Genomic DNA, 57,671 nt, shown 5'->3' on the forward strand with positions numbered 1-57,671 from the left:
AAGGCAATGATATGGGTGTGCTAATGGGACGTGAAAATATGATGTTCGGTGGCGAAGGCAATGATACAGCCGTCGTTGCTGGACGAATCAATCACGTGTTCTTGGGCGCGGGTGATGATGAGTCGTTTGTCTTTGGCGAAGGTGGCGAAATTGACACTGGAACTGGCCGTGATTATGTCGTCACATCTGGTAACTATAACCGTGTTGATACAGGCGGCGACCAAGACTACTCAGTTACGATTGGTAATAATAACCAAGTTGAGTTAGGGGCTGGTAATGACTTCGCCAATGTCTTTGGCAATTACAACCGTATCAATGCTAGTGGCGGCAATGATGTTGTTAAATTAATGGGTTATAACGCGGTGCTCAACGGTGGCGAAGGTGATGATCACCTAATTGCTGCTGCGCTTTCTAAGTTCAGCCAGTTCAATGGTGGCGAAGGAAGTGACGTGATGGTACTTGGTGGATTCCAAAATACCTTCAAGGGCGGCACTGGCGTAGATAGCTTTGTTGTAAGTGGTGACGTAATTGACAACCTCGTTGAAGACATTCGCAGCGAAGACAACATTGTTTTCAATGGGATTGACTGGCAGAAATTGTGGTTAGAACGCAGTGGCTATGATCTTAAATTGTCGATACTGCGCGATCCTGAAAGTGATACTGATCAAGCCAAGTTTGAACACATTGGTTCTGTCACTTTCAATGATTACTTCAATGGTAACCGTGCGCAAGTTGTTGTGGCGATGGGAGATCAAGGCACATCCCAAGATCATACTGTGTTGTCCAATAATGCGGTTGATGCATTGGTTCAAGCTATGAGCGCTTTTGAGCCTCAGGCTGGTGATAATGGCTTTATCGATAACCTTGATAGTAAATCTCGCGTTGCGATTACAACAGCATGGTCCGATGTATCTAAAGGGAACAGTGCTATCTCGTAGCAAATAATCTCTACTTTAGGTAAATAATATGAGCCGTCTTCTTTTGAAGACGGCTTTATTAATTCAGCACACTTACTTTTCCTTTCGCTACCAATTGATCTCGAACCGAGTCGTATGCCCAGTTGAACGCAATCGCGTAAAGTACGAAGAAAATAACTAGGCCGATGTCCATGATCAGTACGGTTAGGAAATCGAGTTGTAGAACCCACATCAAGACAGGTAGAGTCACTGTCATCAAGCCAAGCTCAAAACCTAATCCGTGCAGAACACGTGTTTTCTTGGTTCTTTTGCTTCGGTCAGCTCCGTAAATTTTGTCGTAGCCATAGTTGTAAGCGTAGTTCCAAGCCATTGCAATCAATGATATTACGAGCGCTAAGCCTGCCATTTCACCTGCGCCGTTTCCTGTAATATAGGTTGCAAGCCCTGCCATCAAAACCAAAGCAACCAATTCAAATAGCACCATGTGCAACATGCGTTCTTTATGTGACATTTTTCTAACTCTCTTTACGATTAAATAGCCGCCGATGGGCTAATGACTTGGCTAGATAATATCTACTTAAGTGATAATATAAAGATAGTTAGTATCACATATTATGATAGTAAGTTTTGGGAGAAACCGAATGTACAACGTTGAACAACTGAAAATGTTTGTGTATGCCGTTGAATTAGGGTCATTTTCTGCCAGTGCTCGTCATTTGGGTAAGGTGCAGTCAGCGGTAAGCCAAGGCATCAGTAATCTTGAAATAGATTTTAATGTTGAGCTTTTTGATCGTTCGACTCGAAAGCCTTCACTAACCAAAGCGGGCGAGCAGTTATTTAAACAGGTGAAAGCGATCGTACTTCAGGTTGAAGATCTGAATGTGACGGTTAACGCGATGGGTAGCGGCGAAGAGGGGCTCATCAAAATTGCATTAGATGATTCACTATTGGTCCCGAATCTATCTAAGATCCTTAGTCAGTTCAGTAAACAATTCCCAGCGACGGAAGTTGAATTGGTTGCGTGTACCACGACAGAGGTCAATCCGTTGATTATCGAAGAGAGAGCCGACATTGGATTAATGTTTACCAATTTGGCTTTTGATGTCGGTTCTGAGCCATGTTTTATCGGCCACCTACCGTTTATTGCTGTGTGTCATCCAAGTCATTCACTCGCAAAAACAGGTGTGGCGAAACTCACTGACTTACTCCCGCATCGTCAGTTAATGTTGAGGGGAGACAAAGGCAAGGTGATGGACCAGTTTCCACTGATTGCCGGTAAGGTATGGTGGTCAAACAGCTTTATTGTGATCAAAGAGATGGTACTCGGCAGCGATATTGGCTGGGCATACTTACCCAAGCACCTTGTCGAAGAGGAGCTGAATAAGCAGCGTTTAGTGGAGATTAATGTCTCATTCGATCACAAAACATGGTCGCCGCCCGTTGATCTTGTTCTGTCTAAAACACGCTCTAAAGGCCCTGCGTTACTTTGGCTTGAACAAGCTTTGAAAGGCTTATTAGACGAAACGTAAACTGGACGAGACTTAAATTGGATCAAACTGAATAAAGAAAAGGCTCACCGTTTAACGTGTGAGCCTTTCTGTTTGACGTGATGCTGCTTTTTATCAGCTCTAGATGTAGACGCTAGACGCTAGGTTTAACCGTCTGACCGTTGTAGTACTTGTCTTTCATCTTAAGCGCCACGTTCACTAGGTAAATCAGCACGGGTACTTCAATCAATGGGCCGATAACGCCTGCAAACGCTTGGTCTGAGTTGATACCGAATACTGAGATAGCAACGGCAATCGCTAGTTCGAAGTTGTTACCTGTCGCAGTGAAGGCAATAGATGCGTTTTTGTCGTACTCAATGCCCATCTTCTTACCAATGAAGAAGCTGATGAAGAACATCGCTGTGAAGTAGATAGTCAGTGGAACCGCAATCAACAATACGTCCATTGGCAGTTCAACAATCATCTCGCCTTTTAGGCTGAACATCAGAACGATAGTGGCCAGTAGTGCAATCAGTGTGATTGGAGAGATGCGAGGAATAAACACATCGTTGTACCACTGCTCACCCTTCATCGACACTAGGATCTTACGGCTTAGGAAGCCTGCTAGGAATGGGATACCTAGGTAGATAAGTACACTGTGTGCAATATCGATCATCGAGATATCAACCATCATGCCTTCGTAACCAAATACTGGTGGAAGAACGCTGATGAATAGCCACGCCATAAAGCTGTAGCTCACCACTTGGAATGCACTGTTTAGAGCAACTAATGCCGCACCGTATTCTTTGTTACCGCCGCCGATGTCGTTCCAAACCAGAACCATTGCCACACAACGAGCAAGACCAATCAGAATCACGCCGACCATGTAACCTGGGTGGTCACCTAAGAATGTTAGCGCCAACACAAACATCAGAATTGGGCCGACAAGCCAGTTCATGATCAAAGATAGTTTGATCGCTTTCTTATCTTTTACCACGGTGCCTAACAGGTTGTAGTTAACCTTAGCCAGAGGTGGGTACATCATTAAGATAAGGCCAATTGCCAGTGGAATGTTGGTTGTGCCAACAGACATTGATTCGTTCCACTGTTCGATTTGTGGGAACAAGGTGCCAAGCAGTACACCAATGCCCATAGCGATGAAGATCCACAGCGTTAAGTAGCGATCGAGAAAACCTAATTTTGGTTTCATTATATTATCTCTTTGGTTGTTATCGTTAATCGTCGAAAAACGATATTTAAAGGCAAAAAATACGCTTAGTTTATTGTGTTCGACAAACTAAGCGTGGTTAATCTATTTTAAAATGGTTTCGATAAGCGATTCAAATTGCTGAATATTATCTCGGTTAATGCGATAGCACATCTTCGGTGGTATCGATTCAGCAGTGATGAAGCCTGAGGTTTTCAAGATTCTTAGGTGCTCTGATACTGTTGATTGAGCCAAACCTAATTCACTCACCAAGTCACTGTTCAAACAGCCGCCCGATTTTTCTAACGTTGAAAGGATACTCAATATACGAACTCTTGCCGGGTGAGCGAGCGCTTTCGCTAGAGTTGCCATTTGCTTTTCAGCTTCGGCATCACCATGTCCGATTGGCAGAGCACAGCCACCAGTTGTAGAGCAAGTTTCGTTCATATTGATGTTTCGCTTTCCATAATCGTTAAAAGACGATTAATAGTAAGCCCATTTTATATAAGGGTCAATGTGATCTTTCAATTTGCTTTTAAATTGGATGTCAGAATCCATATTTATCATTGAAATTCAATGGACTAAGACTTGGATGAACCAAACCAGTATAACGGCCACTTTTGTTGTGAATCGCTGTTATTCAATAGCGCACCAATACCAACCAAAGCGATGCTGCCTACTAATACGGGAGTGAATAAGAACATCCAATCCACATGTGCGGTACCTGCCAAAGCTATCACAATCGGATTGGCGCCAGCGGGTGGGTGAACCGCTCGACAGTATTGCATTAGCATGATGGATGAGCCGACAGCGATTGCCATGGTCAAATAAGAATCCCCAAAGCCATATAACGCGATTAAGCCCACAGCAGCTGAAATAAAGTGTCCCGCAATGACGTTTCTAGGTTGAGCTAACGGCGATGTAGGCACCGCAAACAGTAGTACGCACGTCGCACCAAATGGCGCCATTAACCACGGGAAGCCAGAGCTTTCTGCTAATAAGCACAAGATTAAGATACCGAGCGTACCGCCAATAAAACCTTTAACAAGCTGGCTTATGCTTGCTTTCGGAGGAAGGGCTCCACCACCAGATAGTTTGCTGATCATAATCGTTTCCTCTTCGTTTTCTGTTTTTTTATTGAAAGTGTGCAGATCTGTACTGTTTGATTTGGATGATACAGATCTGTACACTTCTTGCAACGAGAAATTGAGCTCTACGATTTCAGAGCGAGTCGAGGTTGATGAACGATGAGTAAAAAAGATCTGATTCTGGATGTAGCAGAATCGTTGTTTAATCAGTTTGGTTATACCGCTGTTGGGGTGGATATGATCCGAGACGAAGCGGCGGTTTCTAAGACATCCATGTATCGTCACTTTGGATCGAAAACCAAGCTGATTGAAGCCGTGCTAGAAAGGCGTCATCAGCGTTTCGAGTCGAGTTTAGAAGCGGCGCTATCATCAACGTCTGGATTACAAAACCAACTGGATGCGCTGTTAGATTGGCACCTTGCATGGTTTGAACAACCTGACTTTAAAGGCTGTATGTTTATGCACGCGCTAGCCGAATTTAAAGAGTCGGAAGATGACATTGCGATGCTCTCGCGACAGCACAAGGTTTGGCTCAAAAACAGCATTCGTGATGTGGTAAGAGGTAATGAAGAAGTAGACACTGCAATACTCGAATTACGCAGTGAATCGGTTATGACTTTTATCGAAGGACTTATTGTAAGAGGTGAATTTGGTCAGCTTGATTCAAAGTCAGACTCAAACAGACAAGCCTACCGAAAAGCATTGCATTCACTGGCTATTCTAGCGATATAATCGAACGCAGAACCGTTACACAAGATAACGAAAAATCATAATTTACACTTTAATCTTTACTTATAGGTAAGCCCTGAAATGCCACAACAGAACATCAAATTTATCGCTGCTGATATGGACGGCACTCTGCTTAATGAACACGGAAAGTTAGACCCAGAATTCTTCAATCTTTATGAGCGACTAGAAGCTCAAGACATCATTTTTGCTGCGGCATCGGGCCGCCAGTACTACAGCTTGATGGAAACCTTTTCCCCGCTAAAAGATCGCATGGTGTTCGTTGCTGAAAACGGCACATTAGTGATGCACAAAGGCCAAGAGCTCTACAGCTGCTTACTTGATACTGATGCCATCAAAGACATCATCAAAGAAGCGCGTGCCATTGAAGGTGCACATGTGGTGCTTTGTGGTAAGAAATCAGCGTACATCGAAACCAAAGATGAGCGTGCTCTAGCGGAGATCTCTAAGTACTACCATCGTCGTGAGCAAGTAGAAGATTTACTGGCGGTAGAAGACGATTTCATCAAGGTGGCTATCTGTCACTTCGACGGTTCACAAGAGAAAGTGAACCCAACTATTGATGCCAAGTTTGGTGAGAACTACCAAGTGGTTGTGAGTGCGAAAATTTGGTTGGATGTGATGAATGCTGAAGCGTCAAAAGGTGCGGCGATTAAGCACCTACAAAACACATTAGGCTTCACTTACGAGCAGACCATGAGCTTTGGTGATTACCTAAATGATTTGGAAATGCTTAAAGAGAGCTACCACTCTTACGCGATGGAAAACGCCCATCCTAAGCTGAAAGAGATTGCGCGTTTTGGCGCGCCAAGTAACGTTGATGCGGGTGTGTTCCAAGTGCTTGAGAAGTTGCTAGCGTAACGCTCTTAAGCTCGATTCGATTTTTATCAAAGCCAACTCGTGAAAATGAGTTGGCTTTTTTTTGTCCGGTAATGGCGCATCGAGTTAAATTTGAACGAGTGTTCAGTTTGTTGTAGTCTGATCAGAAAGATGGGTATCCACTTCGAATTGGATACGCCTTAGCAACGATATTTGGAAAGATTATGAGCAAGAAACTTCAACTCGATATTATTTCTGACGTAATGTGCCCTTGGTGCGTAGTCGGCTACAAAAACCTAGAGCAAGCCGTTTCTGAACTTGGCTTAGAACAGCAGATTGAACTTGAATGGCAGCCGTTTGAGCTTAACCCTGATATGCCGCAAGAGGGTGAAAACCTGCGTGAGCATATCATGAGAAAATACGGCTCTAGCGCAGAAGAGAGTCAAAGTTCACGTGAACAGCTTGCGGCGCGTGGCCAAGCGGTAGGGTTCGATTTCAATTTCTACGACAGCATGAGAATGGTTAATTCCCGTCATCTGCATGTGCTGCTCGATTTTGCTCTAGCGCATGGCAAACAGACTGAGTTAAAGCTACGCTTCTTTACTGCTCATTTTTCAGAGCAGAAAGATCTGTCCGATCTTGAGGTTATCGCACAAGAGCTTGAAGCCGTTGGGCTAGATTCGACGAAGGCATTGAAACGCCTAAAGAACATCGATAACTTGAAGCAAATTGAAGCGCAAGAGTTTGAATGGCAACGCATGGGGATCTCTGCGGTTCCTACTGTGGTATTCAACCGTAAGAGTGCAGTCACAGGCGCGCAGACGGTCGAAACGTACAAGCAAATTCTTCAAGAACTTATTGCTGAATCATAAGCCGATTATTGGTATCAATTAGAGTCTGAATTACATGGAATCATTGTCACTCGCGCAAGCGCAAAAAATGGTACTGCTTTCGCAAAAGCTGCCGCCCAAAAAGCAACGCAATGGAGGCACTTTGGCGAACACGCTGTCTGCGATTGAAAACCTTGGGTATGTGCAAATTGATACCATTTCGGTGATTCAGCGAGCCCACCATCATACGTTGTGGAATCGCAATCAAGACTACCAACTGAATCATCTTGATAAGTTGTTAGATCGTCGAGAAGTGTTTGAGTATTGGTCGCACGCTGCTGCTTATCTACCTATGCGTGATTACCGCTTCAGCCTGCATCGAAAGAACGGGTTTGCGAGCGGTAAGCTTAAGCATTGGTATAAAAAGGATGATGCATTGATGGCGCATGTTCTCAAACGCATTGAGAGCGAAGGGCCATTAATGGCGAAAGACTTTGAAGGGGATAGACCAAACCCCGGCGGGTGGGGTGGCAAACCTGCTAAACAGGCACTAGAAACCTTGTTCATGCAAGGTGACTTAATGGTGCCAAGGCGAGTGAACTTTCATAAGGTCTATGACCTAACCGAACGAGTTTTGCCGAGTGGCATTGATACCTCAGAACCAACGGAACAAGAGTACATTGAGCATCTAATCACGCGTTATTTAGAAGCTAATGGTATGGGAATAGCGTCGGAGATGAGTTATCTACTCAAGAACACTAAGCCATTGATAAAGAAGACACTCCAGCAGATGCTTGAAGATAAACGAGTGATGAAAGTGAGTGTTCAAGGATCTGATTATTATGTGCTGCCGGATGCTTTTGAACTGTTGAATCAGCCTCTTTCTAGAACCAAGCTTAAGATACTCTCGCCATTTGATAACTTGCTGATTCAACGTAAGCGAATGCAATCATTGTTCAACTTTGATTACCTTCTTGAGTGTTATGTACCTGAAGCTAAGCGCCAGTTTGGTTATTTCAGTTTGCCGATTCTGTGGCAAGGTGAGCTGGTGGCACGAATGGATTGTAAGGTTGATAGGAAGAGTCGCTTACTCACTATTCGTAACTTGGTTGTGGAAGAGCGAATTAAAAACCACGAGTCGTTGGTTCATGCTTTATGCGATGAGCTAAAACACTTCATGGTGTTCAACCAATGTGATGAGATGATCGTCCACAACACCACACCTTCTGATCTTGGCAAGCGTTTGATGAGTCATTGACAAACAGTCTAGCGGTTTTGTTGTTTAAAAAACTCTTCGTTACTTAGAAGCCTCTTTGCTAATTCGTCAGCGCTTAGTTACTCAGAAAGAGTAGCTAACAAGAATTCGACAAAGGTTCGGTTCTTCAATGACAGTTGCTTAGTTTTGTACAACAAGTGGATCGGTTTAGGTAACGGCGCCATGCCGGGCAAGATCTCCAATAGCATTCCACGTTCAATTTCTTCTGCAACTAAGATAGTCGGCTGTAACAACACGCCTACGCCTTGAAGGGCTGCATATCGCAACACATCCCCATTGTTCGACATCAAACGTACTTGCCCTTTGTTCCCCGCAGTGTGAGTTGCTTGGTGACTCTGAAGATCTCGGGACTGAGGTTCACTGTTTTGTGTATTACGTATTTGCGAATCACGGCCATTCACATCACGACGGCTGCTATAGCTGAATCCAAGCGATGGGTGTTGTGCAAGGTCTTCCAACACACGAATCTCAGCATGTTGATTAAGGTACTCAGGAGCCGCGCAGTAACACATCTTATAATCGCCTAAGTATCTGGCGACTAAACTGGAATCAGACAGGTCACCGATGCGCACAATCAAATCAATATCGGATGAATAAGGATCGACAAGGTCGTTGTTCAGCACGAGTTCGACATTAATCGTTGGGTGATGCGCGAGGAACTTAGCCACAATCGGGGCAAGCACCTTGTTCCCGTAGGTGACCGGGCAGTTTATCTTTACCGTCCCTTTTGGCTGGTTCTCCAAGGTTTGAATCAGGTTTTCAGCGTTGCTGATGTCTTCGAGAATTCGCTTACATTCTCGATAATAAAGTTGACCGGAATCGGTTAAAGACTGCTTACGCGTGGTGCGATGAATCAGTTGAGAGTTGAGGCTCGATTCAAGATGATGGACATGTTTACTGATCATGGTCGCCGACAAGTTGAAGTGGTTTGCGGCGCTGCGAAAGCTGCCTTGCTCGACCACGTAAATGAAGACTTTCATGCTGGTTAACTTATCCATTAAACACTCTTGGTTGATAAATAATAAACAAAAGGTGAGTTTATCAATTATTAGGGGTTAATTATATTAATGGCAAACCGATAATTAACTAAAATAAGAGCGTGAAATGCCTCAAACAAACGAAACCATCTTTGTTACTGCTGAACTTAAGATTAAAACCAACATTGATCGTGAGGCTGCGATTGAAGCCACCGAACAGTTTTGCCTAGATATGCAGAGTGAGCCGGGCTGCTTACAAGCGATTGCAACCTATGATCAAAACCAAAGCGATCGTGTGATTTTGCTAGAGCAATACGTTAACCGTGAAGCGATCAATCAGCACTTTGGAATGCCTCATACTCAAGCGTTTATTGAGCGTGATATAACGGAATTAGTACAAGCATTTGAAACTCATAAGAAGGAGATCTAAGCCATGAAATGGGGAATCCTAGGAACCAGCTTTATCTCAGGCGTAGTGGCGGATGCGATTAAAGGCGATGCTCAAAGCGAGCTATATGCTGTCGCTGGTCGTACTGAAAAAACACTCAATGAGTTTGCAGCCCAATACCAACCAACACGAACCTTCAACAGCTATGAAGCCCTGATTGAAGATGAGTCAGTCGACATTATCTACATCGCGCTACCTAATCACGTCCACCACGAATACGTGATTAAAGCCGCTCAAAAAGGCAAAGCGATTCTGTGTGAAAAATCGTTATCGGTTGATATGGAAAAAACCGAACAAGCTCTGCAAGCGGTAAAAGAAGCGGGCGTATTTTTCGCAGAAGGTTTGATGTACTTGAATCATCCATTGATCGCCAAGCTTCATCAAGAATTAGCGACAGGTGAGATTGGCGAAGTGCGCTCAATCCAAGGTTCCTACGTTGCGGCGATTGATCAGTTCGTTAACCCTGCGAGCAAAGGCGCGTTGTACAATTTGGGTTGTTATCCAATGTCGCTGATTCATTCTGTTGCGCAGCTGCAATCTGGCAAGAGCGTGTTCGATGATGTACAGATCTCAGCAATTGGTCGACGAGGCGAAGATGGCAATATCTGTGAGTCGTCGGCGATGATGCGTTTCAACGACCGTTTTACCGCGCAAATTCACACCGCTGAAGACTACGGTTTAAAGCATGGCTTCACGATTCTAGGCAGCAAAGGCTGTATCACACTCGACACCAACCCATGGCTACCGACCGAAGAAAACACATTCACGGTTGAGATCTACGAAACATCGACACGTGAAGTGAAAGTTGAAGCGCAAGGCGACGGTTTCCATTATCAAGTTCGCAATATTCGCCGAGCGGTTGAGCAAGGTGACACACAACTTGCTGCGCCAATGGCGACTCATCAAGACTCTCGCGTAATCATGAAGTTACTGACGGATTGGGAACAAGCGGCAAGCTAAGATCTTCGTAAATTCTATATTCGTCTCATGTTTGATTGCCTCGTCAGTGATCAAGCATGAGACGTTTCCTCTAAATTTCTCGCCAATTCTCTCCCACAAATACTTTGCATTTGAAACAGCCACAGTGTCCAATGTCGGTTAAGACAATATTGACCGAAAAACCTTATTTTTTAAGGTGTTAAATAGGAACTTTGCCGCATGCGTAAATCAGATAAGAAGATCGAAAATCAAATCAGAGACGTGTTAACGGACGTGTGTGAAGATACGTTGAAAAGCTACGATGGTTTTCTTTGGGTGACTCATACGGTCAATTTCTCTTCATTCCCGCAAAGTTTGAAAATCATCTGCGTATTCGATACCAATCAGGATAGAACGAACTTCTTAGAGGGTGGAGGTCAGCTGGAGGTCTCTGTTGCTATCCAAAAGGCGTTCAGTCAGGTTGGGATTACATTGAAGAATATCGATAAGCACGTCAGTTACGATACACAAGAGAATTGCGACCGTGACCATCAAGGGAAGTGGAACCATAGACTTTAAGAAGCTTTCGTAAGAGTCCTTATTGGTTCGTTAACTAAAGAACGAAAGCCTACGCGAGGTAGGCTTTGTTACTGAATTTTGTTTTGTTATTTAATTGCGGTGCAGAAGCTAACGTCTGAATGCTGAGTTTGTGGATCGTAGCTGTGGTAAAGCTCAAAGCAAGGACGGTCTTCGGTTTCTATGCCGGACTCTATGACCTTACTCATCAGGTCGTCCCAAGCTTTAGCGTATTGGCTTGGCTCGGTGATTGTTTGGCGCATCACTGCATATTGTCCGCCGGGAAAATCTTTCAATTCGATTCCATTTGGTACTTCAGTATCGCCTGAAACCATCAAGCAGATGTCGGTACGGCATTTATCGTTCGGCGTGATTTCTGGATTGTCATGATAGATAAAGATGCAGCTGTTACCTGCTAATCCTTTCATTTCGGCCCATTGATAAAGACGACCGCTTGGTTCTTCATAACCCTGTCCATAGGGGCCGGTCACTCGTACATACGCTAGTTTTGACGGTTCGAATTGTTGTGTTTTCATTGTCCTACTCCATGTTGTTGGTTCGGAGTCAGTATATGAATTGCTTGGGGTTGCTGCGTTTCCATTCTTGCGCAACGTGTGTCCAATCTTGCTATTTCGAGTTAGCTCGCTGAACGCTTGGTAATCTTCGCAATCGCGAAATGCACTCGGTGTGACACCGAAATGTTGTTTGAATGCCTTGGCAAAGCTCTGAGACGATGAAAAGCCATAATCCAATGCGACGTTAATAATAGGTTGTTTGGATTTGAAGAGATCATTGGCTGCCGCTTCGAGTCTCAATCGTCTGATGAAATCAGCAAGCGTCTCGCCTTGAACGGCCTTAAAAGTACGATGAAAATGGTAGGGTGAAAAGTTGGCTAACGCCGCGACTTCTGGCAGGTTTAATGGCTCATTAAAGCGTTTTTCTAGATAACGGATAACGGGAATCAGCCGTTTGTGATAGTCAACTTTCATTGCTTTGCTCGCCTGTCTGGCCTTGTTTTGGTATTAGACAGAGAGCCTAACCTATTCAAACAGAGTTTCAATATTCACAGTGTAAAGGTGAGATGGACAAAGGGGATCATGTGATGAACTGGGGGAGTCAGAAGGCTCTAGAAATTTTGCATATCGACTGATTGATGACTGAAGCCAATTGATTTTGCCGCATTTAGTAGAGCTTGTTGGGTCTTGAATACCCTTGGTTTCAGCTTTCGGTCGGACTCTAAGAAACTATTTATTCCCCACTTGCTGCTTAGAACCATCAAGTAATAGCCATCATTGTTTGGAGAGTTTACGGCAATTGCTGATTCTAAATCGCCACGTTTGAAATGCTCCTTAAATTCGCGTAATACCATATCAATATCCTTATTCGATGATTAAAAAAGGGAGCGAATCGCTCCCTAGTTAATGTTGGTACTAATGATTACAAGAATGCGCGGTATGGCAGTTCTGGGTCATTTTTAAAGATATCTGCAAAACCACGGAAGTGTTGGTAGTGCATGCGACCTTTATCTGTAGGGTAAGTGTATCGGCCACCGACTTGCCAGAAGAAAGGTGCGAAGCCGTATTGCAGACGTTCTTTCTTCATGTTCCACAGCATTTCAATTTCACGTGGGTCATTTTGGAAGTTAGCCCAGATATCGTGGTGGAAAGGAACCACGACTTCACAATCCAAAGATTCAGCGGCACGTAAAATGTCTGAAGACGTCATTTTGTCAGTTACGCCACGTGGGTTTTCACCGTAAGAAAGCAGTGCAACGTCGATCTTGTGGTCATTACCGTGCTTAGCGTAGTAGTTTGAGTAGTGAGAATCACCAGAGTGGTAAACTGAACCGCCTGTCGTTTCTACTAGGTAGTTCACTGCACGATCGTCCATGCCACCTAAGATATCAGTGTCTAAAGAAGAAGTGCCTTCAGGAAGTGTCACTAGAGCAGTACGGTCGAATGCATCAAGAACCTTAATATTGACGTCTTTGATCTTAACCTCGTCGCCAACTTTCGCGATAACACAACGATCTTCTGGCACACCCCATTTCATCCATAAATCAACACACGCTTTAGGACCAATGAATTTAACGTGCTCGCCACAGTTTTGTAGAACGGCTGCAGCAACGTTGATGTCAATGTGGTCGCCGTGATCATGAGATGCCATAACCGCATCGATCTCTTTAATAGCGAAAGGGTCCAATGGGAAGATTGCAGTACGTAGGTTTGGCTGAAGTGCTTCAACACCGCCCATACGCATCATTTGGTGCTGGTTTTTCATTTTTTGAACAGCTTGTGTTTTTTTACCAGTACCACACCAGAAGTCCATTGATAGGTTTGCACCACCTTCTGATTTTAGCCAAATACCTGTACAGCCAAGCCACCACATAGAAAATGTATTTGGTTGCACGACGGTTTGCTCGATCTCTTCATTTAACCATGTGCCCCACTCAGGGAATGTATTTAGGATCCAAGACTCGCGAGTGATTTCGTTTACGTTGCTCATGATAATACCTTTTATTTCAATAATTTGATTAATTTTGGATGTAGGGAGCCGAGCGCCTTAATTTTGATTAAGGCACTGAGCTAAATTTATTATTATTGGTGGGCTAGTTAGCCTTCGATTTAAACTAGGATGACTTGCGTCCCTTGAGCTTCAATCCGCTTAACGACGTCTGGGTTAGCTTCTTTACCGGTGATGACTATGTCAATTTGCTTAGCGCTGCAAAATAGCATTCCAGTACGTTGCCCAACTTTTGAGCTGTCGACTACGACGACAAGCTTGTCTACTTGTTCAAGCATTTGCTGTTCTGCGACAGCGGTCAACATGTCTGCTTTATAGAGGCCAGCATCGGTTAAGCCTTTACCTGAGGTAAACATCCAGTTTCCGGCATAGCCTCCCAGTGAATTGGGCGCGGGATTTAAAAAGATGTTCTGTGCTTTGTTGTATTGACCACCAATGATGATGACATCGTCATGATCTTCGTTGATCAAGTAGCTTGCGAGTGGGAAGTAGTTCGTTACGATCTGAACATCTTCTCCACATAACTGTTGCCCGAGTAGGAACGCAGTAGAACCACAGTTGATCACGACTGTATCGCCAGCCTCGCAAAGTCCAGCTGCTGCTTGTGCAATCTCAGCTTTCTCTTCATAGAAATCAGTGCTGTTTATATTGAGTGGTGACCACTTTCTCTTCTGAGTCTCTACTCGTTCTGCACCGTTTCGAATTTTTCTAAGCCTACCAACTTCATCCAGTTTAGCGATGTCGCGTCTTGCTGTAGCTGGTGAAACGCTAAATTTATCAATGATATGTGAGACGTTTATTGTCTGCATATCTTCTAACAGCGACACAATGCCGTTATGTCTTTGTACTTCATTCATATTTATCACTCTTTATGTCGTTGTGACAATTTGATGATTACTTTTGATTTGTTTTGATTCTAATAATCACCGTCATGATTGTCAAACTACATCGCTATAAAAACCAGATCTTAATCACAATCATTTTTAAGTTGTTGATTTTATTCATTTAGTTGTTTTTCGGTGTGATCCGAAGCTCAATTAGGCACATTCTGGGTGTGGTTAATTGATATAAATCAAAGTAATCACAAGTGAGCATTGAATGATTACTTTTGATTGGTAAAGTTTAGTTCGTGAGCAAAACTAGACATCATCACATCCTACAAACCATTAAAATTAAAAATTAATCAGGGGTAAAGATATGGAATTCTTATACGATATTTTCTATATTTTTTACAGTCAGGTAATGACCAAAGCACCATTGCTACTCGGTCTTGTTACTTGTCTGGGTTACATTCTACTCAAGCGTGACGCAACAACTATTATCTCCGGCTCTATTAAAACCATCGTTGGTTTCATGATAGTTCAGGTAGGTGCAGGAACATTGGTAGCGGGTTTCAAACCGGTGATTTTGAAAATGAGTGAGATTCATGGATTGACGGGGTCAGTGATAGACCCTTACACAACCATGATGTCTACCATGGAAACCATGGGCGACAATTACTCTTGGGTCGGGTATGCAGTACTGTTGGCACTGGGACTGAACATTCTTCTTGTTGCCTTCCGCCGCATTACTGGTATCAGAACCATCATGCTGACGGGACATATTATGTTCCAACAAGCTGGTCTCATTGCTGTTTTCTACTTCGTGCTTGGCGCAGGTATGTGGGAAACCATCATCTATTCAGCAATATTGATGGCGTTGTACTGGGGTATCTCGTCAAATATCATGTTCAAGCCGACTCAAGAAGTGACTGGCGGGGCGGGTTTCTCTATTGGTCACCAACAACAGTTTGCGTCATGGGTAGCGACAAAAGTTGCTCCTAAGCTTGGCGACAAAAATGACAGCGTTGACCACATCAAACTGCCTAAATGGTTACACATTTTCCACGATAGCATCGCAGCGACAACGTTAGTCATGACTGCTTTCTTCGGCATTATTCTCCTTTCATTTGGTCTTGATAATCTTCAAGACATGGCAGGGAAAACACACTGGTTTATCTATATTTTCGAAACTGGTCTGAAATTCGCAGTCGCTATTCAAGTTATTGTAACGGGCGTCCGTATGTTCGTAGCGGAGTTATCAGAAGCCTTTAACGGTATTTCTCAACGTCTTATTCCTAATGCTGTTTTAGCAATCGATTGTGCAGCTATCTACGCATATTCTCCAAATGCAATGGTATTCGGTTTCATGTGGGGCGCTGTTGGCCAATTCACAGCCGTTCTTGCAATGTTAGCCTTTGATTCTCCTATCATGATTATTCCTGGCTTTATCCCTATGTTCTTCTCGAACGCAACTATTGGTGTGTTTGCTAACCACTTTGGTGGTTGGAAAGCGGTAATGAAGATCTGTTTCGTGATGGGCATCATCGAAGTGGTTGGTTCTGCTTGGGCAATTCATATCTTTGCTCAATCGGGTGCAGAGTTTAATGGCTGGATGGGTATGGCTGACTGGGCGCTTGTCTTCCCACCTATCATGCAAGGTCTCTCGAGCTCTAATATGTTCTTCTTCGGGATTCTGGCTTTAGCTGGTGTCTACATGTACTTCGCTTCTAAGCAACTACGAGCTGAAGAAGACGCAGAAGCTGCTGCTGAAACAATGACCGCAGTAACGCCTGAAGGCATCGAGGTTGAAATCGCAGTACCACAACAATCGACAGCAACCGCTGAAGCGCCATCTGTTTCAACAACGGCAGCTTCTACGACGTCAGCTTCTGCAACGTCAGAAATTCGCGTCTCACCAGCAGCTGACCAGAAACCGGTTCGTGTCTTAGTGTGCTGTGGTTCAGGTCAAGGTTCTTCAATGATGTGTTCTAAGAAAATCAAAGAGTACTTGGACAAGAAAGGCATCCCAAGCTCGACCTTTAACAGCGCCATTACTGATTACAAATCGCACCTTGGTTCATTCGACATCATCGTTACGTCGGTTGCGCTTGCTGCGAAGATCACTGGCCTGCCGGAAGGTAAGCAACAATTAGCGGTTAAGAACATGATTATGGTGAAAACTTTCGGCGACGAACTGGTTTCCATCATCGAGAACAACTTCCACAAATAATTAAAAACGGCTCAGTGGTCTCGCACTGCTGAGCCAATAAAAACAATTATATAAGTGAGCAATAACATGAACTTAAAAGAATCTCTTATCAGGAATAACTCTATCCTACTGAACGCAAAAGCATCTGACTGGAAAGCCGCAATTAAGCTTGGTACTGATGCATTGGTTAAAGCTGGCATTACTGAAGAGCGTTACTACGATGCGATTACTAAAGCGATTGGTGAAGAGGGCCCTTACATCTGCATTCATGATGCGTTCGCACTGCCTCATTGCCGCCCTGAAGATGGTGTTATTCGCACTGGATTTGCGTTAACCGTCCTTGAAACGCCTATTACGTTTGAAGGTGTTGATGAGCCTGTTGATGTACTGATCACGCTAGCGGGCAAAGATTCAGAAGAGCACATCGAAGGCACCATGCAAGTAGCGAACTTGATTGAATTTGATGAAGACTTCTCAAAACTTCGCGCATGCAAAAGCCCAGAAGAAGTGGCGCGTTTAATCGATGCTGCATTACTGCAAGCGGAAGCAGCGTAAGGAGACAACTATGTCTAAATATAGCCAACTGAAACAACGCGTCTTGGAAGCCAATTTGCAGCTTCCGAAGTACGGTTTGGTGACATTCACTTGGGGAAACGTCTCTGAGTTTGATCGTGATAACGGTGTGATAGCTATAAAACCATCCGGTGTCGAGTACTGCGACATGACAGCGGAAGACATGGTGGTCGTCGACCTAGAAGGCAACATTGTTGAAGGGAAACTTAATCCTTCAAGTGATACCGCAACTCACTTAGAGCTTTACAAAGCTTTCCCTGAGGTCAGTGGCATTGTTCACACACATTCACGCAGTGCCACAATTTGGGCGCAAGCGGGTATCGATATTCCAGCATTGGGCACTACTCATGCGGACTATTTCTACGGTGACATCCCATGTACACGTCGATTGTCTCACTCTGAAATTGCTGAAGAGTACGAGAAAAATACTGGCTTGGTGATCATTGAAGAGTTCAAGCAACGCCGAATTGATCCAATGGCCGTTCCCAGCGTGATTGTTGCAGGACATGCGCCTTTCTCTTGGGGCAAAGACGCCAACGATGCGGTTCACAACGCGGTGGTATTAGAAGAAGTTTCTGCAATGGCGTTGGCAACGCGCACCTTGAACAGCGGCATCAAAATTCAGCCAGAACTATCCGACAAACACTACTTACGTAAGCACGGTGAAAATGCTTATTACGGCCAACAGTAAATCGACTGTTCGTTTAAGTAGGCTGTTTAAGTAAGCCGTTTAACGAGCTTCGACTCTAAGTAGTTTCAATATTGACTAGGCCCGACTTCAGGGAATAAGTGAGAGGACTCTATGTATAAAGTGCTGGCGTTAGATCTCGATGGAACCGTGTTAAAGGATGATCACACGATTCATCCAGAAGTGAAAAAGGCGATCCAAGAAGCCAAACAAAGTTGTCATGTCGTGATTGTGACTGGTCGACACCACACAGCAGCACGACCTTATTACTACGAATTGGGGTTAGATACGCCAATCATTTGCTGTAACGGCACTTATGTTTATGACTATCAAACTGAAACGGTACTGACTCAAAATTCCATAGGTAAAGACAAAGCGCTGACCTTCATCGATATGGCAGACGAGTTTCAGCTCAAAATGGTCATGTACATCACGCATGCCATGACGTACTCACACTACAACCCATTTGCCTACATGTTGGCATTGGAAAGTTGGGCAGAAACGGCACCAGAGCAGCATCGCCCTCAAATTTACCAAGTGGAATCATTCATTGAAACGGCTCAGCAAGCCGAACACGTTTGGAAGTTTGTGGTGGAAGGTAGTCAAGATTCAGTCGACCGTTTAATGCAACACCCATGGATAGAAGAGAACTTCAACGGTGAGCGTTCTTGGTCAAACCGAATCGATTTTGCAGCGAAAGGTAACAGTAAGGGCCTACGCCTTGCTGAATACATTGCAGAGCTCGGTTATCACGCCGATGACGTTATTGCCGTCGGTGATAACCATAACGATATATCCATGCTCAAGTACGCCGGATTAGGTGTAGCGATGCTCAATGCTGATGACATCGTCAAGTCACACGTTCAACGCGTGTGCTCAACAGATAACAACCATGATGGCTTAGCCCGTCTAATACGTGAACAAATTAAAGGATAACAACATGACTAAACCAATGATTCAGATCGCCCTAGATCAAACAAACCTTCCTGCAGCAATTGAAGTGGCAAATAACGTTGAAAGCTTTGTTGATGTGATTGAGGTGGGTACTATTTTGGCGTTTGCAGAGGGAATGACGGCGGTTTCTACGCTTCGTAAAAATCACCCAGACCATATCCTAGTGTGCGACATGAAAACCACAGATGGCGGCGCAATTCTAGCGCGTATGGCATTTGAAGCAGGCTCCGACTGGATTACCGTTTCTGCAGCCGCACACATTGCGACTATTGGTGCATGTAAGAAAGTCGCAGATGAATTTAACGGTGAAATCCAAATCGAAATTTATGGTAACTGGACAATGGACGATGCTCAATCTTGGGTCGACTTAGGTATTTCACAAGCGATTTACCACCGTTCTCGTGACGCTGAATTAGCCGGTGTGGGTTGGACAGAAGAAGATCTCGTGAAGATGCGTGCCTTGTCTGAAATGGGCATCGAGCTTTCTATCACGGGCGGTATCGTGCCTGAAGACCTTTACCTATTTGAAGGCATTAAAGCGAAAACCTTTATCGCAGGTCGAGCACTTGCGGGTGACAAAGGTAAAGAGACAGCAGAAGCGCTAAAAGCTCAGATCGATCGCTACTGGAACTAGGAGGCGTTATGTATCAAAACCTGTTACGCCACCGTGTAGGGCTTTATGAGAAGGCTCTACCTAACGAACTCAGCTGGGAAGATAAACTTAAGCAAACCAAAGAGCTCGGCTTTGATTTTCTTGAGATATCGGTAGACGAATCAGACGAGCGTCGCAGCCGACTAGATTGGAATGACGAAGAAGTGTATGCCTTGCGTCGTCTTTGTGAAAAGCACGGCGTACCGCTGCAATCCATGTGTTTAAGCGCGCATCGTAAGTTCCCATTTGGATCTGCTGACCCTGCGATTCGAGAACAAGCGGTTATCCATATGGAGAAAGCGATCTCGTTGGCTTATAAGTTGGGTATTCGTACCATCCAACTGGCTGGGTATGACGTTTACTACGAGCCTGCGGATAAGGTGACCCATCAGAGGTTCATTGAAGGCATGAAGCTTTCAGCACGGTTGGCGGAAAGATCGGGCGTAATGCTCGCTGTGGAAATCATGGATACAGATTACTTGAACTCTTTGAGTAAGTTCGAAGTGCTGAGTCGCGAAGTCAATTCACCGTATTTCACGGCGTATCCGGATGTGGGTAATATTTCTGGTTGGAATTACGACATAGTGACTGAGCTAAAACTGAGTAAGCCTCATATCACTCAGATCCACCTCAAAGACACTTATAAAGTGACTGACGAGTACAAAGGGCAGTTTCGAGACTTAGTGATTGGTGATGGTGAAGTTGACTTCAATGCCATTTTTGAAACGTTGAAAGAGACTGAGTGCGTTGTACCACTCGTGATCGAGATGTGGGCTCAAGATGAACGTTGGAAAGAGAACATTCTCACGGCACAAAAACGACTGAATGATGTTTGTGTGCAAACGGGTGTTCCGAGATTGTTTGACCACTAACTCTACCTAGAATTATTAACCAGTTTCTCTTTGCGTTCTTCATGCTCCTAACGAAAAGAGAAAATGCAGCATATTACCCCCAATATGCTGCATTTTTTATAGCTATGTGGTGCTTTGTTTTTTCTTCTAAATAGTTTGTTACTTCCCAACAAATCGTGTTTAGAAAAAGCGATGTTTAAACAGCAATCGTCACATGGTCACGGCCTACTTCAGCCATCTGAACTAGGTAGTCTGTGTGGTACTTTTTCTTGATGGTGATTTGGCTACCGATTTCAGCAACAATCTTTACTACTTCCAACGCATCAGAAGGATGCAATGAAGAGTCTTTTGAAATTTCGATATTAACGCCTAAATTTGCCAATTTGATGATGTCGCTAGAATGCATGGTCGTGTCCAAGGTATTTGATTTTCGTGGACTATATCATCTTCAATTTATGCAACTCTACTTGGTTTAAGTAAAAATGGGTGAGATGTGCTCAAAATATGATTTCAATAGTAAAACAACGGCTTTTATTACGTCAATTCGTTTAATTGTCGGATTGTTGAATAAGATCATATTAAGGCGATCATGAATAGGTTTTATGTATGGTGATTAGTAGTATGAGTCTCAAAACAATATGAGAGATTGACGATGCCAAAGTTAGATAAATATAAAGGAATTATTTTTGATCTCGATGGGACTCTGGTCAATTCTATGGTGGCACACGCTCATGCATGGGAACAAACTTGTCAGAAGTTTGGTATTCCCTATGACAAAGAATGGCTCGATCAACTTGGTGGGATGCCATCGCGAAAAGTGACTCAAGAGATCCTTAAGCGTTACGATCTAACTCTTGATGCTCAACAAATTACTTCGGACAAAATCGCCAACTTTGAGGCTATTGAGCACAAAGGGGATGTTATCCCAGAGACATACGCACTTTTACAGCAACAATATCTGTTGAAAAAGATAGGCATCGGCACTGGCGCTCAGGCAAAACATGCGAGGGCGATTTTAAAGACGACCGATATCCCATCAATGATACGTACGATTGTGACTTCAGATGACGTAGAAAATCACAAACCTAACCCAGATACTTTTCTGAAAGTCGCTAGTCAGTTAGAGCTTGAACCGAGCGATTGTGTGGTGTTTGAAGATACGATTATAGGCCAGCATGCAGCGACATCGGCAGGCATGGATTGCTACATGGTTGAAAACGGGCAGATAACTAAGTTTGTTCCAGCGAATGGTTTGGAAGTGGGTAGCGGACCTGAGATCTGAAACTAAGCTGCGTTCAATCAGATCGCGCATTAATGAATCAGGTCGAAATATTCGTTTAGAAGTCGACGGTGGTGTGAAAGTTAACAACATAAAAGAGATTGCTGAAGCGGGTGCCGATATGTTCGTTGCGGGCTCTGCTATTTTTGATAGTGAAGATTATCAACAAGCTATCGATTCAATGCGAGCGGAGTTAGCTCAATTGAATTAAGTAGTGTATCTACTGCTGTATAAAGGCTCGAAGTGTTCTGTGTATCAGGCTTCGGGCTTTTTTGTATCTAATAGATGTTGATTTAATGGAAAACTACGTGGAGTCAGGGGAGGTTGCGTTGTTGGAGTTCTCTTCAGTTATATCTTTTTCATTGTGTAATAAAACTACAGTTAATATTGACTTTGGTCACATAACGGCGCAAAATTGACCTCAGATCACATAACGATGAGAACACAGTATGAACGCTACAGTAATCACGAATGAAAACAACGTATCACTAGCAAAACCTTCAGTAATGAATGAAGTTCTATTTTTTGCTAAGTCTACCGTTATCATGGGTGCAATTATCCTACTTGTTGCTTCTGCTTGGGTTTAATTTCTTAAATAACCCGCGTTAAGTGTGATCAGTGGTGGTGATTAGCCACTCACTGATTCAAACTAACGTCAGAAGCACCAAATTCATTTCCTTATCTTTCTCCAGTTCACTTTCTCTATCTTCTAGGCCAATCAGGCCGACTTTTTAGTCATCGACTTAGTGACTGAATCAAGTGATTGACTAAACCAAGTTACTTTTCTAAATCAACGGTTTAAGCACGATGCTTTAAACTAGACCAGTACAAAACTATCATTAATACATACGCTAATGCGGGCGCAATATAACTCGTACTCAGCGAAAGCTCATCAATCAAACTCGCCTGTACGAATGGTAAAACAACCCCTCCAATTGAACACATAATGAGAATTGCTGCCCCTTGTGAGTTTTGCTTACCTGATGCATGTAGCGCTTGTGCGTAAATGATGGGGTAGAGCGTAGAATTACATAGCCCTACGACAAGCATCAAATAACCGACCCAGACATGATTTTGATAGATCGCTAAGGCACTAATCAAAGCGGCAACCACGCAAGACAGTGAGAAGAGAGCATGTTTGTTAATTGTATTTCCGAATTTGGCGAACAGCAGCCTCCCCATAAACATTAATACCCAATAAAGAGCGATGATTTGTGTTGCGGATACCAATCCAAGGTCGCCATATTGCTGGTCCGCAAGGTAAGTAATAGTAAACGTGCCAAAACTGACTTCCACTCCGATATACAGCAGCAGTGCCAACGCTAACTTCATGAACTGCCGATTCTTAACAAGAAGAGTTAGTCCTCGCCAAAAGCCTGTCATTTGTTTCGGTTTAATATCTGGAAGAGATATTTTACTTAAAAATACCAACAAGCCTAAAAAGAACAGTGCAATAAATAGGAACAGAAATGAGACTTGGTGAGCTGTACTATTTACGTTAAAGGTAGCAGCCACAAGAATGACAGCGGTAAGCACTAGCGGGCCAAGCACAGTGCCAACGGAGTTAGATGCTGTTGCTACACTTTGACGTATAACACTCTTATCGGGTGTCGAGAGAAGTGATACGTAAGGTGAACTCACTACTTGAATTGCTGACACACCTGAGGCCATCAATAAGATCCCAATGAGTGTTGGAACAAGCTCTTCTCCTCGTACTAAATATGCCATGGCTAGACAGCCCAGAAGGCACCAGATCAAGCAGAACTTCAGCGTAGTTCTATAGCCAATTTTTGCCATGACAAATGACGTTGGAAGCGACACCGTAATTCGGGTGATAAAAAAGGCCATGGGAAATAGCATCGCCATTTTATAATCGAGAGAGAAAGCTTCTTTGTAATGTGGAATTAGCGAGTTACTTGAAACGGTAATTAAACCCCAGATAAAAAATATCAGAGACAGTAAGACCAGTGGGGCATCTTTTAACGGGAATACTCTCATAGTGATTCCTTATCGATAGCGATAAAAAAAGCAGAAGATGATCTTCTGCTTTTCGATTGAGACTTTACGGTGTATTACCTTTTAAACCGTTAATCACGCACAAAATTGATGTGATGAACATGAATGTTGTATTTCTCAATAATCACCTTCGTCGCATGCATGCTTTTGATTCGTTGTTCAGAATCTAAAGCGGCTGCCATTACTGATTCGTTCTCGTAACTGTGCTGCATCATCAGCAGTAGGTTTTTATGGCTCTCAGCTTCAATCGCTTCAGGTTTGTTCAGCGTTAGCCCTTGGTTATTCGGAAATGTGCGAATAATAGGCGCGACTTCGTTTTCCATGTATTGGTAGAAGTCTTGCTTCTGTTCTTCAGTTAAATCGGCTTCAAAAAAAGCGGTGCGAAAAATAGTCATGGTCGTTTCCTTACAGTTCAAAGCCAGATTGGTTTGCGATAGATTTCAATGTTGCTTTCGCTTGTTTGATATCTTCGAACCAGTTGTCATTTTGAGCCCACATTTCAATCACTAATGGTGCGCTGTAATCAATTTCAGCAAGTGTTTTGAAAATAGCAGGGAAGTCGACTTGGCCTTCACCGATAACAAGATCTCGGAACTGACCTTTACAGGTTTCTGAAACTCGTAGTGTGTCTTTAAGGTGGACTTGTACTAGGTGGTCACGGCTCAGTTTTAGCTCGGTACACACATCGTAATTCCAACCTGAGATGTTGCCCACATCTGGGTAAGCCATGAAGTAAGGCGATGGGATCTCACGCTTTAACACTTCAAACTTGCTCAGTGAGTTCAGGTAAGGCGTATCCATAATCTCAACACCGAGCATGATGCCTGCGCGCTCTGCCATTTTGGTGGCTTGCTGCATACCTTCAATGAAGCGAGCGTGAGTTTCAGCCGATTGCGGCTCGTAATACACATCGTAGCCCGCCATTTGAATACAGCGAATACCAAGCTTGTAAGCCAATGAAATCGCTTTTTCCATGATGATCAGCGATTCAGTGCGGATACCGTCATCCATTGAGCCAAATGGAAACTTACGGTGCGCGCTCAAACACATCGATTGGAATGGCATTTGATGCTTTTCACATAGGCGGCGAAGTTCATAAATCTCTTCGTCTGACCAATCTAAACGAGCGCGGCGCTCATCGGTTTCATCCACTGAAATTTCTACAAAGTCGAAGCCAGCTTCTTTGGCGTGAATCAAACGCTCTTCCCATGTAAGGGTGGTTGGCATCGCTTTTTCGTAAATACCTAATCTGAATTTGTTTTTAGAATCAAACATTCTTTTTCCTTAAAAGAGTTGTTGTTCTATACGCGTTGTTATGTCTTGAATTCTGCTAGCAATTTCTTCGTAGCCGAGAGCTTTCATTTTTGGCGTAAGCGAAGAGACGCTAACCGCGTATACAGGAGAATTGTTCTTGTCAAAAATAGGGACAGCAACACAAGAAATACCTGCTTCGTTCTCTTCATCATCGAGCGCATAACCACGGCTCTTAATTTTATCGAGAACACCAAAAAATTGAGACTTGTCGAGAATCGTGTTTTCAGTTAACGGCTTCATTGTGCTGACATTGCGTTTCCAATAGGTTTCTCGAACGCTGTCAGAGCTAAATGCTAAGTAACATTTTCCTGCCGCTGAGCAGTACATTGGAGAATGCAGCCCTACGTAGGTTCGAGTTCTAAAGGAAGAATTAACGGGTTCAAACTTGTCTTTAAAAATGATGTTGTCAGCATCAAAAGAGAGGAAGTTAACCGTTTCATTCACATCGTCGAGTAGCTCAGATAGGTATGGCTTAACGGTGCCAGTGACATCAGAGTTGATAGCAGCGTGTCCAAGCTGAACCAACTTCATCGTTAAGCGATATTCTTTACCTGAACACATTTGAGCAACATAACCAGAGGCTTCAAACGTTGCTAAAATACGATGGACAGATGACTTGTTGAAGCCAGTCCCTTCAGACACTTTTTGTAGCGAAACGCCATTAGGATAATTCCCAAGGAATTCCAATACGGTCAGTGCTTTAGACAACGATTTAATTTGCTCACTCATATATGTGCTACCAGTGTTTACCTATTTCAGTATGGAAGTTTTCTGCGATGTCACGTCCATTGCTACCAGCTAACGCTCGGCCAGCAATAAATGACTTTGCAAACAGATTCTTAAACAAATGCAGATCGTCAGGAACAATACCACCAGTAATGGATAGTTCAATTCCAATATCCGATAATTTCTGCATTTTTATCAAATCTTCTTCGGTCCAGCTCACACCAGCAAGTTCCGCATCACGAGAACGGTGATAAATTGCTTGTTTAATGCCCATGTCGACCCATGCTTGCGCATCTTCCATTGTCCAGTGTCCATACAGCTCAATTTGCACTTCGCCGTCGAATTCATCCGTTACTTTCTTCGCTGAACGAATAGTTTCGATGTGTGCTGCTGCACTTACTGTTACCCAGTTAGCGCCGGCATCCATCGCCAGACGCGTTAAAATGGCGCTGGCATCGGTGATTTTCATGTCACAGACAATGATGTGATTTGGGTATTTTTCTCGTAGGATTCTTACGCTATCTACGCCGTGGGCGAAGGCTAAAATCGTTCCGATTTCAATTACATCTAACTTATCTGCAACATGCTCTATTGAGGCTAATGCCGTGTCGATATCAGTGGCATCAAGTGCCATTTGTAGCAAGGGCTTAGACATCTATTTCATCCTCAAATTGTTTAAACAACTGCACCAGTCTTTGATAGTGCTTATATTTCTTTTGGTATATATCGTAGTGTTTAGGATTCGGCTCGACACGTGACGTAGAATTAGTGATCGCTTGAGTACATTCTGCTAATGAAGCGAACTCACCTGCGCCGACCATTGCCATCATTGCGGCACCTAATGAGCCGGTTTCATCCACGTCTGATATTTCAACGGTCATGCCGGTAAGGTCAGCCAGCATTTGCATCCATACAGGGCTAGATGCAGGGCCGCCTGTCACTTTTAGTATGTTGGCTTTTGGAAAACGCTGACGCATACGTTCTAGGTGAATGTTGTGGCAGAATAAGATACCTTCCCAAATGGCTTGAATTAGGTGCCCTTTAGTATGGTGCGATTGCAGGCCATAGAAGCCTGACTTTAGGCCAAGCCCTTGGTTAGAACCGTAAAGGAATGGCACAAAGTAGATACTGCTTGATGCCGGATCTAATGCTTCCACTAACGCTTGATTTTGCTGGTGGTTAATCTGGCCATTTTCACCAAGGTAGTCGGCGAACCATTCATAATTACCCGCAGAGGTTGGGCTCGCTTCGTGAATGATGTATTCGTTATCGACGGCGTAATGGCCGTAAACAAAGTTGTGGCTTTCTTGCGTTACTTTCTTTGATATGCCGGACGTTACCGCCCATGTTCCCATCACGTAATTCAGGGTATCTTCTGAAGAGTTGATTCCAGAACAGATCGCGGTAGACACAATATCAAACAAACCGCCGAACACAGGTGTACCTATTGCTAGTCCGGTTTCATTAGCAACGGCCGCAGTGATTTTCCCTGCTTGCTGTTGAGGTTTTACAACGGGTGGTAGCGCATCCCAAATTTCTTCGATGCCAAAGGTTTCCAGAAGGGCTTTGTCATACTCACCAGTGATGGAGTTGAAAAAATTACTTTCTGAAATATTGGTCAGTTCTGCTGCGACTTCGCCCGTTAAGCGATAACGAAGGTAGTCGTGAGACATCATCACTGCGCCAATGTTGTTGTATCGTTCGGCATCGTTCTCTTTGATCCAGCGAATAATCGATACAGGGTGACCTGTCCACAGTGTTTGCAGTGTGGTTGGGTAGATCTCTTGTGCTTTATCCTGTTCTAGCCACTCTTTAACGATAGGCAGTGAACGAGAGTCAGAAGACATAATGCCGTGGCCGAGGTTTTGTCCCTCTTTATCAAGAAGGTAAACGCCTTTGCCTTGGGCTGAAATGCTCAAGCCTTTGATAGAGGTCGGTTCTACTTTTGTGGTCTCTAAAAGCTGCTTAATGACATCGACAGCGTTACCCCATAGTGCGTTTAGGTCGCGTTCTACCCAACCTTGTTTTTCGTTGATGACGCTCGCCGATACGCGGGCAAGACCTTGTTGTTCACCTTTTGCGTTAAACAACGCGGCTTTCATAAAAGTGCCGCCAGAATCAATTCCAATGTAGTAATTCATTATTTGGCTTCCAGTAAATCGTTGTGAATTTTCACCACCAGTTTTCTAACGGGTTGGCTGTCATCATTTTCAATATTGGTGATATGCACGATATTTGGTGTGAATAAATAAAATTGATTGCGTTTTGCATGAATGAAGCTGAGTTCAATTCCTGGGTATTCGTAAAACTGAAGGTCACGTTCTTGGTTATAAGGTTGCGCGTTGCTGTGTTCGCCAGTGTCGATCGCCCATGCCATCACTTCAGAACCTTCGAGAATGATCTGCAAGTCAGAATGGTATTTATGGACTTCAGGTTGGAAGTTTCCTAGAGGCTCTTTGTCATATTCCAATACAACAAACCATGCCTGTTTTGAATCAAAACCAGGGAGTTCATGGCGACCTAATGCGAGTTTTTCTTGGTCGAGACTGTTCAAGTACTCAAGCACGTTTTGAATAACGACAGGGTACGACTTACTGATCTGCGTAGGTTGAGTATTTCCGACTAACATAAAAATTCTCTTTAAATATAAACAGCTTAATAAAGCCGATGCTTTAAATTAATGGGCACTAAATAGGTCTTGTAAAAGCGTCGCTAACCCTGTCTTATCGTCATTGTTTTTAGGCGTGATCAGGTTGGCTGAGCTTTTTACGGTGTCATCTGCATTTTGCATTGCGATGCCAAGTCCTGCTGCTTTAAGCATCGAAATGTCGTTGTGGTTATCACCAATCGCGACACACTGCTCTAGGCTGATACCGAGCGGCTCAATGTAGCGAGTCAATGCATTGCCTTTGCTATTACCTGTTGCTGCGAAATCGACACGATCAATCCAAGATCGTTCGCCGTTGAAGTTCTCTTTCACAAAAGGCATCTCTGCGAATGTGTTTACTTCACCTTCAACGACAAACTTCCACACATACTCTGAAATTAGTGCTTCATGTTGGAAGTCGTCGACCTTTTGAATGTTTGGTCGCTGGCTTTCTGGAAAGGTTTGAGACCACGTCAGTAGCGCTTCCATGTATTCAATAGGGCGTGCTCTCGAGTAGAGCATTGCATCACGCACATACATCACCATCTTTAGATCATGAGCTTGAGATAGGGTGATAAACTCAGCCGCAATTTCTTTGTCGATTGCGTTTTCTTGAATGACCGTATCGTTCTGGTAATCAAAGATGTAAGTGCCATTGCAACAAATTATTGGAGTCGATAAACCAAGCTGATCGTAATAAGGTTTTGCCGCGACATGATGGCGACCCGTAACGATAACCACATGAGTGTGTTGAGCGACTTGCTTGATGGCTTCGACTAACTCTTGACTAATCGTGTGCTGCGAACTGAGAACGGTACCATCGAGATCTAACGCCAATAGCTTGTGCTTATCCAATTTATGTTTATAGGACTTATGCGGTGATGACTTATGCATGTGCGAGGCCTTACTTCTGTCCGTAGTATGAATTCTTACCGTGTTTACGGTTGTAATGCTTGTCGAGTAGCTCTGGTTGAATTGCTGCTTCTGGACTGATGGCACGAGTAGCTGTTGCCATGGCTGCAATCTCTTCCATTACGACTGCATTGTGCACTGCGTCTGAACCATCCTTGCCCCATGTAAATGGTGCGTGGCCTGCGATGATGACACCTGGCATTGCCTGTGGATCGATATCGCGTTGGTTGAATTCTTCGATAATCACTAAGCCAGTGTTTTTCTCGTAATCAGATTCGATTTCAGATTTCGTTAGTAGGCGAGTACAAGGCACATCACCGTAGAAGTAATCGGCGTGTGTGGTTCCAAGCGCTGGAATGTCTCGGCCGGCTTGCGCCCAGATTGTTGCATTGCGAGAGTGTGTGTGAACAATGCCGCCAATGGTTGGGAAGGCTTTATAAAGCTCAACGTGCGTTGCTGTGTCGCTCGAAGGATTCAGCTTGCCTTCAATGCGGTTGCCTTCTAAATCGAGAACAACGATGTCATCTGCCGTCATTACATCGTATTCAACACCTGACGGTTTGATTGCAATCACGCCACGTTCACGATCGATTTCAGAGACATTGCCCCAAGTGAAAGTCACTAAGCCATATTTAGGAAGTTGCAAGTTTGCTGCGAACACGCGTTCTTTTAATTCTTGGTATTTTTTTTGTTCTTGAGACATTGTGTTTGCCCATGTTGTATTGAGTGAATGACGAGCGGATTGCCTAGCTAAATTTCCTAGCTAAAAAGAGGACTAGGCAATCGCACTCAATCGCGTTACTTAGCTGCTAGCTTGATCTTGTTGATCATCACATCGCCATTTTTCTCGATGTATGCGCTCCAAACAGGCTGGATAGCTTGTTGGAAAGCAGCACCATCAACGTCACGGTTTACTTGCATTCCGTTCGCTTCTAGTTGAGCAATCATCTTGTCTTCTTTTTCAATGCTTAGCTTACGTTGCATTGCAACCGCTTCAGCAGAGACTTCTTCAATGATTTTTTGCTCGTCTTCCGTTAGCTTGTCGAACTTACGTAGGTTCATTGTTAAAACTAGTGGTGAGTAAGCGTGTTGTGTAAGGCTTAGGTATTTTTGTACTTCGTCAAACTTGAAAGATAGCGTTACAGAAATTGGGTGGTCTTGAGAGTCAACAACGCCTGTTTCAAGTGCAGTATAAAGCTCAGATACTGGAAGCTGCTGCGGGTTAGCACCTAGCTCGTTGAACATGTCGTTTAGAGCTTTCGAGCCATTAACACGCATTTGTAGGCCTTCAACATCAGAAGGAACACGAATAGGTTTTTCGTTGTTGGTCATGTTGCGGTAACCATTTTCAGGGAAACCAAGACCTTTAAGACCGAATTTTTCAAAGTTCGCTAACACTTCTTTACCCGGCTCGCCGTCCAGTACTTTGTATGCTGTTTGACGATCTGGGAACATGAACGGCAGAGTGAAGGCCGCTGATTCAGGCATTAGGCCGTTGTAGTTGTTCAAACCAACCATCGCTAAATCAACGATGCCAGCACGTGAACCATCGATCATTTGCTTATCACTGCCCAATTGACCTTGTGGGTAGATGTTTACTTTGATTTCGCCGTTTGAACGAGCTTCTACTTCTTTCTTAAAGAACAAAGATAGGTCTTGTTGCAAATCCGACTCTGGTGCAGCGTGCGCCAGTTTTAGAGTCGTAGCGGCAAAAGCGCTAGAGCTCATTGCGATAGTCGAAGCGAGTAGAGTAAGTTTTAGTAGGGTTTTCATTATTATTTTCTCCGTCGAGGATTAACCAATGACAAACGACATTGGCACAGTGATAATGCTTGGGAAGATGACAAACAGTGTGAGCAGAGCCATGTAAGCTGCGATGAAGGGCAATACACCTTTCACTGCGGTCGACATTGGTACTCTCGCTACACCACACACTACGTTTAGTACGGTGCCTACAGGAGGCGTAATCAAGCCAATTGAACAGTTAATAACGAACAGTAGGCCGAAGTACGTTGGGTCAATTCCAGCCATCTTGATGACAGGCATTAAAAGGGGTACAAGGATTAGAATCGTTGGACTCAAGTCCATAACCATGCCGACGCAAAGTACGAGCAACATAATTACTGCCATTAATAGGCGCGGGCTATCCACCAGTGGACCTAACATTTCTGCGAGTTGTTGAGGAAGCTGAGCAACTGTAATTAGCCAAGCTGCAACCATTGCACAACCCACCAAGAACATAACCATTGCTGTCGAGCGACCTGCGTTCAGTACGATGTGGTAGAACTTCTTAATCGAGAGCTCTTTGTACACAAACGTAGATATGAAGATTGCGTAAGTTGCGGCTACTACAGCGGCTTCTGTTGGCGTAAAGATGCCGAAACGAATACCCACAATGATGATGACTGGCAGCATTAAGGCCCATACACCTTCTCTAAGTGCTGAGCGTTTTTCCGCTTTTGTCGCTTTTTCTGATGTCGCTAGGTTTTCTTTGCGAACTGTCCAGCGCCACACAAACATCAACGTCATACCCATTAACAGGCCAGGAACGATGCCGCCTAGGAATAGGTTTTTGATCGAGATACCGCCAGCAACACCAACAAGAATGAGTGGGATTGAAGGTGGAATAACGGGTGCGATGATACCGCCTGAAGCAAGTAAGCCCATTGAAGGTGCTTCTGGGTATTTCGCGGCTTTCATCATTGGGTAAAGAATACTGACCAAGGCTGCTGCATCTGCTACAGCTGAACCAGAAAGGCCAGCAAGCAGTACCGAAGTCATGATAGCAACGTAACCTAAGCCACCTTGACGGTGTCCCACGTAAGTGGTTGCTAGGCGAACTATACGCTGTGACAAACCACCCGATGCCATTACTTCACCCGCAATGAGGAAGAATGGAATGGCAAGCAGAGTGAAGCTGTCGACACCATTAATTAAAGACTGCGCAAGAATGTCTGCACTAAAGAAATCCATGTGAAGCATCAGCGCCATTGAAGACAATAACAATGCAAACGCAACAGGAAGACCAAGTAAGATTGAGACAATCAATACCGATAAGAAAATGGCTAACGTCATTATTCTTTCTCCTCATCTAAGCTATCTAGCTGCCAGTCGGGCTTGAAGATTCGCATAAAGGCAATCACGCCCATTAACAAACCTGACACCACACCTGCTAAGTAAAACAATGCTGAAGGAAGCCCTGTAAGCTGAGAAATATCTGACCAGTTAGACATCATTTGACGGTATGAACCGACGTAAAGCATGCCTACAGAAATCAGTACTATTACCCAGCAGATGCGTCTTAATACGGGTACTGCTTTTGGGAAAAGTCGTTCAGAAAATTCCGCAACAGCGAGGTGTTCACCTCGGCGCAGCACAACGGCAGCACCGAGCATGACAACCCATACAAGACCAAGGCGAGATAGTTCTACAGAGGGACGAAGACCAGAAGAAAAGCCATAACGTAAAACTACGTTAGTAAATACGAGCGCAACCATACAGGTCAGAATGACCGCCATGATGACATCGATACTTTTCCAAATACTCTTTAATACACTTTGCATAAAGCTTTCCCTACCTTTGGCTAATTACAGAGACGTAATTTGTTCCCAAATCCCATCGTTAATTTCAATGCCGCCAGCTGCTTCGTGTTTCTTGATGAAGTTTTCAATTTCAGAACCAGCAATCATCACTGAACCCGTTTCTGCAGGCTCTGACTCAAGTACGTAATCGCGGATACGCTTCATCTCTTGTGCGTAAGTGCTTTGATCCATTGTCTTACTTAAGTCGATAGCGATAAGGAATTGAGATACACCAAACTCGCCACCCATATCTTCAGTCAGTGCTGGTACTGAGTGGCCGCCAGTGATTGCCGTTAGCATCATGTCTAGTACGATTGCCATTGATGAACCTTTCCAGAAACCCATTGGAAGTAGGCGTTTGTTTTCCCAAAGTACATGTGGGTCTTTAGTGAGTTCACCTTCGTTGTCAAAGCCACCAACCACAGGTAGTTCTTTGTCAGCAAGCACGAAGTTTTGTAGCTGGCCGTAAGAAAATTGGCTCATTGAACAGTCAACAACTACGGGTGGATCGCCCGCAACTGCCATGATGAGAGGGTTTGAACCAATACGGTGATCTTTACCACCCCAAGCAGGCATTACTGCGATTGAGTTTGTTGACGCAATTCCTGCAAAACCTTCACGTGCCATTTTTAATACGTAAGCACCGCCACGCATCCAGTGGTTTGAGTTACGCATACCGACCATGCCAATGCCGTAATCACGAGCCAATTCCATTGCACGTTCTGCACAGATAAGGCCGTTAAGAACGCCAGGACCGTAGTTACAATCCCATTGCTCTAGAGCACCCATGCTGTTAACGCATTCAGGTTCAGCATTTAATTTGATCTGACCTTTATCTACTTGGTCAATGAACACTGGAAAACGGTTGATGCCATGTGAGTAAGTACCCTCGTTTGCCATTTCTACAAAGCCGGCTGCAAGCTTGGTTGCCATCTCTGGTTTCATGTCGCGAGCCAAAAGGATTCGTTCGTATTCTTGTTGTAGTTTTTCTGTTGATACTAAAGGCATCTGTGTTCTCCGATAAGTTGAATTCCATAATACGGAATGAATTATTGTTTTTATTCCGAAAATATTCTGTGAGCAAAGTTACGAAATATTTCCTTATTAAGTTTTTCTCTAATAACTGTTGGCAGGTTAAAAAATGGAACAAAAAGATTCCACAATTCCGCAATGCGAAACAAAAAGCGTGTTCAGGATCTGGTTTCTACGACTAATTAAGTCGGAATTCGATAATTTGGCGGGATCAAACTTGTCAAAATATGGGTTATGAGCAAACAGTAACTTTACTGAATATAAAATAGTGGCGTTGAAATCTGAGGTTTTGGTCAAATTCGGAAAGGGAAATACGCACAATTGCCCCCTCTTCTATATAGTGGTTTTGTTGTTTTTAGACTATTTCTTGGTAGATATTTGTGAAGTATTGGAGCCAGCTTCTATGAAAATTGTTATTGCACCAGACTCGTTTAAAGAATCTTTATCGGCTGTATCGGTGGCGGCGTGCATTGAAAAGGGCTTTCGTGAAATCTTCCCTGACGCTGACTACGTGACCTTGCCTTTGGCTGATGGTGGCGAAGGTACGGTAGATGTATTGCTACAAGGTTTAGCAGGACAAAAGCGAATCCATCAAGTGGAAGGGCCATTGGGCGCATTGGTTAATGCTGAATGGGCGATGCTTGAACCATCCGATCGCAACCCGAACAAAACGGCATTGATTGAAATAGCTGCTGCATCGGGCTTGGATTTATTGAAACCAGAGCAGCGTGTTCCGTTGATTGCTTCTTCATTCGGCACAGGGCAATTGATTTTGGAAGCGATAGAGCAGGGTGCTCAAACCATCATTCTTGGATTGGGTGGCAGTGCGACCAATGATGGTGGAACGGGTATTGTTCAGGCGCTTGGTGGTCGCTTGTTGGACAGCAAAGGACAAGAACTGAGTAGGGGTGGTGCTGCACTTGCAGAACTCGCATCAATAGAACTTACCAGCTTAGATTCGCGCTGTGCTGGTATCGAGTTGATCGTCGCGTGCGATGTTGATAATCCACTGTGTGGTGACAACGGTGCTAGCCACGTATTCGGCCCACAAAAAGGGGCGACGCCTGAACAAGTCTTACTGCTTGATAAGGCGCTAGCGAATTTTGCTCAAATCTCAGAAAAGCAAGGTTGTGTTGGTGATGAACCCGTTCACAGCCGCACGGGGTATGGCGCGGCTGGTGGCACGCCGATGGGACTTGGTCTGCTATTTAATATGCAGATTAAACCGGGGATTGAGATGGTGCTTGATGTTCTTCAAGCCGATGAAGTACTGAAAGGTGCTGACCTTGTGATTACTGGCGAAGGGCAAATGGACAACCAAACGCTACAGGGAAAAACACCTTATGGCATTGCTAAACGTGCGAGCTTACAAGGTATTCCCACCATAGGAATTGCAGGATCTTTAGGTACTGAAGTCGAAGCTTTATATGGTGAAATGAGCAGCTTGTTCGGGACGGTTCGTTCTCCTCAGTCACTTGACCAAGTTCTGCAGGAGGCTGAAATGAATCTAACCAGAACGGCAAGAAATATAGCAGCGACGCTCAAGCTAGGAAGAAAGATACTGAGCTAATCAGTGTGTCACATCGTGGTTTCTAAGTTGGCCGATTAATAGGTTTTATAGATTATAACGATAAATACAAACGATTATATTTTATGCCATTAGAGGTCTATTCTATATCCATAGTATTTTAGGGGCTTTTGAAAGGAAGCCAGTATAAATATCAAGGTGCACTCACTATTGCTGCACCTTTGGACCTTAAGGAATAGATCATGAGTAAAAAACTAACTACGGCTGCGGGTTGTCCTGTTGCTCATAACCAGAATGTTCAAACTGCGGGTAAGCGCGGTCCTCAACTTCTTCAAGATGTTTGGTTTTTAGAAAAGATGGCGCATTTTGACCGCGAAGTCATTCCAGAGCGTCGTATGCACGCGAAAGGTTCAGGCGCTTACGGCACATTTACTGTTACGCACGACATTACCAAATACACCAAGGCAAAACTGTTTTCTGAAATAGGTAAACAGACCGACCTGTTTGCACGTTTTACAACAGTTGCGGGTGAGCGTGGTGCCGCTGATGCTGAGCGTGATATCCGCGGCTTTGCATTGAAGTTTTATACTGAAGAAGGCAACTGGGATATGGTGGGTAACAACACGCCAGTATTCTTCCTTCGTGATCCTCTTAAGTTCCCAGACTTAAACCACGCGGTTAAGCGTGACCCTCGCACCAATATGCGCAGCGCGAAGAACAACTGGGATTTCTGGACTTCTTTGCCGGAAGCTCTACACCAAATCACTATCGTGATGAGTGACCGTGGTATCCCTGCGACTTACCGTCACATGCATGGTTTTGGTAGCCACACGTTCAGTTTTATTAACGCAGACAACGAGCGTTTCTGGGTGAAATTCCACTTCAAATCTCAGCAAGGTATTAAAAACCTGTCTGATGCAGAAGCCGGACAATTAATCGGTAATGATCGCGAAAGCCACCAACGCGACTTGTTAGACAGTATCGACAACCAAGACTTCCCTAAATGGACGTTGAAAGTGCAAGTGATGCCAGAAGCGGATGCAGCGAAAGTGTCTTATAACCCGTTCGATTTGACTAAGATCTGGCCTCATGCGGATTACCCATTAATTGAAGTGGGTGAGTTTGAATTGAACCGTAACCCACAAAACTTCTTCGCTGAAGTTGAGCAGTCGGCATTCAATCCTGCCAACGTGGTTCCGGGTATCAGCTTCTCACCAGACAAGATGCTGCAAGGTCGTTTGTTTGCTTATGGTGATGCGCAGCGTTACCGTTTGGGTGTTAACCATCAGCATATCCCAGTGAACGCACCTCGTTGCCCTGTACACAGCTACCACCGTGATGGTGCGATGCGTGTTGATGGTAACTTTGGTAGCACATTGGGTTATGAGCCAAACAACGAAGGTCAATGGGCTGAGCAACCAGATTTCGCTGAACCAGCATTGAACCTCGATGGTGCTGCAGCGCACTGGGATCACCGTGAAGATGAAGATTACTTCTCGCAACCGGGTGACTTGTTCCGCCTAATGACACCAGAGAAGCAAGCGATTCTGTTTGATAACACTGCTCGTAACCTAGGCGGCGTACCAAAAGAGATTCAATTGCGTCACCTAAGACACTGTTACAAAGCAGACCCTGCATACGGTGAAGGCATTGGTAAACTGCTTGAAATCGACGTGAGCGAATTTAAGTCGTAATTAATCATCTTGATTCGTTAATCGAAAGGCCGTTGAGTGAATCACTCGATGGCCTTTTTTGATCTCGCTGATCATCAAGCAACCCTAAATCATTGAAAAGTTGAACTATTCACTTTGATAGTTTTTACCTATCGAATTGATAAATTTATCCCATTATCTTTGTAAGAACGATCGGATTATTCTACGACTATCAGTTTATAAAGTAGAAGAATTTGAGATGAATAAGAGCGCATTAATCGTTGAAGGTGGGGCAATGAGAGGCATTTTTGCTGCCGGAGTTTTAGACGCCTTTATGCAAGACGATTTCCGTCCTTATGACTTTGCCATCGGCGTATCTGCAGGTGTGTCGAATCTGGTTGGTTACTTATCTCATGCACCAAAACGCAGTTATGATGTGATCACCACGATGGCGACCGACAAAACTTTCTTTAATCCAACTCGCTTTGCTAAAGGCGGTAACTTGGTGGACGTGAAGTGGTTGTGGGATGAGTCTAACCAACGTTATCCACTCGATTGTGGTGAGCTGTTTTCAAGTATCCCACTCATTGCTGCTGTAACAAACGTCGATACAGGCAGTGCAGACTACTACCATATCAAGCCAGAAAACCTCTCTAACGTGGTGGAAGCGACAACCGCTTTACCTATCGCTTATCGTGAAACGCCGTGCTTCTCTGGTGGTTGTTATACCGATGGTGGCGTAGCCGATTCAATTCCGGTGCGTGAAGCATACCGACGTGGTGCGCGAGACATTACCGTGATTCTTTCTCATCCTTTGAGTTACCGAATGAAGCCTCAAAAGCACCAATGGATGCTGAAAAAACTATTAAAGAAATTCCCTAACATTGCAGAATCGATGGCAGTGCGTGCTGAAAACTATAACCAGTCTTTGGAGTTCATTCGTAACCCTCCAAAAGATGCGACCATCAAGGTGATTGCGCCGCCAGAAGCGTTTGCGGTTAAGCGACTCACTATGGATCAAACTGTTTTGGATACAGGTTATCAAATGGGTGTGAAGGCTGGCGCAGAGCATCTGGCCATTCGTAAAGGCATTTATGGTTTGGATACCGAGGATTGTCATTTCTGCGTCTAGGAACGGTTTTAGAATACTGGATAAACGAAAAAGCCACGCTGTTCACTTAGGAATAGCGTGGCTTTGTGTTTGTAGATCTGGTCTGTTATTAACTCAGCCAGCTATTAACTCAATCTGTTATTAAACGAGTTCGTTGCCGCTGGTGTTGCCAGTAAAGAAGGCATCGACGCTGGTGAGCGTTGTATTGGCGATGTTGAACAGAGCATCTTTAGTCAAGAAGGCTTGGTGACCAGTGAACAATACGTTGTGACAAGCGGATAGGCGACGGAATACGTCATCGACAATCACGTCGTTAGATTTGTCTTGGAAGAACAACTCTTTCTCATTGTCGTAAACATCAAGACCAAGCGCGCCGATTTTGCTTTGTTTGAGTGCTTCAATTGCAGCAGTTGAATCCAGCAGTTCACCACGACTGGTGTTGACGATCATCACGCCATCTTTCATTTTGCCAAATGCCGTTGCATCCAACAGGTGGTAGTTCTCTTTACTCATTGGGCAATGCAAAGAAATCACGTCAGATTCTTGGTAAAGCTCGTCGAGTTCGACGTATTTAGCACCCAGCTCTTTTGCCAATGGGTTCGGGTACGGGTCGTAGCACAAGATGTTCATGCCTAAACCTTTCAGAATACGCATCGTCGCTAAGCCAATCTTTCCTGAACCAATTACACCAACGGTTTTACCGTGGAAGTTGAAGCCAACTAGTCCCTCAAGAGAGAAGTTCGCATCACGAGTACGTTGGTATGCTTTGTGCAACTTGCGGTTCAAACACATCATCATACCGACGGTGTGTTCTGCTACAGACTCGGGAGAATAAGCAGGAACGCGAACCACTTGCAGACCAAACTCTTTGGCTGCGTCTAAGTCGACTTTATCAAAGCCCGCGCAGCGCATCGCAATCAGCTTAGTGCCGCCTTTTGCTAGAATCTCTAGCACATCTCGCGATAGGTCATCGTTTACAAACGCACAAACGACTTCGTTGTCGTGCGCCATTTTTGCTGTTGTTGTAGTGAGTCGAAAATCGTGAAAATGGAACTCGGCGTTGAGTTCGCCTTTTGCAAGTTCAAATGATTTTTCGTCGTATGATTTTGAGCTAAAAAAAGCAATGTTGAGCATGGCTTCCTCTCTTACCTAAAATATAAATAACCCACTGATTCATTATCTGAAACGGGATTAAAACTAATAACTTTGTCCAGTGTGCTAGAGTTTTTTTGTCTTGTCTATCACCATTAGTCACTGTAATCACTATGGTTATTTGATCTTCTATCATCACTTTTTGAACATCGGAAATCACACTACGAAGTAGCTTGCTTATAAGTTCATCAATATTGAATGGATCTTACTTTCGGGTATTGAACATCTTCTTGGCCTCTTTTTCTGACCAGAAGTTAATGTTGAATTGCGCGTCGTCGCTCAGCTCTACTCGATGCCAATATTGAGGTGGGCTTGTGGCAAATTGCCCAGCTCGAATTGTGGTAACACTTTCTGGTTCTGTCGCGTCTGCATCGGCAAAACCGTAGAAAGTGACGGTGCCTTCCATTACACAGATCTGGCCGAATACACCCTCAGCGGTATTGTGATGATTGAGAAGCGCAGCCGGTATGTTGTTTTTGGTGAAAAATGGCGTTGAACGTTGAATTTTCCAGTGTGACGGAATACGTAAATGACTCATATAAAACCTCTTATCTGTCTGTATTTTGAATACAAGCTTTAGCTTTGATGGAATTGGTGACCGTGATTACCAGTAGTTTTCACTGCTGAATTGGCCGGGTTTTCGGCGTAAGTGCTTCTCGAAACCTAAGCTGGTTAGTGCTTCACTTGTGTCGCGAACCATTTGCGGATTGCCACAAAGGTAGAAAAAACTGCGGGTTTGATTGAAAGCGACAGACGTGGTTTGCTCAAGGTCGCCTCCAAGTAACAAGCTTGGGATTCGTCCGCGCAAAGTTCCGGTGACTGATTCTCTAGAAATAATTGGCACATATTGTAGTTTCCCTTGGAAGTGATTAACGAGTTGAGTGATACGGTCTCGATAAGTCAGGTCTTGTTCTGTTCTTACGGCATGAACCAGTACAAGGTTTTTGAATGACATTACTTTTTCGACATCTGAGCCGTTTTGCTGCTGTATCTGCATGCTTTCGAGCATTGAGATAAAAGGCCCAACGGCAGTCCCGGTTGAAAGCATCCATAGATCGTCGGCGATCTCTGGGATCTCATCTAAGGTCATAAAGCCGCTTGGATCTTTGCCGACAAAGATGTCATCGCCTACCTTCAACTCATGAAGTTGAGGTGAAAGCTGACCGTTCTGATCCTTAATAATCAAAAACTCCAGGTGTTGGTGACCTTGTTCGTGCTCTGGCGCATTCACCATTGAATAGGCTCGCCTTACGAACTCATCCTCTCTGTTAAGCAAGCCAAGTTTCGTGAACTGACCCGCCTGATAGGGAGAGACGGGAGCACTGACTTGCAGCGAGAACAGTTGATCTGTCCATTGTGTTTTATGTAAGACTTTGCCAGTTACCAAACCATGAGGAATATCTGTCATATCATCACCTTTACTTAGAGAAGTTATCTCATTAAGGATACTCAACTATTTACACTTTGGAGTTGCATGTACCATGCCATTAATGAGAATGCTTATCAATACTGACGATTCGGTGAAAATGAACTTGAATGATGTCAAATAGACTCTATGCTTGCTGTGTCTAAATGACATCTTTATTGTTTTTTGATGTGATTCCTTGTGATTAAGAACGATGAATTGCTCTATGGACACAGACCAAAATTGATACAGTGGTTTGACCCCCAGAGTATTCAACCAATTACTAAAGAGAATATTTTACAGATGAGTATAATGTCGGCTTTCGATCTCAATATAGCCGTGTTTTATGCTTGATAATCTTCGTATGGTCTTGAACGTATTGTTCGTGACTATCAATACCGCAATGACTGCGTTTACCGTGAGCTTCTTTGGCCTCATCAAACTGATTCTTCCAATCTCTATTGTTCAAAAGTCATGTACTCGTTTAGCGAATTTCACGTTTTGGTGTTGGGCTTCGCTTAACCTTTGGATGTTGAATGTGAATAACGATATCGAGTGGCAAGTCGAAGGGGGGGAAGATATCTCGACCAAGCAGTGGTACCTGATGATGTCGAATCACCTGAGCTGGGCGGATATCGTTATCTTGTCTTCAATCTTGAAAGACAAGATGCCGATGACTAAGTTCTTCCTTAAGCATGAATTGCTGTATGTTCCTTTTGTTGGATTGGCCTGTTGGGGTTTGGATATGCCGTTCATGAGACGTCACTCGCGTGAGTTTTTGATTCGTAACCCTGAGCGTCGTAATGATGACTTCGACGCGATCAACAAAGCATGTACTAAGTTCAAATGGGCACCAACGACATTGGTCAATTTTGTCGAAGGGACACGTGCAAATCACGAGAAGCTGGCGACAGCGAAAACACCGTATCGACATCTACTCAAGCCAAAAACCGGCGGTGTGGCGTTTGCTCTGTCTGCGATGGGCCCAATCTTAGATGGTATCGTCGATGTTACTCTGGCTTATCCAGAGAATCAGACATCTCCGTTTGAAGACATGCTGAAAGGTAAGATGAAAAAGGTGGTCGTGCGTATTAAATTGCATCCGATGGATGAGAACGTGAACGGCAATTACTTTGAAGACAAAGCGTTTAAGCGCCGTTTCCACAGTTGGTTGAACAACACGTGGAAAGAGAAAGACGAGTATCTCGATACGGTTTATGGGGTTGATAAGGTCTGTGAGGTTGAAACGATTGATGAGCCTGATGCGGTTCACAAGAAACAAGAGCAGTAAGCTCAAACCAAATTGATAGCATTAAAAAAGCCGATAGTTCACTGAACTATCGGCTTTTTTATTGAATTGGCTGTATCAGAGGTAAACGATAGAGTTAGTACTTACTATAATCTAGTGGCATTAGAATCAATGCTACATGCAGAACATGTGAGGGCTAAATCGCTTGGTAAGCATCAATGATGTGCTTCACTTCGCTAGGCTTACCTTGCTTCTCTTGTCCTTGATGGATACGTAAGTAGTGCTGCAATGTTTTGGCTTTGTATTGCTGAGATATCTGTAACTGCTGTTCGCAACTCGGCGCCCAGATCTTGTCACCCACGTTTGATATTTCACTAACAGCTTGGTTCTTTTCAGCTTCGCCTTGGTTATTACTCACCAATAAAATTTCGTAGTAACGACGGTTTTCTTCGATCAGCACTTCATCAATAAGACCGAACTTGAGCGCTTTTAAATAGCTTCTTAGCTCGAACTGCTGATGGACTGGGCAAAGCAGAAAATCGATATCTTTGTCTGGATGCTGGCGATGAATGTCGTCGACGAGCTTTTGAGTCAGATCGCCACCCACACCGGCAATAATAACCAGGTGTTTACCAGTATGTTTCTGGAGCGGAATAGCGGCGACATCCATGCAGTAAACTTGCCATTGGCTGGTAACCGTTTGTTCGGCTTTATTACTTTGTGGAAAGTAGCGCGCTAGCTTTCCTTCAAGCTCACTCATCAAAGACGGGACAATATCGACAAAGTGAATCTGAGGCGCTTTATTATCCGACAGCAGTTGAACACCCAAAAAGCCATGATCACAGCAACAGTCCCAAATATGCTGGTAGTCATTGCTGACAAGAGAGCGGAGAGTTTGCAGTCGGTTGCTGAGCTTCATAAGATTCGTGTCGTTAGAAAGGGAATATTGTCGTGTCGAAGGCGCATTGTAATGACTTTCTAGAAAAACAAAAGCACCTAGGGTGTGAATCCTAGGTGCTTTGTGTGCACATACGAATCTATGGCGTGTTATGAAGCTTGCGCGACAGCCTTTATATGCCCTTCCACTCGGTTCTTTCCGAGCTGCTGAGCGATGAGTTTCGCCTGTTCTGCAAGCGCTAAAGCCGAATCTGTTTCACCTTCTATTTGCGAGAATCCGACGCTGACACCTAATGATAACGTAATATCAGGTGTGGCAATGGCTTGCTCACTAACTCCAATTCGACATTGGTCCAGCTGGAATTTGGCATCCTTCACATCATTTGCTTTGAACAATACAGCGAACTCCTTGCCTCCAATACGTGCAAGACAAAGCCCTTTAGGCTTAGGGAAGTATGAGCGTATCGCTTCTGCAGTCAGCTTGATCATCTTGTCACCGACCGCTTCACCATAGGCGCGATTAACGTGGTCAAAGTTATCGATGTCGAGCAGAGCAACATAGGTATCTGGCTCGTCGGCGTAGTTTTCCAGTGCGATATTGAAACTGCTTTTGTTGTCCAGTTGAGTCATCAGGTCTTTACTGCTCAATTGATGGTGGAGCAGTAAGTTAGACAGCGAGACCTCGGTGTAATCTCTGATCATACGCAGAATACTCTGGCTGATCGGTAAGTTCGCGTTCACATAAAGTACTGCGACCAACTGTTTGCGAGAGTGCAAAGGAATGCAGTAGTGACGTTGGTGTATTTTGAGTTTACATGCCAGTGGATCGGCGTACTTACCACTTCGATAAGCCATGGTGTCTGGTGTAAATCGTTCTGCAAGGGCTTTGTCACAATGTACCGTTGATTTGTTTCCGTGATAGTCGATGGTACTGAATGCGTGGTTTTCAGGCTGATAGAGACAGAATTGAATGCCTTTTTGGTAAGTAAAGCTAGCCAGTATGGATTTCAACTCTCGTTTAAAGCTTACGAGATCATCGACCTTATTCAGTTGAGACAAAGATACGTTCAAGCGATAAGACAAATAGTTTGCCCCAACCCACAACAGAATCAGCGAACCAAGTACGACACCAGTTAATGTGAATTGATATGAGCTGGTTAGGATATCGTGACGATCGGTACCGGCGATGAACACCCAGTTCAAGCTATTGTCAGCGTCAAATACCGATATTTTGAAGTTATCTTGATAGTAGTATTCGTGTTTACCGACGGTTTCGCCTTGCGAGAGTTGGTGGCTTATTCCAGCGTGGTAGCTGATAGATTTAGAGCCGATACGTTTCGGATTAGGGTGAAAGACAAGTCGTTCTGTTGCTCGATCAACCACAAACACATAGCCGTGATTAAGCGTTTTTAGGTCTCTTAATCCTTGGGTCGTGTGCAATAGATCAAACTCAATCCATATCTCTTCGTTCAATCTTTCCGTTGTATGTTTTACCGCGAATACCCAACGACTATCGGGCTTTTGATAAATAGAAGAAATATAAAAATCGTCAACAACACTGTCTATTGGGTTCCATTTGATGGAGCCAACTTGTTCATTGGAAAGAGGTAAGCCACGACTTGATATATATTGTTGGGTTTGAGGTTGGTATCGAACGATATCGGAGAAGTTAGGTGTTCTTTTTAGAATGTTATCACTCAGTTCTCTGAATTTTCGATCACCGATTGGAGCCGTTTTAGGTAAGCCTAGACTGGTTTCTAGAAAATAGAGCTTGCCAAATGTGGCTTCGATGTTGGAACGAATCGTGGAGCTTGCGATTCGAATATTTGATGATGATTGTTCGGTTGCTGCTGTTTCTACTTTTTCAAGCTGAGCCACAGCAAGATAGAGCATCCCTCCAGTTAATAAAATAATGTATGGTTTAAAAAGCCGAATTAATGTTTTAGGTAAAGCCATGATATCCAAAGACGTTATAGATTCATTTTTATAGTACGGCCATACTAAACAGTTTTCGTAATCACATCAATGCAAATGATTCCATATAAATGAATGATTTCTGTGATATTCGGCTAACAAAAAAGCCAGTTATAAATATAACTGGCTCCTATGGTTTCTGGTGATTTATTAAGCTAGCTTAGCTTTTAACTTAACTTAAATCAGTCTTGTCTGGCGAATAGTGCAGAATCGCCATTGAAGCTGGAGATAACAGCATTTCACCTTCAGCATGACCTGGTTTTACATTTCGTAGGTTAGTATCGCAGATAGTCACCCAGTTTTGCTCACGGTCACTAGGTAAAGAAAAACGCGCCGGTGCGTTGGTTTGGTTGATCAGATAAATCAACTCGTCACCATCTTTACCAATACCTAAATGCAACGCAACCGAGCTTAAACGGTTCCAATCATCATGTTCCATAAGCGTGCCATCGACACGGCTCCAGAAGATGCGGTTAGAGTTACGCTTTTCGCCACTGAATGCCTTAATAAAAGGCACCATGTATTGCTGACGTGCGGAGATCATCTCAGACAGCCAAGTCTTGAAGTAAGTCTTACGCTCTGAATCTTCCCAGTTCAGCCAGCTGGTTACGCCGTCTTGGCAGTAAGCGTTGTTGTTACCCTTTTGAGTATGAGATAGCACATCAGCCGTCAAAATATGCGGAATACCAAAGGCGAACAGCAGGCTTGCCATGAAGTTACGCTTCTGTTTTTCACGTGTTGCGACGACCAAGAGGTTCTCGGTTTCGCCTTCAACGCCATAGTTTTCAGAGCGATTGTCGCCGTGCCCATCGCGATTGTTTTCACCATTTTCATCGTTGTGCTTATGCTTGTAAGAAACAAGATCCTGCATGGTGAAGCCGTCATGGTAAGTGATGTAGTTGACGGTCAATTTGTACGGCCAATGAGCAGCACTGTAGATGTCGCGCGATCCCATCAAGCGAGTTGCAAACTCTTTCAGATAGCCTTGATCACCGCGCCAGAAGCTGCGCGTAATGTCTCTGAGCTTGTCGTTACACTCATTCCAACCTAACGGAAAATTACCGACTTGGTAGCCGTTCGGGCCGATGTCCCAAGGTTCTGCAATTAGCTTGGTTTCTTTAAGTACCGGATCTTGAGCAACGGCTTTGAAGAAAGCGGCCTCAGGATTGTAATTATCGCCTTCACGGCCTAGCGTTGCTGCTAAATCAAAGCGGAAGCCATCAACTTTAAACTCATTAACCCAATAGCGAAGCGTATCCATCACTAAGTTGAGTGCTGGCTGGTGGGTTAGGTCGACTGTATTACCGCAACCAGTAAAGTTCGCGTAATGACAACCATGTTTAATGTAGTAGCGACTATCCAGTGCTTTTAGGTTGAAGGTAGTTCCACCTTCACCGCCTTCTGCTGTGTGGTTGTACACGACATCTAGAATGACCTCGATGCCATTACGGTGCAGTTCGCGAATCGCAGTTTTGAGCTCATTCACGGCGTCCTTTTCGGCGTAGCGTGGGTCAGGCACCATGAATAAGTATGGGTTGTAACCCCAATAGTTCACTTTCCCCATATCTAGTAGGTGAGGCTCATGCATGCATGCAGCAATAGGTAAAAGTTGTAGAGAGTTGATATTTTGCTGTTTGTAGAACGCGAGCATTTCAGGGCTAACTAACCCTAAGTAACGGCCTTTAGTATGGGTCGCGACTTCAGGGTGAAGCTTAGATAGGCCTTTTACATGCGTTTCAAAAAGAACGGTCTCTTCTCGGCTAATACGCGGCTTGTCTACATCTTGCCAGTCGAAAGTGTCATCAATAACAACACATTTCGCCATCGAAAAGCTTTTTTCATTGGTATATGGCGTGGCGTAATCGAGCGGTTCGTTGATTGCTTTAGCGTAAGGGTCTGAAAGTAAGATTGGACCATTTTCAGTTTCAGCAATGAAGCCGTATTTTTGTCCTGCTTTTATTCCGTCGATGAACACATATCGAATATCAGCGTATTCATTTTCCAATTTATAAGTGGTGAACTCATCGTTCTCGTCAAAGAGAGCGAGGGAAAGGGATTTACAGTCAGGAGAATAAATTGAGAAGTTGCAGCCAGTGTTACCTAGCGTTGCGCCTAGTGGATAAGGGCGATCGAGCGTTCTAGTCATTGCTTGATTTCTTGTTCGTTTATCGACATCAGTGAACTATAAGTAAAAAGCTTTGTCACAATAAGGTCAAGCAACTTCACAGAATAATTATTGTTAAAAAAATAATTTACCGATGAAGTTCAAATTATATATTTGAACTAGATCGCACTTATATCGAATAATTAGATCTGTGTGCTGTCTACTCCTCCTAGATTAAGTGATCTACCTCTTTAAAACACCGTTCTGTATATTTTCTACTCCCCTCTAGTCCCCCTTAATTAACTTAGGGGCGGAGGAAGTCAAACTTGTCATCCCCTCTTAATATTGACTCCGTTGAAACGAATCAGGGGCAACCCTAAACCTCTCTATCTTACGTCCGCCATTACTGCCTTTGGTTGTCGCAAGAGAGCAAAAATATAAAAACCTAAAATAAATCGTCCTTAATGGAGTTAAGAATGAAAAAAGTAAGTTTGATTGCTGCTGCAGTGGCAACTACATTAGCTGCTGGCTCTGCGTTCGCTGTAGATTTTAATGGTTACATGCGTGCTGGTATTGGTATTAGTGGTAATGGCGAAGGTGATGTATCGTTTATGAAGAATGGTATTGGTCGTCTAGGTAACGAAAACGACAATTACTATGAGTTTGGCCTTTCTGAAGAGCTTGAATCAGGTGAGCAAACTTGGCGTGTTGAGTCTATGATTGCTCAAGGCAATGATGGCGCAGCTGGCTGGGAAGACGGAGATTTCAACGTGGCACAGTTTGCAGTAAAAGCAAAGGGTGTATTAGCGTTTGACCGTGATGCGACACTATGGGCCGGTAAAACATATTACCAACGTAAAGATATTCATATTACCGATTTCTACTTTTTGAATACATCAGGTACTGGTGGTGGTATTGAAAACATTTCATTAGGCGATCAGAAACTATCTGTGGCTGTTCTTCAAGATGGTGAGACTGCAGATAGCACAGGTTATATTGCAGATGTCCGTTTAGCAAATATAAAACTAGCTCAAGATACTTCACTGGAAGTTGCATTAGCATACAATTTTGCTACTGAGAAAGATGATAAAACTCAGGATGCTGATGATGGTCTAATGGTAACTGGTATATTGCACCAAGGTTTAAGCAATGGTTTTAACCAGACGATTCTTCAATATGGTACTAGTGGTTACGGTAAACAAGTTGCAGAATTTGGTTCTGGCGCTTGGTATGATCGTGGTACGAGTACTTACAACGATGCTAGTGCTTTCCGTGTTATCAACTGGGGTGTAATTAACCTTGGTGAAGATTGGGAGCTTGGTCATCAGCTATCTTACCACCACGGTATGGATCTAGTTTCTGGTGAAGGTGACTCTGATTTGTACACAGCTGTTGTACGTCCTATGTATAAGTGGGATGACACAATGAGAACTGTGTTCGAAGGTGGTATTTCTGCGGGTGAAGTCGATGTACCTGGAGCAACTAAAGTTAAGCAAGGCGGCAGTAAGTTTACAGTAGCTCAAGCATGGGCTATGGGTGATAGCTTCTGGGCTCGTCCTGAAATCCGTGTTTACGGTTCTTACATCACTGATGATGAAGGAACAACATTTGGTGACAAAGGCGACTCTGACTTCGTCGTTGGTATTCAAGCTGAAGCTTGGTGGTAAACACCTAGCGTAACAAATTCTAAACTGTCCTAATTCATAGCCGGCTTGCGTCGGCTATTTTTTTAAGGAATGTACAATTAAGTTGATCGTTCCCTAGGTGAATAGTTCTCTTTGTGGTAATTAAAGTTAGTAAATTTCTTAAAAAAATAACAAAAAGGAAGGGTTATGTATTTTAAAGCTCTGATGTTGAGTGGCTGTGTTGCGTTGGCCGGTTGTCAATCTGCGCAAGTAATCGAGCAAGTGCAAATTGCACAGGCTGAACAAGTTAACTCCATTGCTGGTCTTCAATTTGCTTCAATGAAGCTGCCAAGCTCGGCAATTTTTGATGTAACACCAAATAGCCAAATATTAAACTACCAAGGTATAAATAGCCCAGTCGTCGCGATTGAGCTTCCTGCAAATCGCGGTGAGTATTCTATTAAGATCACAAGCATGATCGATGAGACGGCGTTCGTTCCTAATGCGGTAATTTACGACAAAAACGGTCGTGAGTTAGAGCGGTATGGTAAAGGTAGTTTCAAATACGCGAAACCAAGATTGCACCTGGGGAACCGTTTGGTTGCTGAGAAGGATTTTTACCCGCCAACGACGTCTGAATCGGTTTATTTAGTTATCTATACTGAACAGCAAGATCTAGATGGCTTTACTGATGTGATTCACCCTGCTCGTTTAGATGCAGAAGCTCGTGGTAATTATTTGCCTGAAATGGAAGATATTCCAGTTCCAAATGCTAATGTAGGTAAGATAGAAGTTACAATTGATAAAGCGAGCTTCTTCTCAATTGGTTCATCAAAAAGTAAATTTAATGCCAAACCAGCGGCGGCAGTTAAGCTTGATACGATTCAACCAGAGACACAAACTTACTACCATAATGCAATTCAAGCGGCAGTAAGTGAAGATAATATTCCGAAAGCTCTGAGCTTATTAGATGAAGCAAAAGCACTCGGTATTGAAGGCGCACAAGAAGTATTTGTAAAAGCCGTCAATAAAAAATAATCGTATTGTAAATACTGATTATATTTAACAAAAGGGACCCTCATTGGGTCCTTTTTTATTATCTGCTACAAATGGTACGGCAAGGTTTCTATAGGCTAATAGTTGGAACTGGACATTATTTGAGTATGAATTAGTCCGAATAAACAATACTTCGAGTAAGACATTGCTTGATGAGTGTATATTCCTTCTTAATTATTACGATTTAACATTACGAATTAAAGTGCAAAATAAAGCACTCACTAGCTATTAATTTCTAAGAGTTATCGATATAGAGCGCTGTCGTGTTGTTTTCTATTTGATTCATGATTGTGAATTTTACTAATTGTAGCTCAAGTTACTCACCCTAATTTCGAATAAAGTAAGTACCCAGGTTAGACGTGCAGTTCTAGATCTGGTTCTCCATACTGTGCTCGGAGCTAACAGTTAAATGGCTTGTCCATCCTTTTACAATTGGTATATGCGATGAGGGCTAAGAGAAGGTGAAGTTCTGTTTAGTGGCCTAGTTGGTGATTCGTGAGCAAAAAAAAGGGAGACTGACGTCTCCCAAAGGCTAGCTTTCGCTGGTTTTATTATCTGTTTATTAGAATCATAAGGTTTAATTCTTGGTTACCGAAACGACCGCTTTTTCGACATTGTCATCTAATTCATGAATCGCATTCAGAGTGAAGGTGTAGCTGCCTGTTTCTGTTACGCTTAGTTGACAGTTACCATCAGTACCTAGGTCGATTGAACCATCAGCAAGTTCAACTGAATCACAACCAAAGTTAGGTGTTTTCCAATCTGCATCTGCAAACTTGAAGCCATAGTCTCCCGCTTCTAAAGTACCCGTTACAGAGTAAACCCCATTAGCCACAAAGCTCATTGCCCAAGCATCCGCTGCACCCCAGCCATTCATATCACCACGAACATACACGGTTGTTTGGCCGTATGGTGGGATGCTAGATACATCCTTGTCTGAGATCAACTGGCAGACCGACACCTTGTGCATCGCCTTGAGCCTGTACAAATACAGCGGTGGTTAATGCAGGTACTGTGAAGGTTTCAGCGGCAAAGCTTGCGCCTTTCACTGTGCCATCAGCGGAGCTCAGTTGAACGGTATGAAGAGCAAACCCCGTCGCTCCTGTGATTTTGAACGATTGAGATTCATTAGTTGAGTTTACAACTGCCACAATCGCATCATTTGCAGGGTCAAGATCGTCGCCCGCAGACACACCATCATCGATAGACATGACAATCAGGCCTTCAACTTGATCTTCACCAACATTGCGGAAGTCGACACGCTTCATGACTTCGTCTGCTGTGTCTAAGCGGAACAGTTCGCTTGAGCTACGGATTTTTAATAGCTCTAGGAATTGCTGCTTAGTCAGTTCAATGTCGTCTGCGTCTGGTTTAGCCGTGCTGTCAGCGATGATGGTTTTGATCAAATTCCAGTTAGCACCATCTTTATCTTCACGTGGTAAGCCAACATTCCAGTTGTTGTCAGTACCGTCAAACATGACGCGGTTGTACCAATCACCAGAGTCGTAAGAATCACGCTGCATAGACTTAGAACGAAGTAGTTCAGAACCCATATGGATGAATGGTATGCCTTGACCTAACATCACGGTAGAAAGCGATACAGACTGCATGCGAGCACGCTCTGCAGAACTAGTACCTGCCGCGATCTTGTAAGCGTTGTTATCCCAAAGCGTTTGGTTATCGTGTTTTGAAACGTAAGAAATGTTTTCTGAAGGCATCTTGGTGTAGCCAGCAGGTGCGCCGTTGTAATCAACGTTTTTTCCCAGCTTGGTATCGCCTTTGTAATCAAGCAATACGTATTCCGCTAAGTTACCCGCCATACCTAAACGGACAAGATCTTGGTTGTGCAAACGGCCGTTGATAGAGTCTTGATCGACTTTCGTTTCTTCGTTGGCAATGGCTGCGTTACCGAAGCCTTGGTTAAAGCGAAGTGGGTGATTTCCTTCTGAATCGACGCCGCCATCAAACGGACTTCCGCCTCGCACTGCATCACGCAGACGGTCAGAGAAGGTGCCTATTTCTGTACCTGCCATGTTGATTTGATTCGCTTGATCGAAGCGTGCGTTATCCGCTACTTCGCCAAAGTCCCAACCTTCACCGTAGAACAGAGTGTTCGGGTCGATTTTGCGCACTTCTTCCAATGCTTCGACCATTACGTCTTTTGGTTGGTGGCCCATTAAGTCAAAACGGAAACCATCTACTTTATAGTCGTCAGCCCACACCTTAAGAGAGTCGACCATCAATTTACCCATCATCAGGTTTTCGGTCGCGGTGTTGTCACAACAGGTTGAGTTTTCGACGCCACCTGTGTTTACGTTAAGACGGTGGTAGTACCCAGGGACAATTTTATCTAGGACAGACTTATCGTTCACGCCAGACGCATTGGTGTGGTTGTATACCACGTCCATGATCAGCTTAAGATCCATGTCGTGCGTTGCTTTCACCATTTGACGGAACTCTAGAATACGCTTAGAACCATTAGGATCGGTCGCGTAACTTCCCTCTGGAACCGTGTAATGAAATGGGTCGTAGCCCCAGTTGAAGCTATCAAGCATGCGCAGGTCGTTCATTAGGGCTTGGGCGTCGCCTGTTGAAGGATCATAATTATCGAGTACATCTTCGATGACTTTGTTTTCGTCTTCGCTTCCACACAACGCAGCGGTAGGTTTTACATCACATAGCTTACCAACGGTGTCAGTAATATCGACACGGCTCGCTTCATCTTCATCAACGGTAGCGATATCAAATGCTGGTAAGATATGCAGCGTCGTTAAACCTGCATCTTGCAGAGCTTGTAGGTGTTTGACCGACTCACGATCTGCTTCTGTGAGAGCGAGGTACTTGCCGTTTAGGCTCTTTGTGCCGAGCTTATCGCTGAAGCTGAAGTCACGAAGGTGGGATTCGTAAAGTACGTGGTCTTCGTCTTTTTCTACCGTTGGGCGTTCATATCCAGCCCAACCTTCAGGCATTAATGCTGAATCATTAAGGTCGATAACTTGAGAGTATGCCGAGTTTTTCGACAAACTGAGTGAGTAAGGGTCGGTTACTAGGCGAGTTTCAATGTTACCTGTGGTTGGATGGTAAACCTTCACTTGGTAGCGATAGTAACTGTTGACAGCGTTAGGTACCGCGTCAGTCGCCCAAATCCCCGTCTCAGTGCTTTCTGTCATTGGGAACACTTGTGAATTTTGCAGATCTTCGCTGTATAGGACCAGTTCTACATCTTGTGCTGTTGGTGCCCAAAGCTTAAACGTAGCCGTACTGCCTTCAACAATAGCGCCTAATGCTTCACTCATCGCATTACCAGTGTCTTCGTCAGCAAAGACAGCATCAAGTACACCTGGTTTTTGAACCTCTGTTGAAGAGGTAACGTCGCCATTGGCATTGTAGGCAACAAGAATTATCTGAGATTTCAAAATGGTGCGTAGCGTGTTGTCGTCAACATCGATCGATAAAGCAGGTAGGCTAGCTAGATGACGGAAACGCTCTTTCAATTCAGAGGATAGCTCGCCATCTTTGGCTAGATCAACGGCAGTGCCTCCCAAGATCTCTTTGTCGTTCATGGTGATGCTGTTATCTAGTGCGTAGAACAATTTCACAGAATCGGCATTACCAGCTGCTTCCCAAGCGATAGTATCTACGTTCAACCAATGCGCTTTTTGACCATCGATATTGACTGGGCGTTCTGAAATTGGGTCGTAGTACAACTCACTGCTGCCATGAAAACCAAACACGCCTTGTGAATCGCCAAGCGTGATTAGATTGATTTTCGAATTTGCACTACCAAACCCTTTTTCGTCGCCATTATGTAAGATGAAATTCATGCATTTGTGTGGGTCAGAAGCATCAGGATTGACTTTCAATACGTAGTAAGCACCGTAGGTATCACTGATACCGTCAGGCTCATAAGGTGCTTCCCAGTTGGTACCGCTTTCGCTTAGTCCCATACCGATTAGATCTGTACTAGTGCAACCTTCGCCATTCCATAGGTGAAGCCCCCAGTCGTCGTAAGTCGAGCCAGAAGCGCTTGCAGCTGCAACATCACGTTTGTAATACACAACGACTTCGTTTTCGCCTGCTTTGTATAAGCCACTGTTGCCAGCGTCCGTGTCGCTGTCGTTATCGCTACCACAGCCTGCGATAAGAGTGGCTGTGAAGAGAGGCAGAATCGCTTTAGCCAAAGTAGAGCGTTTAAAACTTCTCTTTTTAGTAATGTTAAAGGTGCGTTGTAGAGTGATGTTCTTATTAATATTTATGTTGTTCACGTTTGATATCCATATTTCACTTTTTATGAAGATGAATATCCTAGTCCGAATGATGGCCAACTATTTGTGATGGCTATATGTAAAGTTATTTTTAATACGTAAAAATAGGAAACCTAGTGTCAGTATCACACTTTGTATTTGGTTTAAGTGAAATTAATTGGATCAATAACTCATATGTTCGATATTAATAACCTAAGGCGTAGAAGCTAGGAGTAGATAATAAGGATGAGAGCTCATCCTTATTAATGTGAGGAAGGTATCGAATTGAGAGGCTGTTAATTCAACCTGGGAATTAAGTTAATTATCAATTAGAAATGTAATAATTGTTCGGCAACTAATATTGATAGATAGGTTATTCATCTAACGATAATACCCAAACCAAAGATGCGAGCGGCTTTAATTCGATATTAAAAGTACCAATGCCCTTTTCAACGGTGAATTTTTGTCGTTGAATCCCTTCAATATGTTCATCTAACAAGTAACTGTCATCAGCGATTGTGAGCGTTCGTATAAGACCATTTGGAACGGTTAGGTGAATATTCTCTGTGACATGTTGGCTGAAATTCGCAGCAACTATTGTCACCTCTTGGTCGTCATAGCGCAGAAATGCGTAAACGGAATCACTCAAGTTATTGCTCTGGTGTAAGTCTCGATATTCACCAGTCATTGAAGAGTGCTCAAGCGAAAAGTTCATTACTTTTTGATAGAAGTGACGTAGTTGCTTTTCGTTATCGTCTAGTAACTCACCATCGAACGCACCATTATTCATCCACTTTTGGTGTTGTGGGACGCCAATATAGTCAAATATGGAGGTTCGTGAGGGCTGTCCAAATCCTGCATTCACTGCACCGGGTTCTCCTACTTCTTGCCCAAAATAGATCATGGTTGGAGAACTGCTCAATAACGTGCTGACGAGCATCGCAGGCTTTGCGACATGTGGATTGCCAACAAACTCGGGAGACGCGATGCGTTGCTCATCGTGATTGTCCAAGAAGTGCAGCATGTGGTGTTCAATATCCATCATTTGATGTTGGATTTCAGGAATGATTGCTGTTGAAGCCTTACCTTGCATGATAGCTTTGAGCCCGTCGTACAGATCTACTTTGTCATAGAGGTAGTCCATTTTGCCTAAGTGGATATAGTCGCGATATAAGTCCGGTTGGTACACCTCAGCCATTAAAAAGACATCTTGGTTTTTTATCTTTATAGATGAATTAAGGTAGCTCCAAAACTCGACAGGCACCATTTCAGCCATGTCGTACCGGAACCCATCAACGCCTTTGTCTAACCAGAACAAGGCGATGTCTCGGAATTTCACCCAAGAGCTAGGCACAGCGACCGATTCCCAGAATTGGTGATGCTCTCGGTAATCGCGTTGGGCATAGTCTTTGAGTAGCTCAGGGAAATCTTTTGAACCGTCAGGGCGCACACCGTAATTAATCTTTACGGTTTCATACCAATCGTCGAAATTGGCTTTAGTTAAGCGTGAGCCATTACCCGTCCATTTGGCGGGCGTCTCTATAAACGGGGAGCTTAGGTTAGGGTGCTGTTCACCACCAAGCGGGGTAAAGGCGGGCTCTATATCTGGCAGTTCAAAGGTGCTGTTGGGGATGTAGTAGAAGTTATTGTCTCTGTGGTATTCCAGTGTAGTGTCATCTTGAGCGCCGAAGTCACTGACGCCTTGTGGGTTGTTTAAGCCTTGATAATGACGCGCAACGTGATTCGGTACGATATCGATGATCACTTTTAAACCGTTGTCGTGGCTTCTTTTTATCAATGCCTCAAACTCTTCTAACCGATGGTCAGGATTATTGGCGAGGTCCGGATTGACGGAGTAGTAATCTTTAACTGCATAAGGGGAGCCTGCTCGGCCTTTTACCACGCTTGGGTGATCGTCTGAAATCCCGATGTGCTTGTAATCATTGATGACGGAGTGATGTGGCACTCCGGTATACCAAATATGAGTCATTCCGAGCTTTTGAATTTCAGACAGCGCTTTATCGGTAAAATCACTGAACTTACCGACGCCATTTTGTTCGATTGTGCCCCATGGAACATGTTGGGTGTTCTTATTACCAAATAAACGCGTAAAAACTTGGTAGATGGCGTACTTTTGGTTGTACATATTTATAATTCCTTTAACTTCCATCATGTTATGTAGGGATGAATGGGCTTGTTTATTCTTTGCAGGCTAACCGAATTACAATATGCCTTACTCATCCTTATCAAAATCTACAGGGCGTAATTGCTACAGTATGTGAGCTGTTGCCCAAAAGGAGTTGATGTTGTCTTCATCTATTCAAATCGTTATCACTTATCTTGTTCTGGTAGCGGTATCTGTGTTGTTTGCGGAAAGTTCTAAAGTGTTGTTGGCGTGGTATTTAGTTATTGGAGCAGCGACGTTTGTTGTATACGCGAAGGACAAGCGAGCTGCGATCAACGGCAATTGGCGTGTGCCAGAGAAAACCCTGCACATTTTGTCTGTTGCTGGTGGCTGGTTAGGGGCGTTGATCGCTCAAGATAAGCTACGCCACAAAACGCAAAAGCAGCCGTTTAGGGCGATTTATTGGCTGACTGTGGTAATCAATGTAGCAGCATTTTTATGGACGTTAACACCGAGCGGGCAGGCGACATTTGGGCGTTGGCTTAGCGAGGTTATTGGATACTTGTAACTAAACTGATGGCTAGTAATCACTTACTAACCATCTTGGGGAAGCTATCTGGTTACAACATCGGAATCGTTGAGGCTAACAGCAAACCTGCCATACCGTAGTTAAAGCTTTTGATGCGGACGGGTGTTGTTAGCCAGTGTTGCAGTTGCTTGCCTGCTGCCGTCCAGAAGGTCACAGAAGGCAAGTTGGCTAGCGTGAAGATACCTGCGATGATTGCAAGCTCCCACCATGAACTGCCGCTGCTATAGACTGAAATCGCCGTCAGCGCCATCGACCAACCTTTCGGGTTCACCCACTGAAAACTTGCCGCGCCGATGAAGGTCATTGGTTTATAAGCCTCGCTGCTTTTGGCTTTGCCGCTCAATGCTATCTTGATTGCAAGGTACACGAGGTAAGCAAGGCTTAGGTATTTCAATATTTGGTGCGTCACTGGGTATGCGTTGAAAACGCCCATCAAGCCGAAACCAACCAGCAGCAACATGGCAGCAAACCCTAGAGCAATGCCAAGCATGTGCGGAATAGTGCGGGCAAAGCCAACATTTGCTCCTGATGTCATGAGCATGATGTTATTTGGACCTGGTGTGAAGGTCGAGACAAACGCAAACAAGGCAAGTGCGCTAAGTTGTTCTAAAGGCATTGTGATTCTCCAGCAGTAAAATGAACGAAGTGACTGACCGGTCATGACTTTCACGTGTTGAGAAACATAGTAGGTGGAAAGTGGGGCAATTATGTGCTTTTATTTCCTCTATTATCACTAAATGCACAATAATAAGTACTTATGGATAGATTTGACGAAAGGATATTGCAAGAGCTTAAATTGGACGGCAGAATCTCCAACATTGAGCTTTCAGAACGGATTGGCTTGTCGGCTTCTGCGACCTTAAGACGCGTCCAGGATCTTGAGCGTAAAGGT

Annotated in this window: 56 protein-coding genes and 2 pseudogenes (1 of these 58 running past the window's edge); 26 read left to right on the forward strand and 32 right to left on the reverse strand. The window is 44.0% G+C overall.

The window, feature by feature from the left end; translation table 11 throughout:
• The coding region (locus AACR09_RS13190; RefSeq protein WP_228010573.1) for a calcium-binding protein at window positions 1-938 on the forward strand (938 nt) is incomplete at its 5' end.
• A 58-nt stretch (window positions 939-996) separates the two neighbouring features.
• On the opposite strand, the gene AACR09_RS13195 is transcribed toward AACR09_RS13190, so the two are convergent.
• A complete protein-coding gene (locus AACR09_RS13195; protein WP_086050531.1) occupies window positions 997-1,428 on the reverse strand; it encodes a PACE efflux transporter in 432 nt (143 codons plus the stop codon).
• A gap of 130 nt (window positions 1,429-1,558) precedes the next feature.
• Here AACR09_RS13195 and AACR09_RS13200 point away from each other — a divergent pair, with 130 nt between their 5' ends.
• Window positions 1,559-2,446, forward strand: a complete 888-nt coding sequence (locus tag AACR09_RS13200) for a LysR family transcriptional regulator (RefSeq protein ID WP_193835155.1) — start codon at window positions 1,559-1,561, stop codon at window positions 2,444-2,446.
• A 112-nt stretch (window positions 2,447-2,558) separates the two neighbouring features.
• Here the strand turns inward: AACR09_RS13200 and arsB are convergent, their stop codons facing one another.
• The 3 genes from arsB to AACR09_RS13215 all read right to left on the reverse strand — a co-directional run bounded on the left by arsB (window position 2,559) and on the right by AACR09_RS13215 (window position 4,717).
• A complete protein-coding gene (gene arsB / locus AACR09_RS13205) occupies window positions 2,559-3,614 on the reverse strand; it encodes an ACR3 family arsenite efflux transporter (protein ID WP_017092733.1) in 1,056 nt (351 codons plus the stop codon).
• A 102-nt stretch (window positions 3,615-3,716) separates the two neighbouring features.
• Window positions 3,717-4,058, reverse strand: a complete 342-nt coding sequence (locus AACR09_RS13210) for an ArsR/SmtB family transcription factor (protein ID WP_193835156.1) — start codon at window positions 4,056-4,058, stop codon at window positions 3,717-3,719.
• A gap of 134 nt (window positions 4,059-4,192) precedes the next feature.
• Window positions 4,193-4,717 carry an HPP family protein gene (locus tag AACR09_RS13215; RefSeq protein WP_193835157.1) on the reverse strand — a complete coding sequence of 175 codons (525 nt, stop codon included), beginning with the start codon at window positions 4,715-4,717 and terminating at the stop codon, window positions 4,193-4,195.
• 141 nt (window positions 4,718-4,858) lie between these two features.
• Here AACR09_RS13215 and AACR09_RS13220 point away from each other — a divergent pair, with 141 nt between their 5' ends.
• The 4 genes from AACR09_RS13220 (at window position 4,859) to AACR09_RS13235 (ending at window position 8,353) form a co-directional block, all read left to right on the forward strand.
• Window positions 4,859-5,431 carry a TetR/AcrR family transcriptional regulator gene (locus AACR09_RS13220; RefSeq protein ID WP_076668465.1) on the forward strand — a complete coding sequence of 191 codons (573 nt, stop codon included), beginning with the start codon at window positions 4,859-4,861 and terminating at the stop codon, window positions 5,429-5,431.
• Between the two features lie 78 nt (window positions 5,432-5,509).
• Window positions 5,510-6,307: a Cof-type HAD-IIB family hydrolase gene (locus AACR09_RS13225; protein ID WP_193835158.1), complete on the forward strand. Its 798-nt coding sequence runs from the start codon at window positions 5,510-5,512 to the stop codon at window positions 6,305-6,307.
• A 182-nt stretch (window positions 6,308-6,489) separates the two neighbouring features.
• On the forward strand, window positions 6,490-7,137 hold the full coding sequence (locus AACR09_RS13230; RefSeq protein WP_193835159.1) for a DsbA family oxidoreductase: 648 nt from the start codon (window positions 6,490-6,492) through the stop codon (window positions 7,135-7,137).
• A gap of 34 nt (window positions 7,138-7,171) precedes the next feature.
• Window positions 7,172-8,353, forward strand: a complete 1,182-nt coding sequence (locus AACR09_RS13235) for a winged helix-turn-helix domain-containing protein (RefSeq protein ID WP_193835160.1) — start codon at window positions 7,172-7,174, stop codon at window positions 8,351-8,353.
• Between the two features lie 77 nt (window positions 8,354-8,430).
• On the opposite strand, the gene AACR09_RS13240 is transcribed toward AACR09_RS13235, so the two are convergent.
• Window positions 8,431-9,369, reverse strand: a complete 939-nt coding sequence (locus tag AACR09_RS13240; RefSeq protein ID WP_193835161.1) for a LysR substrate-binding domain-containing protein — start codon at window positions 9,367-9,369, stop codon at window positions 8,431-8,433.
• A 106-nt stretch (window positions 9,370-9,475) separates the two neighbouring features.
• On the opposite strand from AACR09_RS13240, the gene AACR09_RS13245 reads away from it, so the two are divergent.
• The 3 genes from AACR09_RS13245 (at window position 9,476) to AACR09_RS13255 (ending at window position 11,293) form a co-directional block, all read left to right on the forward strand.
• A complete protein-coding gene (locus tag AACR09_RS13245; protein WP_193835162.1) occupies window positions 9,476-9,778 on the forward strand; it encodes a putative quinol monooxygenase in 303 nt (100 codons plus the stop codon).
• A gap of 3 nt (window positions 9,779-9,781) precedes the next feature.
• On the forward strand, window positions 9,782-10,756 hold the full coding sequence (locus AACR09_RS13250) for a Gfo/Idh/MocA family protein (RefSeq protein WP_193835163.1): 975 nt from the start codon (window positions 9,782-9,784) through the stop codon (window positions 10,754-10,756).
• 198 nt (window positions 10,757-10,954) lie between these two features.
• The gene (locus AACR09_RS13255) at window positions 10,955-11,293 is read left to right on the forward strand and encodes a Fis family transcriptional regulator (RefSeq protein WP_102361993.1); all 339 of its coding nucleotides are present in this window, start codon (window positions 10,955-10,957) and stop codon (window positions 11,291-11,293) included.
• Window positions 11,294-11,379: 86 nt separating this feature from the next.
• On the opposite strand, the gene AACR09_RS13260 is transcribed toward AACR09_RS13255, so the two are convergent.
• The 4 genes from AACR09_RS13260 to ulaR form a co-directional block, all read right to left on the reverse strand.
• Window positions 11,380-12,279, reverse strand: coding sequence for an AraC family transcriptional regulator (locus tag AACR09_RS13260; RefSeq protein WP_193835164.1), 900 nt, complete (start codon window positions 12,277-12,279; stop codon window positions 11,380-11,382).
• Between the two features lie 137 nt (window positions 12,280-12,416).
• Complete coding sequence (locus AACR09_RS13265; protein ID WP_009845904.1) at window positions 12,417-12,659, reverse strand: hypothetical protein; 243 nt, start codon at window positions 12,657-12,659, stop codon at window positions 12,417-12,419.
• Between the two features lie 68 nt (window positions 12,660-12,727).
• Window positions 12,728-13,795, reverse strand: coding sequence for an L-ascorbate 6-phosphate lactonase (gene ulaG, locus AACR09_RS13270; protein WP_193835165.1), 1,068 nt, complete (start codon window positions 13,793-13,795; stop codon window positions 12,728-12,730).
• Window positions 13,796-13,914: 119 nt separating this feature from the next.
• Window positions 13,915-14,670 carry an HTH-type transcriptional regulator UlaR gene (gene ulaR, locus AACR09_RS13275; protein WP_017081776.1) on the reverse strand — a complete coding sequence of 252 codons (756 nt, stop codon included), beginning with the start codon at window positions 14,668-14,670 and terminating at the stop codon, window positions 13,915-13,917.
• A 340-nt stretch (window positions 14,671-15,010) separates the two neighbouring features.
• Between ulaR and AACR09_RS13280 the strand changes: the two genes are divergently transcribed.
• The 6 genes from AACR09_RS13280 to AACR09_RS13305 all read left to right on the forward strand — a co-directional run bounded on the left by AACR09_RS13280 (window position 15,011) and on the right by AACR09_RS13305 (window position 20,582).
• On the forward strand, window positions 15,011-16,864 hold the full coding sequence (locus tag AACR09_RS13280; RefSeq protein ID WP_102538354.1) for a PTS ascorbate-specific subunit IIBC: 1,854 nt from the start codon (window positions 15,011-15,013) through the stop codon (window positions 16,862-16,864).
• A gap of 66 nt (window positions 16,865-16,930) precedes the next feature.
• Window positions 16,931-17,398 (forward strand): PTS sugar transporter subunit IIA, encoded by a 468-nt coding sequence (locus AACR09_RS13285; protein WP_017078554.1) that lies wholly within the window; start codon window positions 16,931-16,933, stop codon window positions 17,396-17,398.
• 10 nt (window positions 17,399-17,408) lie between these two features.
• A complete protein-coding gene (locus AACR09_RS13290) occupies window positions 17,409-18,107 on the forward strand; it encodes an L-ribulose-5-phosphate 4-epimerase (protein ID WP_193835166.1) in 699 nt (232 codons plus the stop codon).
• A 111-nt stretch (window positions 18,108-18,218) separates the two neighbouring features.
• A complete protein-coding gene (locus AACR09_RS13295; protein WP_102445455.1) occupies window positions 18,219-19,040 on the forward strand; it encodes a pyridoxal phosphatase in 822 nt (273 codons plus the stop codon).
• 4 nt (window positions 19,041-19,044) lie between these two features.
• Entirely contained in the window at window positions 19,045-19,692 is a 648-nt protein-coding gene (locus tag AACR09_RS13300) for a 3-keto-L-gulonate-6-phosphate decarboxylase UlaD (protein WP_017078555.1), read from the forward strand.
• 8 nt (window positions 19,693-19,700) lie between these two features.
• Complete coding sequence (locus AACR09_RS13305; protein ID WP_102453872.1) at window positions 19,701-20,582, forward strand: L-ribulose-5-phosphate 3-epimerase; 882 nt, start codon at window positions 19,701-19,703, stop codon at window positions 20,580-20,582.
• A 175-nt stretch (window positions 20,583-20,757) separates the two neighbouring features.
• Here AACR09_RS13305 and AACR09_RS13310 read toward each other — a convergent pair whose 3' ends face one another.
• A complete protein-coding gene (locus tag AACR09_RS13310) occupies window positions 20,758-20,967 on the reverse strand; it encodes a hypothetical protein (RefSeq protein WP_050651020.1) in 210 nt (69 codons plus the stop codon).
• Window positions 20,968-21,213: 246 nt separating this feature from the next.
• Here AACR09_RS13310 and AACR09_RS13315 point away from each other — a divergent pair, with 246 nt between their 5' ends.
• From AACR09_RS13315 to AACR09_RS13325, 3 genes and pseudogenes are all read left to right on the forward strand, one after another.
• Entirely contained in the window at window positions 21,214-21,843 is a 630-nt protein-coding gene (locus AACR09_RS13315; protein ID WP_012600135.1) for an HAD family hydrolase, read from the forward strand.
• A 4-nt stretch (window positions 21,844-21,847) separates the two neighbouring features.
• Window positions 21,848-22,051, forward strand: a pseudogene (locus AACR09_RS13320) (ribulose phosphate epimerase); the annotation flags it as partial.
• A gap of 238 nt (window positions 22,052-22,289) precedes the next feature.
• Window positions 22,290-22,427, forward strand: coding sequence for a hypothetical protein (locus AACR09_RS13325; RefSeq protein WP_012600138.1), 138 nt, complete (start codon window positions 22,290-22,292; stop codon window positions 22,425-22,427).
• A 211-nt stretch (window positions 22,428-22,638) separates the two neighbouring features.
• Here the strand turns inward: AACR09_RS13325 and AACR09_RS13330 are convergent, their stop codons facing one another.
• From AACR09_RS13330 to yiaK, 13 genes are all read right to left on the reverse strand, one after another.
• Window positions 22,639-23,838 carry an MFS transporter gene (locus AACR09_RS13330; RefSeq protein WP_193835167.1) on the reverse strand — a complete coding sequence of 400 codons (1,200 nt, stop codon included), beginning with the start codon at window positions 23,836-23,838 and terminating at the stop codon, window positions 22,639-22,641.
• Window positions 23,839-23,927: 89 nt separating this feature from the next.
• The gene (locus AACR09_RS13335; RefSeq protein ID WP_017072596.1) at window positions 23,928-24,251 is read right to left on the reverse strand and encodes a hypothetical protein; all 324 of its coding nucleotides are present in this window, start codon (window positions 24,249-24,251) and stop codon (window positions 23,928-23,930) included.
• Window positions 24,252-24,261: 10 nt separating this feature from the next.
• Window positions 24,262-25,131, reverse strand: coding sequence for an L-ribulose-5-phosphate 3-epimerase (locus AACR09_RS13340; RefSeq protein ID WP_102483318.1), 870 nt, complete (start codon window positions 25,129-25,131; stop codon window positions 24,262-24,264).
• A 9-nt stretch (window positions 25,132-25,140) separates the two neighbouring features.
• Entirely contained in the window at window positions 25,141-25,899 is a 759-nt protein-coding gene (locus AACR09_RS13345) for an IclR family transcriptional regulator (protein ID WP_017065667.1), read from the reverse strand.
• 7 nt (window positions 25,900-25,906) lie between these two features.
• A complete protein-coding gene (locus AACR09_RS13350; protein ID WP_102511253.1) occupies window positions 25,907-26,551 on the reverse strand; it encodes a 3-keto-L-gulonate-6-phosphate decarboxylase UlaD in 645 nt (214 codons plus the stop codon).
• Window positions 26,544-28,037, reverse strand: a complete 1,494-nt coding sequence (locus AACR09_RS13355; RefSeq protein WP_193835168.1) for an FGGY-family carbohydrate kinase — start codon at window positions 28,035-28,037, stop codon at window positions 26,544-26,546. Before AACR09_RS13355 ends, AACR09_RS13350 begins: the two co-directional genes overlap by 8 nt.
• On the reverse strand, window positions 28,037-28,525 hold the full coding sequence (locus AACR09_RS13360; protein WP_009845885.1) for a YhcH/YjgK/YiaL family protein: 489 nt from the start codon (window positions 28,523-28,525) through the stop codon (window positions 28,037-28,039). The genes AACR09_RS13355 and AACR09_RS13360 overlap by 1 nt, the downstream gene beginning before the upstream one ends.
• A 48-nt stretch (window positions 28,526-28,573) precedes the next feature.
• Window positions 28,574-29,437 (reverse strand): Cof-type HAD-IIB family hydrolase, encoded by an 864-nt coding sequence (locus AACR09_RS13365; RefSeq protein WP_017081788.1) that lies wholly within the window; start codon window positions 29,435-29,437, stop codon window positions 28,574-28,576.
• Between the two features lie 10 nt (window positions 29,438-29,447).
• A complete protein-coding gene (locus tag AACR09_RS13370; RefSeq protein ID WP_017081789.1) occupies window positions 29,448-30,158 on the reverse strand; it encodes an L-ribulose-5-phosphate 4-epimerase in 711 nt (236 codons plus the stop codon).
• A gap of 95 nt (window positions 30,159-30,253) precedes the next feature.
• The gene (locus AACR09_RS13375; RefSeq protein ID WP_009845882.1) at window positions 30,254-31,228 is read right to left on the reverse strand and encodes a DctP family TRAP transporter solute-binding subunit; all 975 of its coding nucleotides are present in this window, start codon (window positions 31,226-31,228) and stop codon (window positions 30,254-30,256) included.
• Between the two features lie 21 nt (window positions 31,229-31,249).
• Window positions 31,250-32,530, reverse strand: a complete 1,281-nt coding sequence (locus AACR09_RS13380) for a TRAP transporter large permease subunit (protein WP_193835169.1) — start codon at window positions 32,528-32,530, stop codon at window positions 31,250-31,252.
• Window positions 32,530-33,018, reverse strand: a complete 489-nt coding sequence (locus AACR09_RS13385) for a TRAP transporter small permease (RefSeq protein WP_012600147.1) — start codon at window positions 33,016-33,018, stop codon at window positions 32,530-32,532. The genes AACR09_RS13380 and AACR09_RS13385 overlap by 1 nt, the downstream gene beginning before the upstream one ends.
• A 24-nt stretch (window positions 33,019-33,042) precedes the next feature.
• Entirely contained in the window at window positions 33,043-34,044 is a 1,002-nt protein-coding gene (gene yiaK, locus AACR09_RS13390; protein WP_017072586.1) for a 3-dehydro-L-gulonate 2-dehydrogenase, read from the reverse strand.
• A gap of 427 nt (window positions 34,045-34,471) precedes the next feature.
• Here yiaK and AACR09_RS13395 point away from each other — a divergent pair, with 427 nt between their 5' ends.
• The 3 genes from AACR09_RS13395 to AACR09_RS13405 all read left to right on the forward strand — a co-directional run bounded on the left by AACR09_RS13395 (window position 34,472) and on the right by AACR09_RS13405 (window position 38,380).
• Window positions 34,472-35,638, forward strand: a complete 1,167-nt coding sequence (locus AACR09_RS13395; RefSeq protein ID WP_193835170.1) for a glycerate kinase — start codon at window positions 34,472-34,474, stop codon at window positions 35,636-35,638.
• A 200-nt stretch (window positions 35,639-35,838) separates the two neighbouring features.
• Window positions 35,839-37,290 carry a catalase gene (locus AACR09_RS13400; RefSeq protein ID WP_102492340.1) on the forward strand — a complete coding sequence of 484 codons (1,452 nt, stop codon included), beginning with the start codon at window positions 35,839-35,841 and terminating at the stop codon, window positions 37,288-37,290.
• A gap of 217 nt (window positions 37,291-37,507) precedes the next feature.
• Window positions 37,508-38,380, forward strand: coding sequence for a patatin-like phospholipase family protein (locus AACR09_RS13405; protein ID WP_076649263.1), 873 nt, complete (start codon window positions 37,508-37,510; stop codon window positions 38,378-38,380).
• A 120-nt stretch (window positions 38,381-38,500) separates the two neighbouring features.
• On the opposite strand, the gene AACR09_RS13410 is transcribed toward AACR09_RS13405, so the two are convergent.
• The 3 genes from AACR09_RS13410 to AACR09_RS13420 form a co-directional block, all read right to left on the reverse strand.
• Window positions 38,501-39,493, reverse strand: a complete 993-nt coding sequence (locus tag AACR09_RS13410) for a 2-hydroxyacid dehydrogenase (protein WP_017081793.1) — start codon at window positions 39,491-39,493, stop codon at window positions 38,501-38,503.
• Between the two features lie 223 nt (window positions 39,494-39,716).
• Entirely contained in the window at window positions 39,717-40,049 is a 333-nt protein-coding gene (locus AACR09_RS13415) for a DUF1971 domain-containing protein (protein WP_017078571.1), read from the reverse strand.
• Between the two features lie 66 nt (window positions 40,050-40,115).
• Window positions 40,116-40,919: a ferredoxin--NADP reductase gene (locus AACR09_RS13420; protein WP_029222565.1), complete on the reverse strand. Its 804-nt coding sequence runs from the start codon at window positions 40,917-40,919 to the stop codon at window positions 40,116-40,118.
• Window positions 40,920-41,262: 343 nt separating this feature from the next.
• Between AACR09_RS13420 and AACR09_RS13425 the strand changes: the two genes are divergently transcribed.
• A complete protein-coding gene (locus AACR09_RS13425) occupies window positions 41,263-42,207 on the forward strand; it encodes an acyltransferase (protein ID WP_017081796.1) in 945 nt (314 codons plus the stop codon).
• A gap of 154 nt (window positions 42,208-42,361) precedes the next feature.
• On the opposite strand, the gene AACR09_RS13430 is transcribed toward AACR09_RS13425, so the two are convergent.
• The 3 genes from AACR09_RS13430 to glgX form a co-directional block, all read right to left on the reverse strand.
• Window positions 42,362-43,084, reverse strand: a complete 723-nt coding sequence (locus AACR09_RS13430) for a tRNA (adenine(22)-N(1))-methyltransferase (RefSeq protein ID WP_193835171.1) — start codon at window positions 43,082-43,084, stop codon at window positions 42,362-42,364.
• Between the two features lie 128 nt (window positions 43,085-43,212).
• The gene (locus AACR09_RS13435; protein ID WP_193835368.1) at window positions 43,213-44,955 is read right to left on the reverse strand and encodes a sensor domain-containing diguanylate cyclase; all 1,743 of its coding nucleotides are present in this window, start codon (window positions 44,953-44,955) and stop codon (window positions 43,213-43,215) included.
• Window positions 44,956-45,208: 253 nt separating this feature from the next.
• Window positions 45,209-47,182, reverse strand: coding sequence for a glycogen debranching protein GlgX (gene glgX, locus AACR09_RS13440; protein ID WP_193835172.1), 1,974 nt, complete (start codon window positions 47,180-47,182; stop codon window positions 45,209-45,211).
• Window positions 47,183-47,616: 434 nt separating this feature from the next.
• Here glgX and lamB point away from each other — a divergent pair, with 434 nt between their 5' ends.
• Window positions 47,617-48,807, forward strand: a complete 1,191-nt coding sequence (lamB, locus tag AACR09_RS13445; RefSeq protein WP_017086580.1) for a maltoporin LamB — start codon at window positions 47,617-47,619, stop codon at window positions 48,805-48,807.
• Window positions 48,808-48,972: 165 nt separating this feature from the next.
• Window positions 48,973-49,803 (forward strand): MalM family protein, encoded by an 831-nt coding sequence (locus AACR09_RS13450; protein WP_017086579.1) that lies wholly within the window; start codon window positions 48,973-48,975, stop codon window positions 49,801-49,803.
• Between the two features lie 595 nt (window positions 49,804-50,398).
• Here the strand turns inward: AACR09_RS13450 and pulA are convergent.
• Together pulA and AACR09_RS13460 are read right to left on the reverse strand one after the other, a co-directional pair.
• Window positions 50,399-54,035 (reverse strand): annotated as a pseudogene (pulA, locus tag AACR09_RS13455) (pullulanase-type alpha-1,6-glucosidase).
• A 403-nt stretch (window positions 54,036-54,438) separates the two neighbouring features.
• Window positions 54,439-56,211 (reverse strand): alpha-amylase family glycosyl hydrolase, encoded by a 1,773-nt coding sequence (locus tag AACR09_RS13460; protein WP_193835173.1) that lies wholly within the window; start codon window positions 56,209-56,211, stop codon window positions 54,439-54,441.
• 157 nt (window positions 56,212-56,368) lie between these two features.
• Between AACR09_RS13460 and AACR09_RS13465 the strand changes: the two genes are divergently transcribed.
• Complete coding sequence (locus AACR09_RS13465) at window positions 56,369-56,758, forward strand: DUF1294 domain-containing protein (RefSeq protein WP_193835174.1); 390 nt, start codon at window positions 56,369-56,371, stop codon at window positions 56,756-56,758.
• Window positions 56,759-56,810: 52 nt separating this feature from the next.
• On the opposite strand, the gene AACR09_RS13470 is transcribed toward AACR09_RS13465, so the two are convergent.
• Window positions 56,811-57,395: a LysE family translocator gene (locus AACR09_RS13470; protein WP_029406413.1), complete on the reverse strand. Its 585-nt coding sequence runs from the start codon at window positions 57,393-57,395 to the stop codon at window positions 56,811-56,813.
• A gap of 141 nt (window positions 57,396-57,536) precedes the next feature.
• Here AACR09_RS13470 and AACR09_RS13475 point away from each other — a divergent pair.
• The coding region annotated (locus AACR09_RS13475; protein ID WP_228010575.1) for an Lrp/AsnC family transcriptional regulator crosses the window boundary (this coding region is incomplete at its 3' end): on the forward strand, window positions 57,537-57,671 show 135 of its 205 nt. The annotated region continues 70 nt past the right edge of the window.

Origin of the sequence: Vibrio sp. OPT20 (genome assembly GCF_963889365.1) — a bacterium.
Classification (GTDB): domain Bacteria; phylum Pseudomonadota; class Gammaproteobacteria; order Enterobacterales; family Vibrionaceae; genus Vibrio; species Vibrio splendidus.

Coding starts and splice junctions, on each gene's coding strand:
- AACR09_RS13195 (WP_086050531.1), bottom strand. CDS start 1,428: ATGTCACATAAAGAACGCATGTTGCACATGGTGCTATTTGAATTGGTT.
- AACR09_RS13200 (WP_193835155.1), top strand. CDS start 1,559: ATGTACAACGTTGAACAACTGAAAATGTTTGTGTATGCCGTTGAATTA.
- arsB (WP_017092733.1), bottom strand. CDS start 3,614: ATGAAACCAAAATTAGGTTTTCTCGATCGCTACTTAACGCTGTGGATC.
- AACR09_RS13210 (WP_193835156.1), bottom strand. CDS start 4,058: ATGAACGAAACTTGCTCTACAACTGGTGGCTGTGCTCTGCCAATCGGA.
- AACR09_RS13215 (WP_193835157.1), bottom strand. CDS start 4,717: ATGATCAGCAAACTATCTGGTGGTGGAGCCCTTCCTCCGAAAGCAAGC.
- AACR09_RS13220 (WP_076668465.1), top strand. CDS start 4,859: ATGAGTAAAAAAGATCTGATTCTGGATGTAGCAGAATCGTTGTTTAAT.
- AACR09_RS13225 (WP_193835158.1), top strand. CDS start 5,510: ATGCCACAACAGAACATCAAATTTATCGCTGCTGATATGGACGGCACT.
- AACR09_RS13230 (WP_193835159.1), top strand. CDS start 6,490: ATGAGCAAGAAACTTCAACTCGATATTATTTCTGACGTAATGTGCCCT.
- AACR09_RS13235 (WP_193835160.1), top strand. CDS start 7,172: ATGGAATCATTGTCACTCGCGCAAGCGCAAAAAATGGTACTGCTTTCG.
- AACR09_RS13240 (WP_193835161.1), bottom strand. CDS start 9,369: ATGGATAAGTTAACCAGCATGAAAGTCTTCATTTACGTGGTCGAGCAA.
- AACR09_RS13245 (WP_193835162.1), top strand. CDS start 9,476: ATGCCTCAAACAAACGAAACCATCTTTGTTACTGCTGAACTTAAGATT.
- AACR09_RS13250 (WP_193835163.1), top strand. CDS start 9,782: ATGAAATGGGGAATCCTAGGAACCAGCTTTATCTCAGGCGTAGTGGCG.
- AACR09_RS13255 (WP_102361993.1), top strand. CDS start 10,955: ATGCGTAAATCAGATAAGAAGATCGAAAATCAAATCAGAGACGTGTTA.
- AACR09_RS13260 (WP_193835164.1), bottom strand. CDS start 12,279: ATGAAAGTTGACTATCACAAACGGCTGATTCCCGTTATCCGTTATCTA.
- AACR09_RS13265 (WP_009845904.1), bottom strand. CDS start 12,659: ATGGTATTACGCGAATTTAAGGAGCATTTCAAACGTGGCGATTTAGAA.
- ulaG (WP_193835165.1), bottom strand. CDS start 13,795: ATGAGCAACGTAAACGAAATCACTCGCGAGTCTTGGATCCTAAATACA.
- ulaR (WP_017081776.1), bottom strand. CDS start 14,670: ATGAATGAAGTACAAAGACATAACGGCATTGTGTCGCTGTTAGAAGAT.
- AACR09_RS13280 (WP_102538354.1), top strand. CDS start 15,011: ATGGAATTCTTATACGATATTTTCTATATTTTTTACAGTCAGGTAATG.
- AACR09_RS13285 (WP_017078554.1), top strand. CDS start 16,931: ATGAACTTAAAAGAATCTCTTATCAGGAATAACTCTATCCTACTGAAC.
- AACR09_RS13290 (WP_193835166.1), top strand. CDS start 17,409: ATGTCTAAATATAGCCAACTGAAACAACGCGTCTTGGAAGCCAATTTG.
- AACR09_RS13295 (WP_102445455.1), top strand. CDS start 18,219: ATGTATAAAGTGCTGGCGTTAGATCTCGATGGAACCGTGTTAAAGGAT.
- AACR09_RS13300 (WP_017078555.1), top strand. CDS start 19,045: ATGACTAAACCAATGATTCAGATCGCCCTAGATCAAACAAACCTTCCT.
- AACR09_RS13305 (WP_102453872.1), top strand. CDS start 19,701: ATGTATCAAAACCTGTTACGCCACCGTGTAGGGCTTTATGAGAAGGCT.
- AACR09_RS13310 (WP_050651020.1), bottom strand. CDS start 20,967: ATGCATTCTAGCGACATCATCAAATTGGCAAATTTAGGCGTTAATATC.
- AACR09_RS13315 (WP_012600135.1), top strand. CDS start 21,214: ATGCCAAAGTTAGATAAATATAAAGGAATTATTTTTGATCTCGATGGG.
- AACR09_RS13325 (WP_012600138.1), top strand. CDS start 22,290: ATGAACGCTACAGTAATCACGAATGAAAACAACGTATCACTAGCAAAA.
- AACR09_RS13330 (WP_193835167.1), bottom strand. CDS start 23,838: ATGAGAGTATTCCCGTTAAAAGATGCCCCACTGGTCTTACTGTCTCTG.
- AACR09_RS13335 (WP_017072596.1), bottom strand. CDS start 24,251: ATGACTATTTTTCGCACCGCTTTTTTTGAAGCCGATTTAACTGAAGAA.
- AACR09_RS13340 (WP_102483318.1), bottom strand. CDS start 25,131: ATGTTTGATTCTAAAAACAAATTCAGATTAGGTATTTACGAAAAAGCG.
- AACR09_RS13345 (WP_017065667.1), bottom strand. CDS start 25,899: ATGAGTGAGCAAATTAAATCGTTGTCTAAAGCACTGACCGTATTGGAA.
- AACR09_RS13350 (WP_102511253.1), bottom strand. CDS start 26,551: ATGTCTAAGCCCTTGCTACAAATGGCACTTGATGCCACTGATATCGAC.
- AACR09_RS13355 (WP_193835168.1), bottom strand. CDS start 28,037: ATGAATTACTACATTGGAATTGATTCTGGCGGCACTTTTATGAAAGCC.
- AACR09_RS13360 (WP_009845885.1), bottom strand. CDS start 28,525: ATGTTAGTCGGAAATACTCAACCTACGCAGATCAGTAAGTCGTACCCT.
- AACR09_RS13365 (WP_017081788.1), bottom strand. CDS start 29,437: ATGCATAAGTCATCACCGCATAAGTCCTATAAACATAAATTGGATAAG.
- AACR09_RS13370 (WP_017081789.1), bottom strand. CDS start 30,158: ATGTCTCAAGAACAAAAAAAATACCAAGAATTAAAAGAACGCGTGTTC.
- AACR09_RS13375 (WP_009845882.1), bottom strand. CDS start 31,228: ATGAAAACCCTACTAAAACTTACTCTACTCGCTTCGACTATCGCAATG.
- AACR09_RS13380 (WP_193835169.1), bottom strand. CDS start 32,530: ATGACGTTAGCCATTTTCTTATCGGTATTGATTGTCTCAATCTTACTT.
- AACR09_RS13385 (WP_012600147.1), bottom strand. CDS start 33,018: ATGCAAAGTGTATTAAAGAGTATTTGGAAAAGTATCGATGTCATCATG.
- yiaK (WP_017072586.1), bottom strand. CDS start 34,044: ATGCCTTTAGTATCAACAGAAAAACTACAACAAGAATACGAACGAATC.
- AACR09_RS13395 (WP_193835170.1), top strand. CDS start 34,472: ATGAAAATTGTTATTGCACCAGACTCGTTTAAAGAATCTTTATCGGCT.
- AACR09_RS13400 (WP_102492340.1), top strand. CDS start 35,839: ATGAGTAAAAAACTAACTACGGCTGCGGGTTGTCCTGTTGCTCATAAC.
- AACR09_RS13405 (WP_076649263.1), top strand. CDS start 37,508: ATGAATAAGAGCGCATTAATCGTTGAAGGTGGGGCAATGAGAGGCATT.
- AACR09_RS13410 (WP_017081793.1), bottom strand. CDS start 39,493: ATGCTCAACATTGCTTTTTTTAGCTCAAAATCATACGACGAAAAATCA.
- AACR09_RS13415 (WP_017078571.1), bottom strand. CDS start 40,049: ATGAGTCATTTACGTATTCCGTCACACTGGAAAATTCAACGTTCAACG.
- AACR09_RS13420 (WP_029222565.1), bottom strand. CDS start 40,919: ATGACAGATATTCCTCATGGTTTGGTAACTGGCAAAGTCTTACATAAA.
- AACR09_RS13425 (WP_017081796.1), top strand. CDS start 41,263: ATGCTTGATAATCTTCGTATGGTCTTGAACGTATTGTTCGTGACTATC.
- AACR09_RS13430 (WP_193835171.1), bottom strand. CDS start 43,084: ATGAAGCTCAGCAACCGACTGCAAACTCTCCGCTCTCTTGTCAGCAAT.
- AACR09_RS13435 (WP_193835368.1), bottom strand. CDS start 44,955: ATGCTCTATCTTGCTGTGGCTCAGCTTGAAAAAGTAGAAACAGCAGCA.
- glgX (WP_193835172.1), bottom strand. CDS start 47,182: ATGACTAGAACGCTCGATCGCCCTTATCCACTAGGCGCAACGCTAGGT.
- lamB (WP_017086580.1), top strand. CDS start 47,617: ATGAAAAAAGTAAGTTTGATTGCTGCTGCAGTGGCAACTACATTAGCT.
- AACR09_RS13450 (WP_017086579.1), top strand. CDS start 48,973: ATGTATTTTAAAGCTCTGATGTTGAGTGGCTGTGTTGCGTTGGCCGGT.
- AACR09_RS13460 (WP_193835173.1), bottom strand. CDS start 56,211: ATGTACAACCAAAAGTACGCCATCTACCAAGTTTTTACGCGTTTATTT.
- AACR09_RS13465 (WP_193835174.1), top strand. CDS start 56,369: ATGTTGTCTTCATCTATTCAAATCGTTATCACTTATCTTGTTCTGGTA.
- AACR09_RS13470 (WP_029406413.1), bottom strand. CDS start 57,395: ATGCCTTTAGAACAACTTAGCGCACTTGCCTTGTTTGCGTTTGTCTCG.